The 57105-nt window shown below is 64.1% G+C and carries 52 protein-coding genes, 1 pseudogene and 1 riboswitch (2 of these 54 cut by a window edge); of the genes and pseudogenes, 14 read left to right on the plus strand and 39 right to left on the minus strand.

All coding sequences use genetic code 11. The features are described 5' to 3' along the window. On the minus strand, positions 1-2014 hold the 5' portion of the coding sequence (locus LB536_RS05495; RefSeq protein ID WP_224590403.1) for an FAD-dependent oxidoreductase. Its footprint begins 32 nt before the window's first position; the window shows 2014 of its 2046 coding nt (coding positions 1-2014); its start codon is at positions 2012-2014; its stop codon lies beyond the left edge, outside the window. Positions 2015-2071: 57 nt separating this feature from the next. Between LB536_RS05495 and queF the strand changes: the two genes are divergently transcribed. Then, positions 2072-2533, plus strand: a complete 462-nt coding sequence (queF, locus tag LB536_RS05500; RefSeq protein WP_063171865.1) for a preQ(1) synthase — start codon at positions 2072-2074, stop codon at positions 2531-2533. A gap of 8 nt (positions 2534-2541) precedes the next feature. Here queF and LB536_RS05505 read toward each other — a convergent pair whose 3' ends face one another. The 6 genes from LB536_RS05505 to LB536_RS05530 form a co-directional block, all read right to left on the minus strand. Next, the gene (locus tag LB536_RS05505; RefSeq protein WP_224590404.1) at positions 2542-3150 is read right to left on the minus strand and encodes a hypothetical protein; all 609 of its coding nucleotides are present in this window, start codon (positions 3148-3150) and stop codon (positions 2542-2544) included. 4 nt (positions 3151-3154) lie between these two features. After that, positions 3155-3634, minus strand: coding sequence for a DUF3828 domain-containing protein (locus tag LB536_RS05510; protein WP_140755615.1), 480 nt, complete (start codon positions 3632-3634; stop codon positions 3155-3157). A gap of 124 nt (positions 3635-3758) precedes the next feature. Further along, complete coding sequence (locus LB536_RS05515; protein WP_224590405.1) at positions 3759-4868, minus strand: mandelate racemase/muconate lactonizing enzyme family protein; 1110 nt, start codon at positions 4866-4868, stop codon at positions 3759-3761. 52 nt (positions 4869-4920) lie between these two features. Continuing rightward, positions 4921-6903: an FAD-dependent oxidoreductase gene (locus LB536_RS05520; protein WP_224590406.1), complete on the minus strand. Its 1983-nt coding sequence runs from the start codon at positions 6901-6903 to the stop codon at positions 4921-4923. 75 nt (positions 6904-6978) lie between these two features. After that, the gene (locus LB536_RS05525; protein ID WP_224590407.1) at positions 6979-8628 is read right to left on the minus strand and encodes an ABC transporter substrate-binding protein; all 1650 of its coding nucleotides are present in this window, start codon (positions 8626-8628) and stop codon (positions 6979-6981) included. Positions 8629-8673: 45 nt separating this feature from the next. After that, positions 8674-10224: a trimethylamine methyltransferase family protein gene (locus LB536_RS05530; protein ID WP_224590408.1), complete on the minus strand. Its 1551-nt coding sequence runs from the start codon at positions 10222-10224 to the stop codon at positions 8674-8676. Positions 10225-10316: 92 nt separating this feature from the next. Between LB536_RS05530 and LB536_RS05535 the strand changes: the two genes are divergently transcribed. Continuing rightward, positions 10317-11219, plus strand: a complete 903-nt coding sequence (locus LB536_RS05535) for a LysR substrate-binding domain-containing protein (protein ID WP_140755620.1) — start codon at positions 10317-10319, stop codon at positions 11217-11219. A 43-nt stretch (positions 11220-11262) separates the two neighbouring features. Further along, complete coding sequence (mutL, locus tag LB536_RS05540) at positions 11263-13152, plus strand: DNA mismatch repair endonuclease MutL (RefSeq protein ID WP_224590409.1); 1890 nt, start codon at positions 11263-11265, stop codon at positions 13150-13152. A gap of 37 nt (positions 13153-13189) precedes the next feature. Here mutL and LB536_RS05545 read toward each other — a convergent pair whose 3' ends face one another. After that, entirely contained in the window at positions 13190-14083 is an 894-nt protein-coding gene (locus LB536_RS05545; RefSeq protein ID WP_224590410.1) for a DMT family transporter, read from the minus strand. A 90-nt stretch (positions 14084-14173) separates the two neighbouring features. Here LB536_RS05545 and LB536_RS05550 point away from each other — a divergent pair, with 90 nt between their 5' ends. Beyond that, the gene (locus tag LB536_RS05550; protein WP_224590411.1) at positions 14174-15100 is read left to right on the plus strand and encodes a LysR substrate-binding domain-containing protein; all 927 of its coding nucleotides are present in this window, start codon (positions 14174-14176) and stop codon (positions 15098-15100) included. Positions 15101-15145: 45 nt separating this feature from the next. On the opposite strand, the gene LB536_RS05555 is transcribed toward LB536_RS05550, so the two are convergent. Then, complete coding sequence (locus LB536_RS05555; protein ID WP_224590412.1) at positions 15146-15748, minus strand: hypothetical protein; 603 nt, start codon at positions 15746-15748, stop codon at positions 15146-15148. Between the two features lie 114 nt (positions 15749-15862). Between LB536_RS05555 and LB536_RS05560 the strand changes: the two genes are divergently transcribed. Continuing rightward, complete coding sequence (locus LB536_RS05560; protein WP_137929779.1) at positions 15863-16096, plus strand: DUF2093 domain-containing protein; 234 nt, start codon at positions 15863-15865, stop codon at positions 16094-16096. Here LB536_RS05560 and lpxK read toward each other — a convergent pair. From lpxK to LB536_RS05590, 6 genes are all read right to left on the minus strand, one after another. Next, entirely contained in the window at positions 16093-17118 is a 1026-nt protein-coding gene (lpxK, locus tag LB536_RS05565) for a tetraacyldisaccharide 4'-kinase (protein ID WP_224590413.1), read from the minus strand. The two genes, LB536_RS05560 and lpxK, sit on opposite strands and share 4 nt — an antisense overlap. 1 nt (position 17119) lies before the next feature. After that, on the minus strand, positions 17120-18436 hold the full coding sequence (waaA, locus tag LB536_RS05570) for a lipid IV(A) 3-deoxy-D-manno-octulosonic acid transferase (protein ID WP_224590414.1): 1317 nt from the start codon (positions 18434-18436) through the stop codon (positions 17120-17122). Further along, positions 18433-19224, minus strand: a complete 792-nt coding sequence (locus LB536_RS05575; RefSeq protein WP_140755628.1) for a lysophospholipid acyltransferase family protein — start codon at positions 19222-19224, stop codon at positions 18433-18435. The genes waaA and LB536_RS05575 overlap by 4 nt, the downstream gene beginning before the upstream one ends. A gap of 5 nt (positions 19225-19229) precedes the next feature. Continuing rightward, positions 19230-19475 carry a DUF4170 domain-containing protein gene (locus LB536_RS05580; RefSeq protein WP_140755629.1) on the minus strand — a complete coding sequence of 82 codons (246 nt, stop codon included), beginning with the start codon at positions 19473-19475 and terminating at the stop codon, positions 19230-19232. Between the two features lie 76 nt (positions 19476-19551). Beyond that, positions 19552-20355: a 3'(2'),5'-bisphosphate nucleotidase CysQ gene (locus LB536_RS05585; protein ID WP_224590415.1), complete on the minus strand. Its 804-nt coding sequence runs from the start codon at positions 20353-20355 to the stop codon at positions 19552-19554. Further along, positions 20342-21685, minus strand: coding sequence for a TldD/PmbA family protein (locus tag LB536_RS05590; protein WP_224590416.1), 1344 nt, complete (start codon positions 21683-21685; stop codon positions 20342-20344). The genes LB536_RS05585 and LB536_RS05590 overlap by 14 nt, the downstream gene beginning before the upstream one ends. A gap of 163 nt (positions 21686-21848) precedes the next feature. Between LB536_RS05590 and LB536_RS05595 the strand changes: the two genes are divergently transcribed. Continuing rightward, positions 21849-22265: a VOC family protein gene (locus LB536_RS05595; RefSeq protein WP_224590417.1), complete on the plus strand. Its 417-nt coding sequence runs from the start codon at positions 21849-21851 to the stop codon at positions 22263-22265. Positions 22266-22291: 26 nt separating this feature from the next. On the opposite strand, the gene epmA is transcribed toward LB536_RS05595, so the two are convergent. Next, the gene (epmA, locus tag LB536_RS05600; protein ID WP_224590418.1) at positions 22292-23338 is read right to left on the minus strand and encodes an EF-P lysine aminoacylase EpmA; all 1047 of its coding nucleotides are present in this window, start codon (positions 23336-23338) and stop codon (positions 22292-22294) included. A 139-nt stretch (positions 23339-23477) separates the two neighbouring features. Here epmA and efp point away from each other — a divergent pair, with 139 nt between their 5' ends. Beyond that, complete coding sequence (gene efp / locus LB536_RS05605; RefSeq protein ID WP_140808992.1) at positions 23478-24047, plus strand: elongation factor P; 570 nt, start codon at positions 23478-23480, stop codon at positions 24045-24047. Between the two features lie 43 nt (positions 24048-24090). On the opposite strand, the gene LB536_RS05610 is transcribed toward efp, so the two are convergent. The 5 genes from LB536_RS05610 to LB536_RS05630 form a co-directional block, all read right to left on the minus strand. Then, positions 24091-24963, minus strand: coding sequence for a patatin-like phospholipase family protein (locus LB536_RS05610; protein WP_224590419.1), 873 nt, complete (start codon positions 24961-24963; stop codon positions 24091-24093). After that, positions 24960-26354: a M16 family metallopeptidase gene (locus LB536_RS05615; protein WP_224590420.1), complete on the minus strand. Its 1395-nt coding sequence runs from the start codon at positions 26352-26354 to the stop codon at positions 24960-24962. Before LB536_RS05615 ends, LB536_RS05610 begins: the two co-directional genes overlap by 4 nt. Further along, entirely contained in the window at positions 26354-27742 is a 1389-nt protein-coding gene (locus LB536_RS05620; RefSeq protein WP_224590421.1) for a M16 family metallopeptidase, read from the minus strand. The genes LB536_RS05615 and LB536_RS05620 overlap by 1 nt, the downstream gene beginning before the upstream one ends. 118 nt (positions 27743-27860) lie before the next feature. Next, entirely contained in the window at positions 27861-28415 is a 555-nt protein-coding gene (gene rsmD, locus LB536_RS05625; RefSeq protein WP_224590422.1) for a 16S rRNA (guanine(966)-N(2))-methyltransferase RsmD, read from the minus strand. Next, on the minus strand, positions 28412-30424 hold the full coding sequence (locus LB536_RS05630) for a pseudouridine synthase (RefSeq protein WP_224590423.1): 2013 nt from the start codon (positions 30422-30424) through the stop codon (positions 28412-28414). The genes rsmD and LB536_RS05630 overlap by 4 nt, the downstream gene beginning before the upstream one ends. Positions 30425-30604: 180 nt before the next feature. Between LB536_RS05630 and LB536_RS05635 the strand changes: the two genes are divergently transcribed. Next, positions 30605-31054, plus strand: a complete 450-nt coding sequence (locus tag LB536_RS05635) for a nucleoside deaminase (protein WP_140755645.1) — start codon at positions 30605-30607, stop codon at positions 31052-31054. A gap of 36 nt (positions 31055-31090) precedes the next feature. Here the strand turns inward: LB536_RS05635 and LB536_RS05640 are convergent, their stop codons facing one another. The 3 genes from LB536_RS05640 to LB536_RS05650 all read right to left on the minus strand — a co-directional run bounded on the left by LB536_RS05640 (position 31091) and on the right by LB536_RS05650 (position 36089). After that, positions 31091-31768, minus strand: a complete 678-nt coding sequence (locus LB536_RS05640; RefSeq protein ID WP_140755647.1) for a hypothetical protein — start codon at positions 31766-31768, stop codon at positions 31091-31093. 243 nt (positions 31769-32011) lie between these two features. Next, positions 32012-34993, minus strand: coding sequence for an isoleucine--tRNA ligase (gene ileS, locus LB536_RS05645; protein WP_224590424.1), 2982 nt, complete (start codon positions 34991-34993; stop codon positions 32012-32014). A 283-nt stretch (positions 34994-35276) separates the two neighbouring features. Further along, on the minus strand, positions 35277-36089 hold the full coding sequence (locus LB536_RS05650; RefSeq protein ID WP_224590425.1) for a MipA/OmpV family protein: 813 nt from the start codon (positions 36087-36089) through the stop codon (positions 35277-35279). A gap of 201 nt (positions 36090-36290) precedes the next feature. Here LB536_RS05650 and LB536_RS05655 point away from each other — a divergent pair, with 201 nt between their 5' ends. Further along, entirely contained in the window at positions 36291-36845 is a 555-nt protein-coding gene (locus tag LB536_RS05655; RefSeq protein WP_140808974.1) for an HdeD family acid-resistance protein, read from the plus strand. 30 nt (positions 36846-36875) lie between these two features. On the opposite strand, the gene LB536_RS05660 is transcribed toward LB536_RS05655, so the two are convergent. Together LB536_RS05660 and LB536_RS05665 are read right to left on the minus strand one after the other, a co-directional pair. Further along, a complete protein-coding gene (locus LB536_RS05660; RefSeq protein ID WP_140809346.1) occupies positions 36876-37856 on the minus strand; it encodes a bifunctional riboflavin kinase/FAD synthetase in 981 nt (326 codons plus the stop codon). 6 nt (positions 37857-37862) lie between these two features. Then, positions 37863-38723, minus strand: a complete 861-nt coding sequence (locus tag LB536_RS05665) for a TIGR01459 family HAD-type hydrolase (protein ID WP_224590426.1) — start codon at positions 38721-38723, stop codon at positions 37863-37865. Between the two features lie 259 nt (positions 38724-38982). Between LB536_RS05665 and LB536_RS05670 the strand changes: the two genes are divergently transcribed. Together LB536_RS05670 and LB536_RS05675 are read left to right on the plus strand one after the other, a co-directional pair. Beyond that, positions 38983-40968, plus strand: coding sequence for a TadE/TadG family type IV pilus assembly protein (locus tag LB536_RS05670; protein WP_224590427.1), 1986 nt, complete (start codon positions 38983-38985; stop codon positions 40966-40968). A gap of 125 nt (positions 40969-41093) precedes the next feature. Then, entirely contained in the window at positions 41094-41726 is a 633-nt protein-coding gene (locus LB536_RS05675; RefSeq protein WP_224590428.1) for a LysE family translocator, read from the plus strand. A 12-nt stretch (positions 41727-41738) separates the two neighbouring features. Here LB536_RS05675 and LB536_RS05680 read toward each other — a convergent pair whose 3' ends face one another. After that, positions 41739-42587, minus strand: coding sequence for a dienelactone hydrolase family protein (locus LB536_RS05680; RefSeq protein WP_224590429.1), 849 nt, complete (start codon positions 42585-42587; stop codon positions 41739-41741). A gap of 44 nt (positions 42588-42631) precedes the next feature. Next, complete coding sequence (locus LB536_RS05685) at positions 42632-43456, minus strand: DUF2189 domain-containing protein (RefSeq protein ID WP_224590430.1); 825 nt, start codon at positions 43454-43456, stop codon at positions 42632-42634. Positions 43457-43705: 249 nt separating this feature from the next. On the opposite strand from LB536_RS05685, the gene LB536_RS05690 reads away from it, so the two are divergent. Both LB536_RS05690 and LB536_RS05695 read left to right on the plus strand, forming a co-directional pair. Then, positions 43706-44929: a TadE/TadG family type IV pilus assembly protein gene (locus tag LB536_RS05690; RefSeq protein ID WP_224590431.1), complete on the plus strand. Its 1224-nt coding sequence runs from the start codon at positions 43706-43708 to the stop codon at positions 44927-44929. A gap of 79 nt (positions 44930-45008) precedes the next feature. After that, on the plus strand, positions 45009-45524 hold the full coding sequence (locus tag LB536_RS05695) for a CAP domain-containing protein (RefSeq protein WP_140808966.1): 516 nt from the start codon (positions 45009-45011) through the stop codon (positions 45522-45524). Between the two features lie 51 nt (positions 45525-45575). Here the strand turns inward: LB536_RS05695 and LB536_RS05700 are convergent, their stop codons facing one another. The 7 genes from LB536_RS05700 to LB536_RS05730 form a co-directional block, all read right to left on the minus strand. Then, a complete protein-coding gene (locus tag LB536_RS05700) occupies positions 45576-47111 on the minus strand; it encodes a DHA2 family efflux MFS transporter permease subunit (protein WP_224590432.1) in 1536 nt (511 codons plus the stop codon). Between the two features lie 304 nt (positions 47112-47415). Further along, the gene (locus LB536_RS05705; protein ID WP_224590433.1) at positions 47416-48594 is read right to left on the minus strand and encodes an HlyD family secretion protein; all 1179 of its coding nucleotides are present in this window, start codon (positions 48592-48594) and stop codon (positions 47416-47418) included. After that, complete coding sequence (locus tag LB536_RS05710) at positions 48591-49070, minus strand: MarR family winged helix-turn-helix transcriptional regulator (RefSeq protein WP_140755669.1); 480 nt, start codon at positions 49068-49070, stop codon at positions 48591-48593. Before LB536_RS05710 ends, LB536_RS05705 begins: the two co-directional genes overlap by 4 nt. A gap of 145 nt (positions 49071-49215) precedes the next feature. Next, positions 49216-50265, minus strand: a complete 1050-nt coding sequence (locus LB536_RS05715; RefSeq protein ID WP_181178286.1) for a FecCD family ABC transporter permease — start codon at positions 50263-50265, stop codon at positions 49216-49218. Next, positions 50265-51212 (minus strand): ABC transporter substrate-binding protein, encoded by a 948-nt coding sequence (locus LB536_RS05720; protein WP_140755671.1) that lies wholly within the window; start codon positions 51210-51212, stop codon positions 50265-50267. Before LB536_RS05720 ends, LB536_RS05715 begins: the two co-directional genes overlap by 1 nt. A gap of 45 nt (positions 51213-51257) precedes the next feature. Further along, positions 51258-52046, minus strand: coding sequence for an ABC transporter ATP-binding protein (locus LB536_RS05725; protein ID WP_224590434.1), 789 nt, complete (start codon positions 52044-52046; stop codon positions 51258-51260). Next, positions 52043-52456 carry a DUF1636 family protein gene (locus LB536_RS05730; RefSeq protein ID WP_224590435.1) on the minus strand — a complete coding sequence of 138 codons (414 nt, stop codon included), beginning with the start codon at positions 52454-52456 and terminating at the stop codon, positions 52043-52045. The genes LB536_RS05725 and LB536_RS05730 overlap by 4 nt, the downstream gene beginning before the upstream one ends. Before the next feature lie 89 nt (positions 52457-52545). Beyond that, positions 52546-52752, minus strand: a riboswitch (cobalamin riboswitch). A 120-nt stretch (positions 52753-52872) separates the two neighbouring features. Here LB536_RS05730 and LB536_RS05735 point away from each other — a divergent pair. Further along, a pseudogene (locus LB536_RS05735) lies at positions 52873-53022 on the plus strand (GyrI-like domain-containing protein); the annotation flags it as partial. Positions 53023-53029: 7 nt separating this feature from the next. Here LB536_RS05735 and LB536_RS05740 read toward each other — a convergent pair. The 4 genes from LB536_RS05740 to LB536_RS05755 all read right to left on the minus strand — a co-directional run. Continuing rightward, positions 53030-53965 carry a helix-turn-helix domain-containing GNAT family N-acetyltransferase gene (locus LB536_RS05740; RefSeq protein WP_224590436.1) on the minus strand — a complete coding sequence of 312 codons (936 nt, stop codon included), beginning with the start codon at positions 53963-53965 and terminating at the stop codon, positions 53030-53032. Positions 53966-54149: 184 nt separating this feature from the next. After that, a complete protein-coding gene (locus LB536_RS05745) occupies positions 54150-55295 on the minus strand; it encodes a DSD1 family PLP-dependent enzyme (RefSeq protein ID WP_224590437.1) in 1146 nt (381 codons plus the stop codon). Further along, complete coding sequence (locus LB536_RS05750) at positions 55292-56572, minus strand: D-arabinono-1,4-lactone oxidase (protein ID WP_224590625.1); 1281 nt, start codon at positions 56570-56572, stop codon at positions 55292-55294. Before LB536_RS05750 ends, LB536_RS05745 begins: the two co-directional genes overlap by 4 nt. A gap of 5 nt (positions 56573-56577) precedes the next feature. After that, on the minus strand, positions 56578-57105 hold the final stretch of the coding sequence (locus LB536_RS05755; protein ID WP_224590438.1) for an MFS transporter. It continues 660 nt past the right edge of the window; the window shows 528 of its 1188 coding nt (coding positions 661-1188); the start codon falls outside the window, past its right edge; its stop codon occupies positions 56578-56580.

Raw genomic sequence — 57105 nt, forward strand, 5'->3', positions numbered from 1 at the left:
AGATGGCAGCGTGGATGTTGCGGGAGGCGACCGCATCGCCGATGCGGAACAACACGAAGCCGCCTTCGGGGTTGCGTGGTGGAAAAATGTCGCCTCCATTGACCAGACGTTCGTAGTCGACCGCGCCACCGTTCTTCGACAACGGCTTCAGCGAAAGATACAGATCGTCGAGCGGCGCGGTGCCGTGCTCGACCACCACCTGATCGACGCGCCGCTCCCCGCGCCAGCCATCGGCGAAGTCCGAAGCGAGTTCCGCGATCAGTTGATTGCCCTCGCGCCGCACCGAGCGCAGGCGCGTGTTGATTGTGACGGTGACGCCTTTTTCGTGGAAGGCCCTGACATAGGGTACGTGGTTCATGCCGCCCATTTCGGGCGCGAAGAAACGTTCCGGCGAAACCAGTTCCAGCTTCGAGCCGCTGTTGGCGATCAGTTCAGCCGCGCCCATGCCCTGATGGCCGCCATTGTCGTCATAGAGCAGCACGTTTTCGGCCGGCTTGACGCTGCCGGCCATGATGTCCCAGCTCGAGGTGACGAGATTGTCGCCGGAGGCCAGCGGTGGGTTCTGCGGCAGGCCGCCGGTGGCGACGACCACCACATCAGGCGCCAGGGCCAGGACATCGTCCTGCTCGGCCCAGGTGTCGTAGCGGATCTCGACGCCGAGCCGGTCGAGTTCGGCCAGACGCCAGTCGATGATGCCGATCAATTCCTTGCGGCGCGGATTCTGGGTCGCCAGACGGACCTGGCCGCCCGCTTGTGATGAGGCTTCGAGGATCGTCACCTGATGGCCGCGCTCGGCCGCGACCCGCGCCGCCTCCAGTCCGCCGGCGCCGGCGCCGACGACCACGACTTTACGCTTAGGCCCTTCCGTCTTGACGATGATATGCGGAATATCGGCCTCGCGGCCGGTCGCCGCATTGTGGACGCACAGTGCCTCGCCGCCCTCGTAGATGCGGTCGAGACAATAGGTTGCGCCGACGCAGGGGCGGATTTCGTGCTCGCGGCCCTCCATCACTTTCTTGATGATGTGCGGATCGGCGATGTGGGCGCGCGTCATGCCGACCATGTCGAGCTTGCCGGTGGCGATCGCATGGCGTGCGGTGGCGACGTCGGAAATGCGCGCCGCGTGGAAGGTCGGGAATTTCGTCGCCGCCCTCACCTCGCCCACGAAATCGAGATGCGGCGAGGACCGCATGCCGGTCACCGGGATGACCTTGGTCAGTGCCGCGTCGGTCTCGATCGAGCCACGGATGATGTTGAGGAAGTCGACCTTGCCGGAGTTTGCGAGCCGCCTGGCGATCTCGATGCCCTCCTCCTTCGACAGGCCTTTTTCGAAATCCTCGTCGGCGACCATGCGGATGCCGACGACGAATTTCTCACCGACCGCGGCCCGCACCGCATCGAGCACCATATTGGTGAAGCGCAGGCGATTGTCGAGCGAACCGCCATACTCGTCCTCGCGATGATTGGTGGCAGGCGACCAGAAGCCGTCCATCAGATGGCCGTAGGATTCGAACTCGATGCCGTCTAGGCCGGCCGCCTGGCAGCGCTGCGCGGCCGACGCATAGTCGGCGACGATGCGCTCGATATCCCATTCCTCTATGGTCTTGGGGAAAGCACGATGCGCCGGCTCGCGCACCGGCGAAGCCGACAGCACCGGCAGCCAGTCGGCCTTGTTCCAGCCGGTGCGGCGGCCAAGATGGGTGATCTGGATCATCACCTTGCAGTCATGCTCGTGGCAGGCGTCAGTGAGTTCGGCCAGCCACGGCACGATGCGGTCGTCATAGATATGCAGATTGCCGAAGGCGGCCGGGCTGTCGCGCGAAACGATGGCCGAGCCCGCGGTCATGGTCAGCGCCATGCCGCCCTTGGCCTTTTCGGCATGATAGAGCCGATAGCGCTCCTTCGGCATGCCGTCCTCCGAATAGGCCGGCTCGTGGCTGGTCGACATCACCCGGTTCTTCAGCGTCAAATGCTTGAGCTGGTAGGGTTGGAGAAGCGGGTCGTTGCTGATCATCGTCTTCCTGCCGTTTTAATTTGTGTTAATGAGCGGCAAATCCAAGGAAAACCGCTTATGATCGATACCAAAACCCTCACCCAGCTCGGCACCCACGTCGAGACGCCACAGAGCCCCGAAGCTGCGGTCCTGGAAACCGTGCCGTTTTCGCGCGGCGACGGACCGCCGGCGATCGTGCGCTTTACCTGCCCGGAATTCACCTCGCTCTGTCCGGTGACCGGACAGCCGGATTTCGCCCATATCGTCATCGACTACGCCCCCGATGCCGCCCTGGTGGAATCGAAGTCGCTCAAGTTGTTCATGACCTCGTTTCGCAACCATGGCGCTTTCCATGAAGACTGCACCGTGATGATCGGACGGCGCATCGTGGCCGCGACCAAGCCGCTTTGGTTGCGCATAGGCGGCTATTGGTATCCGCGCGGCGGCATTCCGATCGACGTGTTCTGGCAGACCGGCGCTCCGCCCGAAGGCGCCTGGCTGCCGGACACTGGCGTTGCGCCCTATCGCGGGCGCGGCTAGTTCGGTCGTCATTCGCACTGATACTGGCTGAGCGCCCATTCGCCGGTCACCGACAAAAGATCCGATATCTTCCATTCACCGCCGACCTTCTTGAACTTCCATTCGAGGCGATGCGGGTTGCCGGCGACGACGAAGGCGACGATGACCTTGGCCTGATCGCCGTTGATCGCCTCGAGCGTCTTCAGGCTCTTGTCGATCTCGGCCTTGTCGTAGTCGGCATTGTCGAGCGCCATGTTGGGGTCCAGGCATTCGCCCTGCCCGGATTTGCGCAAGGCGTCGCTCTTGTCGAGCACGGTTTTGGCCGGGTCGATGAAATGGCCGCGCTGGGCCGGATCGACCTCCAGGCCGACCTGATCGTAAAACGGCCGCACGACCGCTGTCGGCGATCCCGGCTGGATGGGGGCGGCAGGCCCGCTGGGCGGCGATGCGACGGGTGGCGTCGCCGGCTCCGCGGCTCCGCCAGGCGCGGTCGCCGGCGGCGTCCCGCTGTCATCGGGCGCGGTCCCGGCCGGAGCATTTGCCGGCGGGGCGCCCAACAGGCCCTGAGCGGCTGCGCAGTTCAAGCCAGCCGCCAGCAGGCACATGGCCGACAATAGCAGGAACGCGCGGCCGGCCATTGCTTCACTCCGGATCTTGGCCCGCCATGCATTCGAGTTGGCTCAGCGTCCAGTCGCTGGTCTTCGATGCAATGTCCGATATCTTCCACTTGCCGTCGACCTTCTTCAGCGACCAGTGCATTTCGCGCTGCGAATCGTCTCCTCCTTCCGGAAAAAGGCTGAAGTTCGCCACCACTTGCGCCGTGTCGCCATCCACCGTCTCGGACAGCTTCAGAGTCTTGGAAAGGGTCTTCTGGTCGAAATCCTGCGCGTCGAGGCCGGGGTCGAAGTCGATACAGGCGACCTGGTCCGGATTCTTCTTGGTCGCCTGGTCGTTGAGGTCGAACAGTTTCGTCACCGGCGCGGTGAAGCGATCGCGATAATGCGCGTCGGCCTCGAACTTGACCTGCGGAACATAGAAGAACTTCACGGCGTCGGACGCCGGACCGGCCAGGGCGGCGGCTGGTGCGGCAATCGACAGGATGGCAGCGAGCAGCAGTTTCATGGATTTCCCCGAATGTTTGGCTGCGGAAAGCAATCAATACCACGCATCGTGCATATCGGCTTTTTTGCGGCTCATGAAGCCTTCGAGTGGCTCGTCTACTTGCATAGATCACATCCAACGATCCTTAGTCTCCGAAAGTGGCAATCGGCGCGTTGAGTTGGGAGCGTTCAGGCTTGACACCGAGCCCTGGGACCTGCGGGACGCGTATATGCCCGTTCTCGATCACGATCGGGTTTACGGGATCCGTATGCCCTTCGATGTATTCCTGCGCGATCCAGGCTCCCTCGAAACGTCTCGGCTCGACGGTGGCGGCGAGGTGGACGCATGCCGCGGCGATGACGTCTCCGCCCCAGGCGTCGTCGCAGCTGTGCGGGAGAGATCGTATCGCACACAGGTCGCGGACCGTGGCCATCTTGGTAAGGCCGCCAAGGCGGGTGACCTTCAATCCAAATCCGTCCGCAATACCTGACGAAACCGCCCGCAGCACCGCATTCAAATCCTCGGTATTCTCATCGAGATAGATCGGATGGGTAACGCGTCCCTTGAGACCAGCGACTTCCTCCATGGTGTTGCAAGGCTGTTCGAACACGAACGGGATTGCCTGGCAAAGCCGATCGATGTGCAGTGCCGCGGCAGCGGTCAGGCCGCGATTGGCGTCGACGGCTATCCGGGCCTTGAAGCCAACCGCCTCCCATACTTTGTGCACAGTGGCGACGTCTTGTTCGAGATCCCGCCCGCCGATCTTGATCTGAAGCCGTGGATATCCGGCATTGACCTTGTCGGCGGCAATACGCGCGGTCTCGTCCGGAGCACCGACGATGGTCGAGTAGTAGGACGGCACGCGATCGGTGAGCGCACCGCCGAGAAGTGTTGAAACAGGGACGCCCAGCCGTTGGCCGGCGAGGTCTAGGAGGGCTATATCCAAGGCTGCCTTGGCATAGTTGTGACCGTTCAGCCGTTCGTCCATTTTTTTGGCGAGGCGGCGCATGGACGCCGTGTCCTCGCCGACGAGTCCAGGCGCTATTTCAGCAATTGCCGCTCTTGCGCCAAGAGCATGCTGGGGCTGGTAAACAGGGCCGATCGGGCAAGTCTCGCCCCAGCCTGATAGTCCATCCTCGGTGGTCACTTCAACCAGCGTGCTGTCCAAGTTCTGCACGGTATCGCTGGCCATCCGGTAGGCACCGCCTTTGACAGGCAGAAGCACCTTATAGACTTTGATTGACTTGATACGCATTCAGACATTAGCCCCGTTCATGCCTTGCCCGGTCTGGCGCCTTTCGCAATCGTCAAAGATCAAGCGCCACCTTGCGCCCGTCATGGATGGCAAATGCCGCCTGTCTGGAGGCGGTACAGTCGCCGATGGAGGTATGCATAATTCCGCGCTTTTCGAGCTCGATGGACAGGCTGTCCTGGGCCATGCTGGTGGCGGCGAAGACCAGCGCATCGGCTTCGATCTCCTGCTCGGTTCCGTCGAGCAGCGAAGCGATCCTGGCCACCCTGCCATCCCAATGAACGACGGCGCTCTCGGTCACAAACCGCACGCGCAGTTTGGCGAGCGCCCGGCGCAGCGGCGCGTCGACGGCCATTCGCTGAAGCTCTTTGCCAACCAGGGCGTCCGGTGTCACGAGCGTCACATTGTGACCGTCCTCGGCGAGTTTCCAGGCGGTGCCGCACCCTTTCCAATTCCCGCCATCGTCCAGCAACAGAACATTTTTTCCCGGCCTCGCCTCACGGGCCATCACCGCCTCGGCCGAGAGCACCGGCCCGCCGCCCGGAATGCTGCCCCAGTGCGGCAAGGCCCGCTGGAAAGCGCCGTCCGGCGGCATCGAGCCGGTCGCGACGATGACATGATCCGCGCCTTCGCGCTCGACATCGTCGGCTTCGACATACTGCCCGTAGCGGATGTCGACCTGAAGCTGGCCGAGCTGGCGCTCGTACCAGTCGATCAGGTCCAGAATCTGGGCACGGCGCGGCTGCAGTCCGGCAAGACGGAACTGCCCGCCGAGGCGGTCGGATGCTTCGGCCAGTGTCACGCGATGACCGCGCTCGGCCGCGGCGCGCGCCGCTTCGAGACCGGCCGGCCCGCCGCCGACGACCAGCACGCGCTTCGGCTGTGCGGCCGAAGCGAAGCGATCACCGCCCCACTCCCATTCCCGCCCCGCGGAAGGATTGATGACGCAGCTGATCCAATAGTCGCGGCTGCGCCGGCCCCAGCACATCTGGTTGCAGGACAGGCAGCCGCGAATGTCTTGCGGCCGTCCGGCGGCAGCCTTTGCAGCCAGATGCGGATCGGCGATCTGCCCGCGCACGATGGAAACGAGGTCGGCGCGACCTTCGCTCAACACGCTCTCGGCGTTTTCGGGCGTGCGGATATGGCTCTCGGCGGTGATCAACGCATGACGCACGGTGGATTTGAGCACGGACGCCAGGTCGGCACCAAGCTTCTCCGGATAAACAAAGGTCGGCATGATCTTGTAGAAGTCGAAGTAGGAGCCCGTTCCGCAAGTCACATAGTCCATCAAGGCGTCGCGGTCGTGGAGGTCGATTATCTCGGCCAGCGCTTCGCGCTTCAGCGCCACTTCGACTTCGGGCTCATCGTTGATCGCAAGACCGATGATGAAATCATCGCCGCATTCCCGGCGAATCCTGGTCATCACCTCACGGCTCATCCGAGTGCGGTTTTCAAGGCTGCCGCCCCATCGGTCGTCCCGGCGGTTCGACCAGGGTGTCCAGAACTGGTCCAGCATCGAATGGTACGCCGCCCAGACCTCGACGCCGTCGAAACCGGCCTCGCGGCAACGGCGCGCCGCCTGGACAAAGCCGTCGATCGTCTCTTCAATCTCGGCTTCGAACATCCGATGCGAACCGTCAGAATCGTGGTAGCTCGGCAGGCCCGAAGGCGACCAACCGGCATGAAACGAGTTGTCCGCGTCAGCGTGCTGACCGACATGGTAGAGCTGCTGGATGGCGATGGCGCCGTTGCCGCGGATTGCGTCAGTTACTTTGCGAAAATGTGGAACCACGCGGTCATCGGAAGGGCTGAAATTGCCTCGGGTAAGCACGGCGGCCTGGTGCACGGGCATCGGCTCGACCACGATCATGCCGGCGCCGCCGATGGCGCGTTCCGCGTAGTAGCCGACATGCCGCGCGGTCGGCAGCCCCTCTACCGCCATATTGGCGGTATGGGCTCCGAACACGATCCTGTTGCGTAACGTCTTGCCGCGCAACATTGCCGGCTCGAACAGACGCTTGAAGACCCGTTCAGACATGCACCCTCTCTCCTTTAACGTGCGACCGGCACCTCAGAGAGGTGCCGGTCGCAGCTTTTTGGCGGTCTTGGGGAGTTAGGCATCCAGCCAGACGTTCTGGAGATCTATTTCATAGGTCTGGTGCATGCCGTAGTTCTTCACCTTCTTGTTCATGTGGCAGTAGAGCTTCTGCCAGAACGGCTGGATGATGACGCCGGAGTCCTGCAGGATCTGCTCGACATCCTTCATGACCTCCTTGCGCTTGGCGACATCACTCAGGGCCAGCGCCTGCTTGAGCTTGGCATCGAATTCCGGATTGGAATAGGCCGTCTCATTCCAGGCCTCGCCCGTACGATAGCCGAGCGCCAGCACCTGCACACCGAGCGGGCGCATGTACCAGATCGTCATGGAATAGGGATATTTCGTCCAGTCGTTCCAGAAGGTCGAGCCAGGCAGAACGGTACGCTTCACCTTTATACCGGCTTCACGCAACTGGCCGGCGATCGCGTCGCCGGTGTTCTTCTGCCATTCGTCCTCGACGGTGATCAGTTCATGCTCGAAGTTGGCCTGTCCAGCGTCGGCCATCAGCTTCTTGGCGCCCGCCACGTCCCGCGTCTTCTTGGGCAACGGATAGTATTCCGGATGGATCGGGCTGACATGGTGGTTTTCGCCCACCGTACCGCGGCCATTGTAGCCGAGTTGCAGGACGGCGTTGTTGTCGACAGCCATTTGCAGGGCGTTACGGACCCGCTGATCGTCGTAGGGCTTGTGCGTGATGTTGGTGCGGGCAACCAGCGTGGTCGCCGTCGCGACTTCCGATTTCACGAGGTTCATCTTGTCGAGGATGTCGATGAAATCGGCCGGCGTTTCGAAATCGACGTCGATCTCGCCTGAGTCGAAAGCGCTCACCGTGGCGTTGAAATCGGTGCCGTAGTCGATGAATTCGGCACCGTCGAGCGGCGCCTCGCCACCCCACCACTTGCCGTTCTCGCGGCGCTTGACGACCGCCTTTGTCCCGACAGCGTAGGACACCAGTTCAAAAGCTCCGGTACCGACCGGTTTCTTGATCGGGTCGGCCCCCTCCTTGTCGAAGTCGCGATGCACGACGAGCGCCGGATAGTCGGTGAAATTCGGGATGATCGAGATGTCGGGTTCGGAAAGCTTCAGCTTCACTGTGTGGTCGTCGACCTTGGTGATGGCGCCGTCCTTCGCCTTGCCGGTCTTGGCGTCGATCAGCGCGCCGACGCGTGCCGCCATGGAATTGCCGGAGGCGCCCTTCTCGCACCAGCGGTTCAGATTGACGATCACGTCGTCGGCGTTGAAAGCATCGCCATTGTTCCAGGTGACGCCCTTGCGCAGGTGCAGTGTATATTCGGTGGCGTCGTCGTTGATGTCCCAGCTTTCCAGCAGCACCGGCTCGAAAGTGAACTGGCGGGTATAGCGAACCAGCGGCTCCAGCCAAGCGCGGGTGACGTTTGCCATCTCTGTCCAGTCATAGGTGCGCGGATCCTTCTGCGCCTTGACCGACATCGCGACATGCAGCGTTCCGCCCTTCTTCGGCTCATCGGCAAGAGCCTTTGTCGGAACCGCGAGCCCGATCATGCCATAGGCAACAGCCGTTGAAGCGCCGAAGGCGCTCGCCAGCGCCAGGAACTCGCGTCGGTCCATGCGGCCAGCGCGGGCCTCTTCGGCCATCGCCTCGATGGCGGCCGGGACGCGATCGCCGTTGCTTCTAAAAATCGTCATTTTTCTTTCTCCCATTGGTTCCGTCGGGTCTTCGCCCGTTTTCTTTCAACTAACGCTGTCGGGCAATTTTTCCTCGCGCCGCGCGATCAAATCCTTGAGACCGTCGGCGATGCCCTCGTCGAGTTTCGGCTCTTCATAATCGGCGAGCATGTTGCGCGCCTTCTCGCGGCCGCGCGTGTCGTGGTCCTTCGCCCCCTCCGCCTTCCATTGTTCGTAGGAGTTGAAGTCCATGATGCTCGGCATGAAGAAAGCCTTCTCGAAATGCTCGAGCGTGTGCTGGGTGCCGAGGAAATGGCCCTGCGGCCCGACTTCGCGGATCGCCGCCATCGCGTCCTTGAAATCGTCGAAAGGCAGGCCGCCCGCGTATTTGTACCATCCGACGAGCTGTTCGCAGTCGGTGGCGAATTTCGAGTAACCGCAAGTGAGACCCGCTTCCAGCCAGCCGGCCGAATGCCAGATGTAGTTGGCGCCGGCAAGAATGGCTGCATGCATCAGCATGTTCGCCTCATAGCCGGCCTGGGCATCGTTGAGTTTCGAGCCGACATGGAAGCCCGAGGTGCGCCATGGCAGTTTGTATTTCCGCGCCAATGCGCCCATCAGATACATCATCTGCGCGGCCTCCGGCGTGCCGCCCATCGGCGCGCCGGTCTTCATGTCGACCGTCACCATGAACTGACCGTAGATTTGCGGCGAGCCGGGGCGAATGAGCTGGGTCAGCGCCACGCCCGCAAGCGCCTCGGCGTTGACCTGCGCCACCGCGCCGACGGCGGAAGCCGAGGTGGAGGCGCCGCACAGCGCGAAAGGCGCCAGGATCAGTGGCTGATTGTGGCTCGCATAGACCCGCATGGCGTCGATCATGGTGGCGTCCCACACCAGCGGCGAATTGCAGTTGGTGATCGCCACCAGCACAGGGTTGTCGCGCACGAATTCCTCGCCGAAGACGATGCCAGCCATCGCCATCGTGTCCTCGGCGCGCTCCTTCGACGTCACGATGCCCATGAACGGCTTGTCGGAATGTTTCAGCGCCGAGTGGATGATGTGCAGATGCCGCTTCGGCACCGGTATCTCCATCGGCTCGCAGATGATCGAGCTCGACGAGTGCAGCGCCGGCGCCATATAGGCGAGCTTGTGGAAATTGTTGAGGTCGGCGAGCGTGCCGTAGCGCCTGTTGTTCTCGAGGTCGCGGACATAAGGCGCGCCATACATCGGCACGAAGATCGAGTTCTTGCCGCCGACGCGAACCGTGCGCTCGGGATTGCGCGCATTGAGCGTGAATTCCGGCGGAACCTTCGAGACCAGTTCCATCAGCAGCGCGCGGTCGATGCGCACACGTGTCTCCCTGACATCGGCTCCGGCCGCTTTCCAGAGCTCGATCGCTCCGTCGTCGCGGAACTCGCAACCGACCTCCTCGAGGATCTTGAGCGATTCCTCGTGGATCAGCTCCACCGCCTCGTCCGGAACCATCTGGTACACCGGAATCTGACGGACCAGGGTTGGGAACGACGCGATCGGTGCCCCACGAAGCGCCTTGCGCCCGAGACGGCCACCGCCACGGCGATGGGTTTGCTCGGTCAATTCAGCGGCCGGTGCGTTCATGGAGCCTCCATCCCTTCGATCCAGGTCAACTTAGCGAGGTGAAATACAGCTGTGACGCTGGAAAATCCTGATCTCTTGTATAAGCTGTGCTTATGCGAAACCTGCGCCATCTCCTGCCCTCCGCCGGCAGCCTGATCGTCTTCGAGGCGGCGGGCCGGCTGTCGAGCTTCACCGCCGCCGGGCGCGAGCTCGGCATGACCCAGGCTGCCGTTTCCTATGCGGTGCGCGGCCTGGAGGAGCAGCTCGGCGCCCAGCTGTTCCAGCGCCGCCATCGCCAGGTCAGCCTGACCGAGGCCGGCGAGCGCTTCCATGCCGACGTCTCGCTCGGCCTTTCCCACATCCGCAAGTCGGCGGAGGATCTGCGCCTGCAGGCGACCGGCGGCCATGTGACGCTCGCCGCCTCGACGGCCTTCGGTTCGTTCTGGATGATGCCGCGCCTGCAGCGGTTCCGCGACGAGCTGCCGGGCATTGACCTTCGCATCCAGACCGGCGACCGCGATCTCGACATTATCGCCGAAGGCATTCCGCTCGCCGTGCGCGGAGGCGTGCCACGCGACTGGCCGGACTACCATTCGTTATCACTCTCCGACGAAGAGATTTTTCCGGTCGCGGGTCCCAGCTATCTGACGAAATTCGGCCGGCCTGAGACCGTGGAGCAACTGGCGACACACCGCCTCATTCATCTGGAGGAGCCCTATCGCGAGGCCCCGAACTGGGACGAATGGTTCCAGTCGGCCGGCGCCAGCCTCCGCAATGCGGAGCGTGGCTTGCGCATCAATGACTATGCGATCGTGATCCAGGCGGTCATGGAAGGGCAAGGAATCGCGCTCGGCTGGCGCCACCTTGTCGAGCGGCTGCTGTCGACCGGGCTGCTGGTGCCGGTAACGGACCACGTCATGAAGACGGGCACCGCGTTTTACGTCATCTGGCCGAAGAACCGCGAGCTCTCGGACAATGCCCGTAAGGTAAGAGACTGGCTGGTCGCGCAGGCGTAAAGTGGCCTCGCATGCACCGACCGAATCCATGTAAGATCAGATCATGCCCATTCGACAGCTTTCCGAAACGATGATCAACCAGATCGCCGCCGGCGAAGTCATCGAGCGTCCGGCGAGCGTGGTCAAGGAACTGGTCGAGAACGCGCTGGATGCCGGTGCAAGCAAGGTAGAGGTGGTCACGTCGGGCGGCGGGCTGAACCTGATCCGCGTCACCGATGACGGCTCCGGCATTCCGGAGCAGGAGCTGGCGCTGGCGATCGCGCGTCACTGCACGTCCAAGCTCGCCGAGGACATCCACGACATCCGCTCGCTTGGCTTTCGCGGCGAGGCGTTGCCGTCGATCGGCTCGGTGTCGCGGCTGTCGATCCGCTCGCGCACGGCTTCAGGCGACAGCGCTGCGGAGATCGGCATCGAGGGCGGCCGCGTCCAACCCGTCAAGCCGGCGGCCGCCAATCGCGGCACCACGGTCGAGGTGCGCGACCTGTTCTTCGCCACGCCGGCACGGCTGAAGTTCATGAAAGGCGAACGCGCCGAAAGCTCGGCCATCAGCGACATCGTCAAGCGCATCGCCGTCGCCTTCCCCACAGTGCGTTTCACCTTGGCCGGTTCCGACCGTACGACGCTGGAACTGCCGGCGACCGAGGACAGCGCGAACGGCAGCTTGCGCCGCGTCGCGCAGGTGATGGGCGCCGACTTTCCCGACAATTCCATTGCCATCGACGCGATGCGCGAAGGCGTGCATCTGACCGGCCATGTGTCGATCCCGTCCTTCACCCGCGCCAACGCGCTGCAGCAATACGCCTATGTCAATGGCAGGCCGGTGCGCGACAAGCTGATCGCCGGCGCAATCCGCGGCGCCTTCGCCGATGTCCTGCCGCGCGACCGCCACGCCGTGACGGTGCTGTTCCTGACGCTCGATCCAGCGATCGTCGACGTCAACGTCCATCCGGCCAAGGCGGATGTCCGCTTCCGTGATCCGGGCCTCGTGCGCGGTCTGATCGTCGGCGCCATCCGGCAAGCGCTGGCTGGTGCCGGCATCCGCTCCGCCACCACGGGTGCCGCAGGCATGATGGCTGCGTTCCGGCCGGGCGCCACACCCTATGATCACGGCGGCCCGACAAATGGCCATCGCAGCTACGAAGCAGCTTTCCGTGCCTCCGGCCCCACGGGTTTCGACCCTTCGCGCTCGCCGCAGCGGCCGCTCGACATGCAATTCGCAGGTGCCGGCTTTGAACGCGGCAATGCAAGAACCGCCGGCTTCGGCGAGGGCGACCAGGCGGCGTTCGATGCCGGCCCGCTCGCCAGCGCCGATGCGCGCGCCGGGCAGAATGAGGCAACCGAGACGCTGCTTGGCGCGGTGCTGGGGGCTGCGCGCGCCCAGGTGCACGAGAACTACATCGTCGCCCAGACCAGGGATTCGCTCGTCATCGTCGACCAGCACGCGGCGCATGAGCGGCTTGTCTACGAGGCGCTGAAGAACGCCCTGCACTCGCGGCCGGTGCCCTCGCAGATGCTGCTCCTGCCAGAGATCATCGACCTGCCGGAAGAGGACGCCGAGCGGCTCGCCATGCATTCCGAAACGCTCGCCCGCTTCGGCCTCGGCATCGAGCGTTTCGGCCCGGGCGCGGTCGCCGTGCGCGAAACACCGTCGATGCTGGGCGAGACCAACGTCCAGCAATTGGTGCGCGACCTCGCCGACGAGATCGCCGACAACGACACGGTCGAAACGCTGAAAGAACGGTTGGACAAGATCGCGGCGACCATGGCCTGCCACGGCTCGGTGCGCTCAGGCCGACTGCTCAAGGCCGAGGAGATGAACGCGCTGCTGCGCCAGATGGAGGCGACGCCGGGCTCTGGCACCTGCAATCATGGACGGCCGACCTATATCGAGCTCAAGCTGGCCGACATCGAGCGGCTGTTCGGGCGGCGGTGAACCGACTGCTAAACAGGCCGGCACAAGGCGCTTTGATTTACCTCTTCAAATTCACCACGATGACGCCACCCAGCGCCAAAGCGCCGCCGAGAATGCCGAGCAACGTCGGCACCTCAGCCAGCCAGAAGAAACCGATCAGGGCGGACATCGGCGAGACCAGGTACAAGAAGGTCGAGGCACGCGCCGCGGGCAGACGCGACAGCGCGGTCGCCCAGGCCGCATAGGCGATCAGGCTCGGCACGATGCCGAGATAGATGACGGCGCCGAGGCCGGCGGTGTTGGCGACAGCCGCTTGCTGGAGAGCGGCGGGCAGGAAGGGCGCCAGGCAGAGCGCGCCGAGCACCATGTTGGACGCCGCGATGGTCAGCGGATGGTGGCGGGCAAACAGCGGCTTCTGGACGATGGTGTTGACGGCCGAGCAGAGTGCCGAGCCAAGCACCAGCAGCGCGCCGGCATTGAAATGCAGGCCATGCCCGTCGGCGATCGCAATGATGCCGATGCCGGCGAAGGAAATGACGGTACCGATCCAGGCCAAGCCTGAGAAGCGCTCGCCAAGCAGCGCCATCGCCATGATAGCGGTGAAGATGGGACTGACATTGATGATGAAGCCGGCTGCTCCGGCCGAGACGGTCTGCTCGCCGAAATTGAGCATCGCCGTGTAGAGCGCGACGAAAATAGCGCCGCCGAAGGCGAGGCGCCACAAGTCGCCGACCCTGGGCAGCGCCGGACGCTTGACGGCAAGGTAGATGGCAGCCGGCACGGCAGCGATGGCAAAGCGCAGGGCGCCAAGCTCCAACGGCTGGAAGGCGGCGAGCCCGGCCCGGATCGCGGGAAAGGCGGAGGCCCAGCCGATCACCGTCAGCGCCACGGCGATGGCGGCCGTGGTGTCCATCCGCTGTGTCGAATTCAACGTGCCTGTCGTCGCGCTCATCTCATTGCCTCGGATTCTTCAGATTTCGAGGGCAGAAAACGCTTTTCCAGCTCAATTGACAAACGACCAAATCGAGGGTCACCTGTGAGCATGGATCACAGCTCGAACAGTATGCTGCCGCTGGAGACGTTGCGCGCCTTCGACGCGGCGGCGCGCACGGGGAGCTTTTCGGCCGCCGCTGAAAAACTCAATCTTACCCATGGCGCGGTCAGCCGGCAAATCGCCAAGCTCGAGGACTGGCTTGGCCTGAAGGTTTTCGAACGCGGCGCGCGCGGCGTGTCGCTGACCAATGAAGGCAATCGCCTGCATCTCAGGACCACCGAAGCCTTCGCGCTGATCTCGGTCAATTCGGACCGGTGGGTGGAGCCGCGCGGCACCGCGGTGGTTCGGCTGGCCTCCATTCCATCGGTAAGCGGCCTGTGGCTGATGCCGCGCATGGCAACGCTGGAGAACGAGCCTACCCGGCTGCGCATCGTGCTCGACGTCGACAACCGTCAGGCCGATCTCGCCGACGAAGGCATCGATCTGTCGGTCCGCTGCGGTCGCGGCCGCATCCCGGGCCGTGTCTCGGTGCAACTGTTCGAGGAATATCTCTTCCCGATCGCCTCGCAAGGCCTCGCACGAGAGATCGGCGGTGGCGACCCGGCGCGGTTGCTCAAATTCCCGCTGATCAACGATTCCGACGCTTCGGGCTGGCGCGCCTGGTTCGCCGCGCAGGACATGGACTACCGGCCGCGCCCGCAAGACCGCCGCTTCGAGGACTATAATGTGGTGCTCGATGCCGCAGCCCATGGGCTCGGCATCGCGCTGGCACGGCCGCCGCTCACCGAACACCAGATAGAATCGGGGCGCCTCGTCGCCGTCGACGATCGCACCGCGCTCAATCCGGTTTCCTACTGGCTGGATCGTCCGGTCGGCCGGCCGCGCGCAGCCGCAGCCGATCTCGCCAGGCGCATTGCCGAACAGGCCGGGCTTGCTTCGGCAAGGCTGGATGCTTTCCTGCAGGATGGCGATTAGGCTCGAAGGCGTAACGGTCGCGGTCGGAAATCGCGTGATACCTGCTCAATGAAACAGAAAAAGTACGATCATGGTGGTCGCTGCCGAGACGATGGCCGTCACGATCGATATCGTCCACAGCGACGACGGAATTGGCTCGGATCGTGGAGCATGGCCCGCCGGACGGCGGGAGGCGCCGCGCGGTTGCGGCGCGTTGGCGTTGGCCGCGACCAGCACCACGGCGGAAGCGACGGACGGCGAGAATGTGGACTGGGCCGAGGCCGGCGCCAGTTTGGGGGTGCTGTCAGTGGCCGTTATCTGCGTCGGGGCGAAGCCGCGCGAAGCCTGATCGGTGTCCGCCCCTGCCCCGCCCGTCGAGGCTCGTGGCGGTTCATGGTGGCTGGGGGCGTCGGGCTCCATGACGGCCCGGTAGGCATCCTCGATCGCGGTGGATGACAGGCGTTGCGAGGTTTGAGCGGCCGGTCGCGGCAGCGAGGCTTGCAGCGCCTGGCTGGCGAACTGCGCCGATTGCACCATCACGGGCGCCGGCGGCTGGACGAGCGCCTTGACCAGCGCCGCAGTCGCCGGGTCGGCCGTGGGCGAAGGCAGCGGCTGGGGCGTGAGTGCTTCTTTCAGCAAAGACGGCATGCTTGCATTGGCGATGTCCATGGCGCTTCCTGACAACCATTGTGCCATGGAGCAATATCAGATGAGCATTGCGCCAAGCTTGACCTTGCCCACGATTTATGGCGATTGAATCCCGATGAACTCAAGTGCCATTGCATGATGAACCGTTTCGAAGGCCCCGGCGGCAAGGAAGCCCGCATCCGCTATCTCGATGGCGATTTCCAGGTCACCAGCCCCGGCTCGTTCGTGCGCTGCGCGGTGACGGGCGAAAACATCCCGTTGGACGAGCTGAAATACTGGAGCGTCGCCAGGCAGGAGCCTTATGTGAACGCCACCGCTTCGCTGCGCCGCGAAATCGAGGTGCATCCGGAACTGCGCAAACGGGGTTAGCCTCTCAGCTTGCGCTGCCGCCAGGCATCGAGCGTCTCCTCGATGATGCGTTCAGGAACATGGTCGAGCTCGAACGCCGTGTCGATTTCCAGCACGTCGAGACGGTCGAGAAAATCCTGCGGGGCGCCGTGGCGCAACCGGGCGGCGTCCTTGGCGGTGGTGATCAGGCCAAGGCTTTCGGCATGCGCCGTCGCGGCCAGTTCTGCAAGTTCGTCCTCGGCATAGAAGTGGTGGTCCGGAAAGGGCCTGGACAGGACCACTTCGCCGCCGGCCCCGCGCACCGTGTCGAAGAACTTTTCGGGATGACCGATGCCGGCAAAGGCCAAAAACCGCTTTCCGGCAAGCCCTGCCTTGCTGCTCGGCTCCGTGTGCGCCTCGAAGATCGGGCGGCCGGCACGCGCTGCCTGACGGACCACGGCATCGGCAGCGTTGCCCTCGCCCATCTTCAGCAATCCGCTGGTGAAGACCAGTTGGTCGACGATTTTGGCCCTGAGCGGACCGCCAGGGATGACGCGGCCATTGCCGATCCCGTAGCGGGCATCGACGACCACCAGCGCATAATCGATGTGGATGCGCGCGCTCTGGAAGCCGTCGTCCATGATCAGGAAATCGCAACCGTGTTTTTCCAGCAGCAGCCGGGCGCCGGCGGCACGATTGGGCGTCACCGCCACCGGTGCGTGTTCGGCCAGCAGCAGCGGCTCGTCGCCGACGTGCTTGGCGCTGTCATGACTGATATCGACGACGTGCGGCTCGGCAAAGGAGCCGCCATGGCCACGCGACAGGAACCCGGGCTTCAGATGCATGCGCTTGGCCTGTTGGGCGAGCGCGATCGCCACCGGTGTCTTGCCGGTGCCGCCTACGGTGAAATTGCCGACGCACAGAACCGGCGCCTGGATCTTCTCGCGCCGGGCCCTGCGCATGCCGCGACCGGCGACCAGCGCGTAGACGGCCGACAGCGGCGACAGCGCCAGGACTTTCCAGTCCGGCTCTTCCCACCAGAATGGTGGTGCTTCGGTGGCCACGCTAACGCCCGTTCGCGCCCTTCAGGCGCGCCTTGACCACCAGCGGCTGGATATAGGGTTCGAGCGATTTGAGCGTGCGTGCCAACGCGCCGCGCATCTCATCGACAGTCGCGATGCCCGCCGCCATCATCTCGTGGCGCGCCACTTCGTTGGTCAGGAGGAAATTGACGGCGCCAGCCAGCATGTCGCGGTCGCGCACCAGCTTGGCGCCGCCGCTGTCGAGCAGGCGCTGATAGGCCTCGCGAAAATTCTGCACGTTGCGACCGGCGAGAACGGCGGTGTCGAGCATGGCCGGCTCGAGCGGATTCTGGCCGCCTTCGGAGGTCAGCGAGCGGCCGACGAAAGCGATTTCGGTCAAGCGGAGGTACAAGCCCATTTCGCCGATCGTATCGCCAAGCAGGACATCGATGTCGGGTCCGATACGGTCGCCCTTGCTGCGCCGCGCAACCTTCAGGCCCATCCCGGAAATCTCCGCGGCAAGGGCTTCGGCCCGATCGGGATGGCGCGGAACGACGATGGTCAAAAGGCCGTTGTGACGCTTGTGCAACATCGCGTGGACTTCCGCCGCGACCACTTCCTCACCATCATGGGTCGAGATCGCCGCCCAGGTCGGGCGATCGCCGATCTGTCGCTGCAAAGTGCCAAGCGCACGGTCGTCGACCGGCGGCGGGTTCGTGTCGACCTTGAGATTGCCCGACACCGTGACCGGCCGGGCGCCGAGCGCGCGAAAACGCTCGCCGTCGACGTCGGACTGGGCAACGACATGGGCCAGATTCTCGAACAGCGCCTCGGCGAGGTTGGCCCGCTTCTTCCACGATGTGTAGGAGCGATCGGAGAGCCTGCCATTGACCAGCACCTGCGGCACGTGGCGGGCACCGAGTTCGAGGATGGTCATCGGCCAGATCTCCGATTCGGCGATGATCGCCAGATCGGGTTTCCAGTGATCGAGAAAGCGGCTGACCGCCGGCTTCAGATCGAGCGGCACATATTGGTGGATGATGCGGTCGCCGAGCCGCTCGCCGACGACCTGGGCGGAGGTCACCGTGCCGGTCGTCAGAACGATGTTGACGCCGTAGTCGAGGATGCTTTCGACCAACGGCACGACGGCCAAGGTCTCGCCGACACTCGCCGCATGGATCCAGATCACCGGTCCCTCTGGGCGCGGCCGGCCGGCGACGCCATAGCGCTCGCGGCGGCGGTTGCGGTCTTCCTTGCCGCGCGAGGTGCGCCAGGCGACGTAGGGCCCGACCAACGGGTAAGCGGCGGCGCCGGCAAAACGATATGCCGACAACATGGTACGAGCCCAGCGGCCGCTCACCGCGAACCATCCACGAGACGGTAGGCCTCGGCGGTCGCGGCATTGAGGGCAACCGTCACTTCCTGGCGCTTGCGCTCCATTTCGGCATCGTCGGCATCCGCCGCCACAAAGATCGGCGTGCCGATGGTCACGGCGGAGCGGCCGAAGGGCAGGTTGATGGTGGTCTTGTCCCAGCTCTTTTCCAGCACCTTGCGGCGGCTGGTGGCGATGGCGACGGGGAGCAGCGGCCGGCCGGAGAGGCGCGCCAAAAGCACGATACCGAGCCCTGCATCGCGCGGGGTACCGTGGGGTATGTCTGCGATCATGGCGACGTTCTTGCCTGCGGTGAGCGACTTTTTGAGGGCGATGAGGGCCTTGGCCCCGCCCTTGTCGAGATGCCTGGCATTGTCGCGCCCGCCCGAACCGCGCACCGCCTCGATGCCGAACTTCTCCAGCATCAGAGCGTTGAGTTCGGCATCGGCGCTGCGCGACACCATGGCGACCAGCGGCTTGCGCTTGGGGTAATAGGCCGGCGTCAAAAGATGCTGGCCATGCCACAGAGCGATGATCCCCGGCTCGAACTCGGCATAGGCGCCGCCCGAAAAACGCGCCGATCCGGCGACCAGGGGGCTGGTCAGGCGAACCAGCCGCACGAACTGCGCGAGCAGGCTGGCAATGGCGTTCTTGACGAACCGGGACTGCGCGAGCGGCTGGCGAATCCTGCGCCAGAAGGCCTTGGTCGTGCGACTGCCGCCCCTGCCCGTGGGCGCGGCCTCGCTGGCTGGCTCTTTCGCCAGATCACGCTCCATCGAAGTCAACCGACGGCCTTGCTATCGGGATCCAGCAGACGGTGCAGATGAACGACGAAATAACGCATATGGGCATTGTCCACGCTGGCTTGCGCCTTGGCCTTCCACGCGGTGTGCGCGGATTGATAATCGGGAAAGACGCCGACGATGTCGAGCGCGTCGAGATCCCGGAACTCGGTGCCGCCAAGCTTCTTGAGTTCGCCGCCGAACACCAGATGCAAAAGCTGTTTCTTTCCGTCTTCCGCGGCCATGTCGGTCCTTCACATATCGTGAGTTTGTGACAGGTCTAGACCAAAGCCGCAGACTTTGGAACCGTCGAAAACGCTTTCAGGCATCCAGCCCGGCGATGACATCGACAAGCACCGCCAGCAGGTCCCCGCTGCCGGCGGCGAGCGCGCCGTGGCGGATCACCTCGCCGGCATAGAGCGGCGCCCGGCCATTCGGGTCGAGCAGATGTCCGCCCGCCTCGCGCAGGATGAGATCGGCTGCTGCAATGTCCCAGTCATGCGCGTTAGGCTTGACGAATGTAGCGTCGAGCGTGCCATTGGCGATCATCGCCAGGCGGTAGGCGAGCGAGGGGATGTAGGGTGCTCGCTGCAGCCGCTTCTGCCAGTCGGCAGGCACCATGTCGATCAACTGCTTCAATCCTGAAATTTCGGCCTTGTCCCCAGGCTTGCGCACCGCGATGCGCTTGTCGTTGCGGAAGGCGCCCTGGCCGGGCAGCGCCCAGTAGGCCTCCTCCATCGCCGGGCATTCGAGCACGCCGGCGAGCGAGCGGCCACTCTCGACGACGGCAACGCTGACGCACCAGGTCCGCTGGCCTTCGAGGAAGCCGCGCGTGCCGTCGATCGGGTCGACAACGAAGGTGCGGCGCGCCGAAAGCCGCGCCGAATCGTCGGCCGTCTCTTCCGACAGCCAGCCATAGTCCGGCCGCGCCGCAAGCAGCGTCTGGCGCAGATACGCGTCGGCGGCATGGTCGGCTTCGCTGACCGGCGACGTGCCGCCCTTCATCCAGACCTGCGGATTGTTGCCGAAGTAGCGCATGGCGATAAGACCGGCCTCGCGCGCGGCGTCGCGCAGCAGCGGCAGGTCCAGATCGGCGCTGGCAGTGGTCAGGTCATGCTCCGGCAAGGGTCATGCCTTCGATCAGGAGGGTCGGGGCGGCGGTGCCGAAATTACGGTCGAGGTCATTCGCCGGCACCATGTTGAGGAACATCGTCTTCAGGTTCGAGGCGATGGTGACTTCGGCGACCGGATAGGCAAGCGCGCCATTTTCGATCCAGAAGCCCGAGGCGCCGCGGCTGTATTCGCCGGTGAGCATGTCGACGCCCTGGCCAAACACTTCGGTGACGTAGAAGCCGGTCTTGAGCGAGCCGATCAAATCCTCCGGCGAGCGCTCGCCCGCCTCGATGGCAAGGTTCGTCGACGACGGCGAGACGGAGGAGCCGCCGCGCGCGCCACGACCGTTGGTGACAAGGCCGAGTTCCCGGGCCGCCGATGTCGACAGGAACCAGTGGTTGAGGACACCCTTTTCGATCATCAGGAGTTTCTCGCCCTCGACGCCTTCGCCATCGAACGGGCGCGAGGCCTGGCCACGGCGCCGCAGCGGGTCGTCGGTGACGGTGATGGCGGCAGCGGCCACCTGCTTGCCCATCATGTCGCGCAGGAACGAGGTCTTGCGCGCGACGGAAGCGCCGTTGATGGCGCCGGCGATATGGCCGGCAATGCCGCGCGCGACGCGCGGGTCGAACACCACGTCGACCGGTCCGGTCGCCGCCTTGCGCGCGCCAAGGCGGCGCACCGCCCGTTCACCGGCCTTGCGGCCGATATCCTCGGGCGCGTCGAGATCGGCAAAATGCTGGCGCGAGGAGAATTCATAGTCGCGCTCCATGCCGGTGCCCTCGCCGGCGATCACGCTGGCCGAGCGCGCAAAGCGCGAGGCGACATAGTGGCCGAGAAAACCGTGCGAGGTGGCCAGAACCAACCCGCCAAGCCCGGCGCTCGCATTGCTTCCGGACGAATTGGTCACGCCCTTGACGGCCAGAGCCGCCGCCTCGGCCGCAAGGGCGGCTTCCTTCAACTGATCGGCCGACACTTCCGTTGCGTCGAACAGGTCCAGATCGCGCGTCTGCCCAGCGAGCAGCGCGGGGTCGGCAAGACCCTGGTAGGGATCCTCGGGAGACACCTTGGCCATGGCGACTGCCCGCTCGGCAAGCGCCTTCGGATCGGAGGCGGCTGTGGCCGATACGCTGGCCACACGCTGGCCGACGAAGACCCGCAGCGAAACATCGTCGCCCTCGGACGCTTCGGTGTTTTCAACCTTGCCAAGCCGCACCGAAACGCCGGTCGAGCGGCCACGCACCGCGACGGCGTCCGCGGCATCGGCGCCGGCGCGTTTGGCGGCTTCGACCAGGGCCGCGACGCGGTCCGTCAATTTCGCGGCGTCGAGCTTGTCGGTCATGCACTTGATCCTGTTTCTTCAGCCTGTCCGGAAGGCAGGTGCTGCCGCACCATCTATTGTTCCAATGCCGCTTGTGCAATGGCAGAAGGGCAATCAGGATGTCGCGACCAAATCGTCCGCAACGAGCGGACGTCGCGGTTTTTGCCTATCTGGAGCCCTCGCCATGACGCCTTTCCATCTTGCCTTCCCGGTTCGTGATCTCGATGAAACCCGAACTTTCTATGGCGAGGTTCTGGGCTGCGCGATCGGCCGCTCGTCGGCGACCTGGGTCGATTTCGACCTTTATGGCCATCAGATGTCGGCGCATCTGCGGCCGCAGGTCGCGCAAGCCGCCAGCGACGGCAAGGTCGACGGCATTTTGGTGCCGATCCCGCATTTCGGCGCCGTGCTCTTGATGGACGACTGGCAGCGCCTGGCGGAGCGGCTGGAAGCGCGCGACGACATAGACTGGCTGGAGCGCCCAATGGTGCGTTTCAAGGGCGAGCCTGGCGAACAGGCGACGCTGTTCATCCGCGATCCCTCGGGCAACGCCCTGGAATTCAAGGGCTTTCGCTCACTGGAGCAGGTTTTCGCGCATTGAAGTGAGGGCCGGCGGCGGCCTGTCGTTCAAGATGCCGCGACCGGCGTCCAGATCACGTCCTCGATCTTCTGCGCTCCTGTCGCCAGCATGACCAGACGGTCGAAGCCGAGCGCGATGCCGCTGGCCTGCGGCATGATGGCAAGGGCGGCGAGAAAATCCTCGTCCAGCGGGTAGCGCTCGCCATAAATACGCTCTTTCTCGTCCATCTCGATGATGAAGCGCCGGCGCTGCTCGGCCGCGTCGGTCAACTCGCCAAAGCCGTTGGCGAGCTCGACGCCGCAGCAATAGAGCTCGAAACGTTCGGCGACGCGCGGATCCCGGGGGCTCGGTCGGGCGAGTGCCGCCTCGGCGACCGGATATTCGCACAGGATGGTCGCCCGCCCCTGCCCGAGGAACGGCTCGATCTTTTCCACCATCACGCGGCTGAACAAATCCGCCCAGCTGTCATCAGGCGCGGTGCGCAGGCCGGCCTGGACCAGTGCGGCATGAAGCGCGTCCCGATCCGTGCCGCCATCGACGGTGACCGTGGCCAGCAGATCGATGCCGGCATGGCGGCTGAAGGCGTCCGCCACGGCCAACCGCTCCGGTTCAGCAAAGGGATCGCAGTCGCGGCCCCGGAAGGAAAAGCGCGTGGCCCCTGCTCGTGTCGCGGCCAGCGCCAGCAGATCGGCGCAGTCGCGCATCAGGCTTTCATAGGTTTCGCCTACCCGATACCATTCGAGCATGGTGAATTCGGGATGATGCAAGGGGCCGCGCTCGCGGTTGCGATAGACGGCCCCCAGGCTGAAAATGCGCTGTTCCCCCGCGGCGAGCAGTTTCTTGCAGGCGAATTCCGGCGAGGTATGGAGATAAAGCGGCGAGCGGACGCCATCCGGCCCGACCGATTCCGTGGCGAAAGCCGCCAGATGCGCCTCGTTGCCGGGCGAGACCTGCAGCGCGGCCGTCTCCACCTCGATGAAGTCGTTGCCGGCGAACCAGTCGCGCAAGGCAGCCGTCAGCCCGTTGCGCAGCATCAGGCGCGGGCGGCGGTCGGCATGGACATGCGGCGTCCACCAGGGCGACGCGGCGGTCATGTGCGGATTGAAGGCATGTCAGTTCGCCCCATGCCAGTTCGCATTGGGGGGCTGGCGGTTCGCGCCAAGATGCGCTAGGCCCCCATCCAGCGCCGCGCAAGCCGGCAAACGCCAGTCAACTCTCGCAGGATTTAAAACCGTGGTGAAAGTCATCGCCAGTTCGCTCCGCAAAGGCAATGTCGTCGACAAAGACGGCAAGCTTTATGTGATCCTCTTTGCCGAAAACATCCACCCAGGCAAGGGCACGCCCGTGACGCAGCTCGACATGCGGCGCATCGGCGATGGGGTGAAGGTGTCGGAGCGCTACCGCACCACCGAACAGGTGGAGCGCGCCTATGTCGAGGAGCGCGAGCACACCTTCCTCTACGCCGACGGCGAAGGCTATCACTTCATGAATCCGGAAACCTATGACCAGGTGGCGGTGTCGGAAGCCGTGGTCGGCGACGCGGCGCCTTATCTGAAGGAAGGCATGCCGGTGCAGGTGTCGCAGTTCAATGGCATCGCGATCGCCCTGGTGCTGCCGCAGCGCGCCACTTTCGAAGTGGTCGACACCGAGCCGACGACCAAGGGCCAGACGGCGTCGTCCTCCTACAAGCCGGCCGTGCTTTCCAACGGCGTGCGCACCACCGTGCCGCCGCACATCGCGCCTGGCACCCGCGTGGTGGTGATGACGGCGGACGGGTCCTATGTGGAGCGGGCGAAGGACTGAGGGTAAGCCCTCGCAATCTTGCCGACGGAACCGCTGACTGCAATCACGTCCTGGCTGGTGTCCGTGCTCTTTTCGCTTTGTCATTGGCGGAGCGCTGTTCAACTGCGGCCTCCACCTCCCGCTTCAGCCGATCCTTGATTTCAACGGTCTCGTTCATCAAGGCGTCGATCTTCAGGAAATCGAGCACCCGGTATTTGGACACCGCCGGGCGGACCAGTATGTCGGGCTGGCACTGCTTCAGCTTGTTGGCGATGATCGACTGCATCATCAACTGCGTGGCGCCGAACATCAGGTCGACGGAGGTCGGCTGTTTGCGGTCGGCCTCTTCCGGGGCGCCGACCACGTCGACGCCGATGATGATGTCGGCATCCTTCTCGATCAGGTCGAACGGCACGGGATTGTAAATGCCGCCGTCGATCAGCAGCCTGCCGTCGCGCATCACCGGGCGGAACACGGCGGGAATGGCGGCCGAGGCGGCAAGGGCGGAGTGCAGGTCGCCGTCGTCGAACACGGCGAGCTTGTGGCCGAAATAGTCCGTCGCCGTCACTTTCAGCGGGATTTTCAATTCAGCGAAGGTCTCGGGAATGGCCTCGGGCAAAAACGCCTTCAGGATGCGCTCGACATTGAACTGGCTGACCCGGATGCCGCCTTGCATGGCTTCCGCGATCGTGCCTGGCCGCGCCCGCCACATGCGGCTCGCAACCTCGGCGCGCCGGCCAAGGATCGAGCGGGCATAATCGTGGATGTCCTTGCCGGTCATGCCGGAGGCCATGCCGGCGCCCATGATCGCGCCGATCGACGAGCCGGCTATCGCCACCGGCTTGATGCCGAGCTCGTCAAGCACCTCGATGACATGGATATGCGCCAGGCCGCGCGCGCCGCCGCCGCCGAAAGCTATGCCGAAAGTCAGGCTCATCCCTTGCCGGCCCCGGCCAGCGGCGGTCCGACCACCATGATGGTCGGCTCGGCCGTCAGCAGCTTCTTCGCCACCGCCTTGACCTGATCGAGTGTCACCGCGTTGATGTAACCGGTGCGGCGCTGCATGTAGTCGATGCCGAGATCGTCGAGCTGCAGCTCGACCAGCGTCGCGGCGATGGAACTCGACGAATCCAGATTGTTGATCGCATAGGCGCCGATCAGATATTTCTTGGTCGCCGCCAGTTCGGCCTCGGTCGGGCCGTCCTGCGCCAACCGCTTGACGACGTCACGCACGATGCCGAGCGTCTCGGCGGCGCGGTCGGAACGCGTTCCGGTGGTGACGATCAGCGCGTCGGCGTGGTCCTGGTTTACCAGCGAGGAATTGACGCTGTAGGCCAGCCCGCGCTTTTCGCGCACCTCCTGGAACAAGCGCGAGGTGAAGGTGCCGCCGCCAAGGATTTCGTTCATCAACGCGGCCGGGAAGAAATCCGGCGACTTGCGCTTCACGCCCGGCCAGGCGAGCTGCAGCGAGGTCTGCGGCAGGTCGTAATTGACCTCGACATGCTGCGCCAGCTTGGGCTCGATATCGGCGACAGGGGCGAGCGCCTGATTCTGCGGCAGGTCGCCGAACACCATGTCGAGCTTCTTCTTCAGCGTCTCGGCGTCGATGGCGCCGACCACGGCGACATGCAGGCCGCCGCGCGCGAACACCGCCTTGTGCAGGGCCTCAAGATCGGCCTGCGTGACCGCGGCGATGCTCTGTCTGGTGCCCTGATCGGAGCGCGAATAGGGGTGATCGCCATAGACGGCGCGCGCCCATCGGTTCTGCGCCACCGTGTCCGGGTCGTTCTCGTTGGCGACGATGCCGGACAGGACCTGGGCGCGGATGCGGTCGATCGGCGCCTGGTCGAAGCGCGGCTCGTTGACCGCCAGCCGCAACAGGTCGAAGGCTTGGTCGCGCTGTTCGGCCAGCATGCGCATGGAGCCGTAGATGCCGTCGCGGGTCTCGTCGAAGCTCATTTCGGCGCCGGCGTCGTCGAGCTTGATCTGGAAGGCTTCCGAATCGAGCGGGCCAGCGCCCTCGTCGAACAGGCCGGTCATCAGATTGGCCAGCCCTTCCTTGCCCGGCGGATCCTGTGTCGAACCACCACCGAAGACGAAACGGACGGCGACGACCGGCACGGAATAGTCCTCGACCAGCCAGGCCGTGACCCCCTTCGGCGAGGTGACGGACTGGATCTCCATGGCGCGGGCGGCAAGCGCCGGCAGGATCAGGAAGAGGACGGAGAGGAATAGGGTTGCGATGGCGTGCAGGGCCTTCCCTTCTCCCACAAGGGGGGGAGCTTGGCGGGGAGAAGTCAACGCGCCGCTGAACTGGTTCATCGTCATCAATTCCCCGCCTGTTGCTGCGGCAAAAGATAGCCGGTGGTCGAGCGGGCCAGCACCAGATAGCGCGCGGCAACGGCCTTGACCTCCTCTGCCGTGACCTTGCGGATGCGGTCCGGCCATTGCAGCACGTCCTGCACATTGCCGCCGGTAGCAAGCGTCGAGCCATAAATGTTGGCCATGGAATCCTGCTTGTCGCGGGCAAAGATCATCGACCTGACATAGCGGTCCTTGGCTTTTTCGAGCTCATCTGATGTGACGCCGTCGCTGGCGATGCGCGCCACCTCGGCATCGACCGCGGCTTCGACGTCGGCCAGCTTGGCATCGCCGCGCGGCGCGCCGTAGACGGTGAAATTGGTGTCGTCGAGCATGGTGCCCTGGAAGTACGCGCCGGCGCTGGAAGCGATGCCCTGCTTTACGACAAGCGCCTGGTAAAGCCGGCTGCGGTTGCCGCCGCCGAGAATCTCGGCGAGCAGGTCGAGCGCTTCGGCCTCGCCGGGCTTGGCGGTGTGATAGGAGGGCACGACCCATTGCGTCGAGAAACTCGGCACGCTGACGCGGGCATCGGAGAGCGTCACTGTGCGCCTGGTGTTCTGCTCCGGCTCGACCGGGCGTACGCGCGGTGGCAGATCAGGCCCGCGGGCCACCTTGCCATAGGTCTTCTCGGCCAGCGCCTTCACCGTTTCCGGTTCGACGTCGCCCGCCACGATCAGCACGACGTTGTTGGGCCGGTAGTATTTGTTGTAGAAGGCGACGGCGTCAGTGCGGTTCAGCTGCTCCATCTCCTGCATCCAGCCGATGACCGGAATGCGATAGGGTTGGTTCTGCCACAGCGTGGCATCGACCTCTTCGTCGAGCACGGCCTGCGGGTTGTTGTCGATGCGCGAGCGGCGCTCCTCCAGGATCACATCGCGCTCGGTCTTGATGACGTCGTCGGTGAGGATGAGGTTGCGCATGCGGTCAGCCTCGAAGCTCATCATAAGCTCGAGATCCGACGGCGCCACCGTCTCGTGGAAAGCGGTGTAGTCGTAGGAGGTGAAGGCGTTGTTGGAGCCGCCAATGTCGGAGACGGCGCGATCGAACTCGCCGGCTTCGTGATGGGCCGTGGCCTTGAACATAAGATGCTCGAAGAAATGGGCGATGCCGGATTTGCCCGGCGGTTCGTCGGCGCTGCCGATCTTGTACCAGACCATGTGGGTGACGATCGGCGCGCGATGGTCGGGAATGACGACCACTTCCATGCCGTTGTCGAGCAGGAAATCCGTCACCTTGAACTCGGCCGGCACCGTGTCCGGCAATACGGAGTTGTCCGCCAGGACAGGGTCGGTCATGAACAAGGCTAGCGACGTCGCCAGCAGCGTTGGCCTCAGCCACTCAGTCCTGGATGTCATCGACGGCTCCGGTTTCATGCAGCGACGATAGGCAAGGCGCTGGCGACAAGCAAAGTGAATTGTTGGTCATGTTGCCGGCAAAGGCGGCGGCAAAGAGGCCACTGCTGAAAGAGGCCTGTCAGGCAGCCTCGATGAAGCGGATGACGGTCTCGCCGTAGCTGCGCTCATCAAGCACGGAAAAGCCCGGCCCTGGCTCGAAGGGAACCGCCGCCGTCTCCTCGACCACGCAGAGCGCGCCGGGGCGCAGCCAGCCGCCAGCCTTGGCGGACCGCAGCGCGCGCTCGCCAAGGCCCTTGCCGTAGGGCGGATCGGCAAAGACGAGGCCGAACGGCGCCAGCGTACCAACCTCGCCCAGACCCGTTGCATCGCGGCGGAAGATCTTGGTGCGTCCGGTCAGGCCGAAGGCCTCGACATTGTCGCGGATCAGACCCCGGCCTTCGGCCGATTCCTCGATGAAGACGCCATAGGATGCGCCGCGCGACAGAGCTTCCAGACCAAGCGCGCCGGTGCCGGCGAACAGGTCGAGCACGCGCGCGCCGTCCAGTTGCCCGGCAAAACGATGTGCCAGAACGTTGAAGACGGCCTCGCGGGTGCGGTCGGTCGTCGGGCGGATGGCGCTGCTGCGGGGCGTCGCCAACGGACGCCCGCGAAACTCACCGCCGACGATTCTCATCTTGTCCGGGGGCCCTTGGGGCCGCCGCGCGGCCGCTCACCGCCACCGGCGCCTCCTGGACGCTCGCCACGAGGCTTGCCGAATGGCTCTGCGCCACCTGGTTTGCCGACGGGCTTGCCATAAGACGGCTTGAACGAGGCCTTGCGCGCCTTGGCCTCGGCCGCCTTGGCCGCATCGGCCTCCGCCCTGCCCTTGCCGATCGGCCGGGCTCCCGGCGCCATCCAGACATTGGCCTTGCGCTGGCCGGGCGGCTCGATCGGCCGCTGCTCGCGTTCGGATTTCTTGCCGCCGCCACGAGGCTTGTCACCGAATCCGCCGCGCGGCTTGTCGCCAAAACTACCACGCGGCTTATCGCCAAAGCCGCCACGCTCCGGTCGCTGGCCGCGTTCGCCGAAGCTCTTTTCTGGTCTCTCGCCTCTGTCGGGGCTTGTCGACAGTTTGCCGAGCGCCTCGTCACGGCTGCCTTCCCGGCGCTTGCGGTTCTTGATCAGTCCGCCCTCGCCGATCGGCCGGCGCTCGCCGTCTCGCGTAAACTTCGGCCGTTCGGGCTCGGCCTCACGGATCTCGGTACGCCGCACCGGCTGGTTGGAAAACGGTTTTGTTATCTCGGCGTCGAAATTGGCGCCGGATTCCTCGACCAGGCGCTCGCCAAGCTGGTCGCGCAGCACCCGGCCCTTGATCTCCAGCACATGACCTTCGGCGAGATCCTCGAGCTGGAACGGGCCGTAGGAGATGCGGATCAGCCGCGTGACGTCGAGGCCGAGCGCACCGAGGATGTTCTTGACCTCACGGTTCTTGCCCTCGCGCAGGCCGATCGTCAGCCAGGCGTTGGAGCCCTGTTCGCGATCGAGGCTGGCCTCGATGGCGCCGTAGAAGACGCCGTCGACGGCAATGCCCTCGCGCAGGCCGGCGAGCGCGCTTTCCTCGACCTTGCCGTGGACACGCACGCGGTAGCGGCGCAGCCAACCGGTGGCCGGCAGTTCGAGCACGCGCGACAGGCCACCATCATTGGTCAGCAGCAGCAGGCCTTCGGTGTTGATATCGAGCCGGCCGATGGTCATCAGCCGCGGCAGTTCGGCCGGCAGCACGTCGAAGACGGTCTTGCGGCCTTCGGGGTCGCGGTTGGTGGTGACGACGCCCGCCGGCTTGTGGAACAGGAACAGGCGCGTGCGTTCGATCGGCGGGATTTCCATGCCGTCGAGATGGATGATGTCATTGGGCATGACGTTGAACGCCGGCGAGGCCAGCACCCGGCCATTGACCTTGACGCGGCCGGCGGCGATCAACTCCTCGGCGTCACGGCGCGAGGCGAGCCCGGCACGTGCCAGGCGCTTGGCGATGCGCTCGCCGGCTTCTTCCGTTGCTTCGGTTGGTCGCGGACGCGGCTTGAAACCGCCGCCCGATGCACCTTGGGGCCGATCACTGAAATCGCGCTTGGGCCTGTCGCCTGCAAAGTCGCGCTTCGGACGGTCGGCGAAGTCCCGCTTCGGACGATCCCCGAAATCACGCTTGGGACGGTCGAAGCGCTTTTCGCCGCCCTCCGCCGAAGCAGAAACCGGACGGTCGCCGCGCGGCGCGTAGGGTTTGCGCGGCCCTTCGCGCTTCTCATAAGGCTTGCGTTCGCCTTCGGCCGCCATGGGACGGTCGCCACGCGGGGCATAGGGCTTGCGTGGGCCTTCGCGCTTTTCATACGGCTTGCGTTCGCCTTCGGCCGCCATCGGACGATCGCCGCGCGGGGCGTAGGGCTTGCGCGGGCCCTCGCGCTTTTCATACGGCTTGCCTTCGGGGCGCGGTCCCTTGCGGAACGGCTTGTCGCCGCTCTTGAAGTCGCGCTTCGGGCGCTCGCCTTCAGCGCCTGCCGGGCGGTCGCCGCGTGGGGCGTAAGGCTTTTTGGCACCGAAGGACGGCTTCCCGCCCTTGCTGGCGTCGCGGCCACGTGCGCCTGTCGATTTCGGGCCACTCCTGCCCGGACCGCCTTTGCGCGGAGATTTCTTGTCGTTGTCGTCCATGTGGCCTTTGTCCGTTTGCGCTGCTACAGCGTGGCGCATCCGTTCGGCGCGCAACGAACGCTGTAGCATTTTTGATTTGGCGCATGATCATTCCCGAAAATCGAGTCCGATTTTCAGGTTGATGCGCTCCATAACAGGATCACCGCCGGGTGGCGAGGATATAATGGGAAGACAAACCGCTTGAAGAGGCCGGATTTCATGGCCCTGGCACTGCAGGAGGCCGAGGCGGCAGCCTTGCGTGGCGAAGTGCCGGTCGGCGCGGTGATCGCCAAGGACGGCACGGTCATTGCCAGTGCCGGCAACCGCACGCGCGAGCTTGCCGACCCGACGGCCCATGCCGAGATGCTGGTGATCCGTGAAGCCTGCGGCAAAATCTCCAGCGAGCGGCTCACCGGCCACGATCTCTATGTGACACTGGAGCCCTGCGCCATGTGTGCCGGGGCAATCTCATTCGCCAGGCTGCGCCGTCTCTATTTCGGTGCCGCCGACGAAAAGGGCGGCGCCGTGGTCAACGGCGTGCGCTTCTTCGCTTCTCCGACCTGCCATCATACGCCCGACATCTATCCGGGGATGGCCGAGACCGAAGCGGGCCTGCTGCTGAAGGATTTTTTCAGGGGACGTCGAGACTGAGCCAAGGCCGCCGCAAGATCAGCGGCGCGACCGTTCTTACAGCGACGGCAACCAGTCGAACCAGCCGCCCTTCTTGCCCTCGGCCTTTGCCTTGAGGCGGCGTTCCTTCTTGTACTCGTCTTCGCCGAGTTCGTTCTGCGGCGCGGCATCGGAGGCGACACGGTAGGCCAATGGCGGCTCGCTGAGGTATTTACGCGTGTTGGGGTCGCCCTGCTTGCTTTCGGCAAGGCGGCGCTGGATCTCGGCAGCGCGGCCCTTGTCGGAATCGGCGGGCTTCCACGCCGGCGGATGGCTCGAGCCGGAGTCTTCCATCGCCTTCTTCACCGAAGCCGGATCCGTCTGCACGTCGTCGACGATCTCCGACTGGTAGGCCGGATCATTCTGGTGGGCGGTGGCGTCGGCGCGCAGGCGCGCGCGGCGCTGCTCGGGCGATTCGGGCCACCCTGCGTTTGCGGTCTGGATGCTTTCCTGCGGCGCAGGCAGCGCTTCTTTCTGGCCCGGGGCCGGCTTCACCAGGGTAGGACGCGGCTTGTAGTCGATCGGGTCCTTGTGCTTCGGCGCGAAGGAAACGGCGCCTGTAAGATCGCCGGCCAGCTGTTCGGCGGCGGTCTTGTCGGTGCCATAGGTCGGAGAGCCCATGCAGCCGGATAAAGCGAGGCCCGATGCGACAAGCGGCGCCAACAGCGCAAGGCGCGCCTTATAACTCTCGGTCATGCCAAAAAGTCCCACTCTAGACAGCCTCTCGATCGCACCGGCCTTGTGTCCGGTCCCCATCATGCAAGCACTTGCGACGGAAATCCGGCGACAATTTGTCTTCCGGAGTTTCGCGTGTTTACCTCAACCACTCGTTAAGGGCAACGCACGGGCGGATTTGCACCGCCCGGCGTGGCATTTGTGCACTTCTTTAACGTGGGCATGTCGTTGTCCCAAACCGCTGCGCACTTTGGGCGACAGGCCCTACAGCCGTCCCAGCGTCTTCAATTCGTGCAGCACCGCGGCATCACGTGCCGAAACATCCGGGAACTCCGGATCCTGCCCGACATCGGCCGTGTAGCGCCAGGAACGCGCGCATTTGACCAAGCCGCGATCCTCCGCTTTCTCGACCACCACGGCGACGCCCTTTACATCGTCGAGGACAAAGGCGGTTTGCGGCGCCTCGCCATGGGCAATGACGAGATCGCTGGTGATCGCCATTTCAGCCATGTCGACGTCCGATATCGCCGCCTCGAGCGCCGCGTCGTTGATCGTGACCACCGGTACGGCCTCCAGCGAGGAGCCGATCACCTTCTGGGCACGCGCGATCTCGAGCGCACCGGTGACGACACGGCGCACCTGCCTGACCTTGCGCCATTTCTCCGCCAGCGCGTCGTTCTTCCAATTCGCCGGGATTTGCGGGAACTGGTCGAGATGCAACGAGACCGCATCGGGATGACGATCGAGCCAGGCCTCTTCCATGGTGAAGGGCAGCATCGGCGCTAGCCATTTCACCAGGCAGTCGAAGAGATGGCGCACCACCTGGACCGAAGCCTTGCGCTTCACGCTCGACGGGCCCTCGCAGTAGAGCGCGTCCTTGCGGATATCGAAATAGAAGGCCGACAGCTCGACCACCATGAAATCCAGCAGTGCGCGCGTGATGCGCTTGAACTCGAAGGCGTCGTAGCCCTGGCGCACCACCTCGTCGAGTTCTGCCAAACGATGCAGCATCAGCCGCTCCAGCTCCGGCATCGTCTCCACGGGAACCTCCTCACCATCGTCATGGGCGAGCGTGCCCAGCATCCAGCGGATGGTGTTCCTGAGCTTGCGATAGGCGTCGATGTTGGTCTGCAGCACGTTCTTGCCGAGCCGCTGGTCTTCCCAATAGTCCGTCGTCACCACCCAGAGCCGCAGGATATCGGCGCCGGACTGCTTGATCACATCCTGCGGCACGACCGTGTTGCCGAGCGATTTCGACATCTTGCGGCCATCCTCGTCCATGGTGAAGCCGTGGGTGACGACGGTGTCGTAAGGCGCCCTGCCCCTGGTGCCGCAGCTTTCGAGCAGCGAGGAGTGGAACCAGCCGCGATGCTGGTCGGAGCCTTCGAGATAGACGTCGGCCGGCCACTTCAGGTCGGGCCGGTCTTCCAGGGTGAAGACATGTGTCGAGCCCGAATCGAACCAGACGTCGAGAATGTCCATCACCTGCCGCCACTTGGAGGCATCGTGATTGCCGAGGAAGCGCTCCTTGGCGCCGGGCGCGAACCAGGCGTCGGCGCCCTCCGCCTCGAAGGCGTCCATGATGCGCTGGTTGACCGCCTCGTCCTTCAACACGTTGCCATCCTCGTCGGCGAAGACGGCGATCGGCACGCCCCAGGCACGCTGGCGCGACAGCACCCAGTCGGGGCGCTCCTCGATCATGGCGCGGATGCGGTTCTGACCGGCGGCCGGGACAAAGCGCGTCTCGTCGATCGCCTTCAGCGCACGGCCGCGCAGCGTGGTGCCGTCGCCGAGGTCCTTGTCCATGTAGACGAACCATTGCGGCGTGTTGCGAAAGATGACCGGCTTCTTCGAACGCCATGAATGCGGATAGCTGTGCTTCAGCCGGCCGCGCGCGAACAGTGCGTTGCGCTTGATCAGTTCGTCGATGACCGCCTGGTTGGCGTTGCCCTTCTTGCCGTTGTCGTCGATGACGCGCGCCGGTCCGGCTTCGCGATCCGGGCCGACGCCGGGCGCGTCCTTGGTGAAGAAGCCGGCATCGTCAACGGTGAATGGGATTTCAGTGTCGATGCCGCGTTGGCGCAGCGCGGGCGCGGCATCCATCCAGGCATCGAAGTCCTCCCGGCCATGACCGGGAGCCGTGTGCACGAAGCCCGTGCCGGCATCGTCGGTGACATGGTCGCCGGCAATCATCGGAACCGGGAATTCGTAGCCGCCGCCGAGGCCCTTGAAGGGATGCGAAAGCACAAGATTTCCAAGCTGTTCGGCGCTGATGCCGTGAAGGCGCTTCAAGGTGACCTTGGCCTTGGCCTGGCTTTCCTCGGCCAGCGCATCGGCAAAGATCAGCTTCTCGCCTGGCTGCGGGCCAAATACATTCTCGGCCGCCGTCACCTCGTAGAGACCATAGGCGACGCGCGGCGAATAGCTGACGGCGCGGTTGCCAGGGATGGTCCATGGCGTCGTCGTCCAGATGACGACATGAGCATCCAGCAGGTCGAGCGACCGCCCGCTCAGGTCCGGATCGAGCTCCGCCGGCTGTCCGTCCACGACGCTGGCGACGACGAGGTTGGCCACCGGAAACTTCGCCCAGATCGTGTCGGACTCGTAGTCCTGATACTCGATCTCGGCCTCGGCGAGCGCCGTGCGCTCGACGACGCTCCACATTACCGGCTTCGAACCGCGGTAGAGCTGGCCGGACATGGCGAATTTCAGCAATTCGCCGGCGATGCGCGACTCGGCGTGGAAGGCCATGGTCGTGTAAGGGCTCTTGAAGTCGCCGATGACGCCAAGCCGCTGGAACTCGCCACCCTGCACCGAGATCCAGTGCGCGGCGAATTCACGGCATTCCTTGCGGAATTCGTTGACCGGCACCTCGTCCTTGTTCTTGCCCTTGGCGCGATACTGTTCCTCGATCTTCCATTCGATCGGCAGGCCGTGACAGTCCCAGCCGGGCACATAATTCGAGTCAAAGCCGCGCATCTGGAACGAGCGGGTGATGACATCCTTGAGGATCTTGTTCAGCGCGTGGCCGATGTGGATGTTGCCGTTGGCGTAGGGCGGACCGTCGTGCAGCACGTATTTCGTGCGGCCCGCCGCGCTCTCACGCAGCTTGCGGTAGAGGTCCATGTCCTGCCACCGCTTGACCAGCGCCGGCTCCTTCTCGGGCAAGCCGGCGCGCATCGGAAACTCCGTCTGCGGCAGGTAAAGGGTCTTCGAATAGTCGATCGTCGATTGGTCGTCGGTCATTGGTCTGCCATGTGCATGCCGGGCCACGTGGCTTGCGGCGTGGAATTCTACTTATACGCATGCCGTTTTCCCAAACCGGGTTACTTCTGGGCGACATGCCTTGATGATCTGGAAAAGCGCGAGAGGCCGCGCGCAACAGTCCCGGCAGTTCCGACAGCCTTCAGGCTGTTGGGAACACCGGGCTGGTAATTCGTATCGTCGGCGCGTGAAGGCGCGAAAAGCTCGTCATTGCTGGGCTTTTAGCGGAGATGAGCGCAGGAATAAAGCGTCTCGTTCGATTCGCTTACATCTTGAAGTCGAAGCGGTAGGTGGTCGACACGCCGACCATGAACTGGTTGCGGTCGCCGCGCTCCTTGACCAGGCTGGAATCGGCCGCCGGACCCTCGAGGCGCGAATATTCGCCAAACAGGCTGGCGGTCATCGGATCGGTCACCTTCCAGGTCACGGCGCCACCGAGGCCGACGGATTTCAGGCCCCCGCCGGGATTGTACTGGCTCAGCTCCGAGGCCACGGCTTCCTGCGCGTTGACGCCATAATAGGCATCGAAATAGTTCGCCGAGGCAAAAGACACGCGCGGGCCACCCGAAATCCGGACGGTTGGCGTCACGTCGTAGAAAGCATCGGCGGCGATGTCGGCGACAAAGCCGTTATGGGCACGGATGCCATGCCGCAATTCGGCACGCGCGCGCATCCAGTCCGTCGGATAGAATTCGAAGAAGCCGCCGACCTCGCCGCCCCAGCGGACAGGATCCAAGCCCTTGAGTTCGTCGGCATCGCCATCGTCGCGCGAGAACAGGAACTTGCCGGTCAGGCCGGCACGGACGCCGCCATCGTCGACAAGCGCCAGCGAAATATTGTCGTTGCGCGAGGTGAAGCGAGCAGCAGGGCCGGCCTTGCCCAGCGAAATGATGGGCTGGGCGCTCAGCATGTATTTCTTGCCGCCCTCGAAATTCGGCGCCACCAGTCCGGTCGCGCCGACCGTCAGATACCAGTCGCCGGACAGCCAGCCGAAAGCGCCATCGCCTGCCTCGGCCGCGCTCGACGTCGCCAGCACGACGGTAGCCAAGGCTATAGAAATCTTCCCGACCGGACTCATGGCCACTCCACTAACACGATACAATTGTCCTGCGGCGACAGCTTTGACGAGGCTTTGGTAAAATTTGATTTAAGGGCGAGATGTCCGGCTCGCATTGCCACCCCACGAGCCCTGCGCCATCCGCCCCGCCGTCGGCTGGACGCGGGTCGGCACCAAGGGTAACCTCCTTGCATTCTGGCGGTCTTCAATGGAGGTGGCGACATGACCTTGCACGGCGATACATTGAAGAACGCGATCGGCCAGACGCGAGACAAATGGGGATGGTTTGTCGGCCTGGGCGTGGTGCTGCTGGTCCTCGGCGGCATCGCCTTCGGCAATCTGTTCATCGCCACGGTGGCTTCCGTCTATGTCGTGGGGTGGCTGATGCTGGTGGCCGGCATCATCGAGATCATGCATGCTTTCGGAGTCAAGACCTGGGGACGCTTCTTCTATTGGCTGCTCAGCGGACTGCTTTATGCGGTCGCAGGGTTCTTCGCTTTCGACAATCCGCTGCTGGCCTCGGCTGTGTTGACCTTCCTGCTGGCCGTCGCGCTCGTCGCTTCAGGTGCGCTGCGGGCTTGGGTCGGCTACAGCCACCGCCCGGAGCGCGGCTGGGGCTGGATTGTCGCGGCGGGCGTCATCAGCGTGCTCGCGGGCCTGATCATCGCCATGGGCTGGCCGGTCAACAGCCTGTGGGTGCTCGGATTGTTCCTGGCGATCGACCTGATCTTCCAGGGCTGGACCTTCATCGCCGTCGGTCTTGCGCTGAAGAAATAGGAACTCGCTTCCCCTTTTCGGGGTCACGCTTCAGAACGCCACCGCCGCGTCCAGACTGGACAGCGGTTTGACGCCGCCAAGCAGCGCGCGTGCCTCGGCTTCATCGCGCTTCATCTGCACCACCAGTGCATCGAGCCCCTCGAACTTGATCTCGCTGCGCAGGAAGCCGAAGAACGAGACCGCGCAAGTCTCGCCATAGAGATCGCCGGAAAAATCGAAGACGAAGGTTTCCAGGAGCGGCGCGCCGTTGTCGTCGACGGTCGGGCGGCGGCCAAAACTGGCGACTCCGTCGTGCAGCGTGCCGTCGGCGCGCCGGAAGCGAACGGCGTAGATACCTTCCTTGAGCGTGGCTTCCGCTGGAAGCCTCATGTTGGCTGTGGGAAAGCCGAGCGTTCGCCCGAGCTGTTGGCCGCCGACGACCTCGCTTTCCACAGTGAAGCGATAGCCGAGCAGACCGGCTGCCTCTGCCACCTCGCCCTCGCAAAGCAAGGCACGGATGCGGCTCGACGAAATCACCTCGGCGCCTTCGTCGCGAAAGGCGTCGACGAGGGTGACACCGAAGCCATGGCGCTCGCCGGCAGCCATCAGATAGGCCGGCCCGCCCTGGCGGTCCTTGCCGAAATGGAAATCGAAGCCGGTCACGGCGTGGGTGACGCCCAGCGTCCTCTCCAGCACGTCGGTGACGAAGGCTTCCGCCGACAGCGAGGCAAAGCCGCGCGTGAAAGGTTGCTCGACGAGTGCGGCAAAGCCCAGCAGCGACAGGAGCCGCGCCTTCATCGGTGGTGGCGTCAGCACGAAAAGCGGCAGATCAGGCCTGAAAACCGTTCGCGGGTGCGGTTCGAAGGTCAGCACCAGGGCCGGCACGCCACGCTGCGTGGCCTCCGCCAATGCCCGTTCGAGCACGGCCTGGTGGCCACGGTGGACGCCGTCGAAATTGCCGATCGCCACGACGCCGCCTCGCAGATCGGCGGGCAACGGCGCGGTTGTCGTAAGATGCTGGAACGCGACCATTGCCACCTACTGCAGTCTTGCGATGACGGCCACCGGGCGATAGCCGTGCCGCTCCAGGAAGAGCCCGAGCCTTGCCGGATCCGGCCGGGAGGGATCGCCATAGTCGCGGGCATGAATACCGCCGGAGACATAGAGAACGTCGAAACCATTGTCGGCCGCGCCCTTGACGTCGGTAAACATGCCGTCGCCGATCGCCAGTATTTGCGGACGCCCAACCGGCCGGCCGAGAATCTCGGCCACCTCCTTCATCGCGACCTCGTAAATCGGCGCATAGGGTTTTCCGGCGATCAGCGTGCGACCGCCGAGCTGCGCGTAGTCACGCGCGAGCGCACCGGCGCACCAGATGATCCGTTCGCCGCGTTCAACCATGATATCGGGATTGGCGCAGATGAACGGCAGGTTCCTGGCACGCAACCGGCGCAGCAGTTCCGTATAGTCCTCGGGTTTTTCGACCTCGTCGTCGAAGAACCCGGTGCACACGACGCCGGCGGCCTCGAATTCCTCGACGAGTTCGACGTCGAGGCCATCATAAAGGGTCAAATCGCGGTCGGCGCCGATGTGGAAGATCTTGCGAGGGCCCTCCGCGATCAGATCGCGTGTCACGTCGCCCGAGGTCACCACGCGGTCGTAGGCTGATGGCGGGACGCCGATCACGCTCATCTGTGCCACGACGTCGGCGCTGCGGCGCGGCGAATTGGTGATCAGAACGACAGGAGTGCCGGCCGCCCTTGCCGCCGCCAGCGCGGCCGCGGCCGCGGGAAAATGCCATTCGCCATTGTGCACCACGCCCCAGACGTCGCAGAGAATTGCCGAATAGGCTTTCGAGACGTCTTCGAGCGAGCCGACGATTTCAGGCGAATCCGCCATGCCGTTTCCTTCAGTATGATCGTTGCGGGTGCGGCGGCCGACGGTCCGCCGCAGCCGGTTCGAATTATCCGAACCGGTCCAAGCTGTCACCAGCTTTCGCCTTGATCGGCACGAATTGCGGCGCAAGCCGCGGCTTTGATTGGTTAGCGGTTGGTGAAGCGCCGACCAAGCAATAGAGCGGTTTCCCAAACCCGTCCTTCAGCGTTTTGTGGAAAGCTGGCGCCGACCGAGAATCCGTCGGCGGGGGCCGCTTCAAGACATGCATGAAATCTGGCGTCAGTTCCGCCGCGACAGGCGCGGCAACTATGCTCTCATGACGGTTGTGGCCATGGTGCCGCTGATGGTCGGCCTAGCGATCGCCGTCGACTTCACGGAAATGAACCGTGAAAAGCAGATGGTGATGAATGCGCTCGACGCCGCCAACTTCGCCACGGCCCGCCGGCTGACGGAAGGTGCGACCGACGACCAGTTGAGAGCCTATGCGCTCGATTTCTTCAACGCCAATTTGAACGATATCGATCCCGCGAGCGCGACGCTCAACGTCACCTTGCCGAGCAACACCAGCGGCGGCGGCCTGCTGACGATGACCGCCCGGCTCAACTACAAACCCTATTTCTACCCCGCCTTCGCCCAACTCGTCGGCAAATCGGCGACCGATGCGAATCAGAGGCTCAGCTTCGACGTCACCTCGCAAGTGCGGCTGAAGAACACGCTGGAAGTTGCCCTGGTGCTCGACAATTCCGGATCGATGACCACGCTCGGCACGGGCTCGGGACAAAAGCGCATCGATCTTCTCAAGACCGCTTCCAAGCAGTTGGTCGACACGCTGGCCCAGCAGGCGATCATGATCAAGCAGGTCGACAAGCCCGTGCAATTCGGCCTCGTGCCTTTTGCCGCCTCGGTCAATGTCGGCCCCGGGAATGGCAATGCGTCGTGGATGGACACAGAGGGGCTGTCGCCGGTGTCGAACGAGAATTTCGACTGGTCGACGCTGAATGCCGCCAACAAATACGCTCAGCAAACCAACGGTATCTGGTACAAGCGCGGCACTGGCTGGGGAACCGGGGAAGGCCAGATGCTGACCCGGTTCTCGCTCTACCGCGACATGCAGGTCGTCACCAATCACGAGCGCGTCGTCAACAGCAAGCGCGTGGTCTGCGACCAATACAATTCGAACAACACCTGCAAAAGCAGCCACAACGAATATGACTATATCGATTCCTACGGTCCGTTCGCCAGTTGGCAAGGCTGCGTCGAGGCCCGGCCCTATCCCTACAATGTCAACGACGCCGCGCCGTCCGGTGGCTCGGCCAACACCGGCATCGGCGTCGGCGATCCGGCAACGATGTTCGTACCCATGTTCGCTCCGGACGAACCCGGCAATCACTGGAAGCTCACCCAGGACCCCGACGAAGCCGCGCCGGCAACTTATGGCGCCGTCAACAGCTGGTGGAACGACGATCCTACGAGCGGCAGCGGCCAATCGCGGCTGCGCAACATGGCCAAGTATTTCCAGCCGCGGCCGATCGATGCGCCTGCGCTGCCGGCCGGCAACGGGCCGAATTACAGCTGCACCACCAACCCGATCACGCCGTTGACCGATGTCAGCGTCGCCGACGGGCTCACCTCGATCAAAGCGGCGATCGACCTGATGCAGCCGAATGGCGGCACCAATGTTCCCGAGGGCATGGCCTGGGGCTGGCGGGTGGTCTCGAGCGGAGAACCGTTCACGCAAGGGCGGCCGGAAACCGAACGAGGTAACGACAAGGTGGTGATCGTGCTGACCGACGGCGCCAACACCTATTACACACCTTCCTCGCTGGGCTACTCGGATCCCGCCAATTCGAAATCGACCTACGCATCCTACGGCTATCTCAACCCAGGATATAACGGCACCTCGGTCGGCCGCCTGTTCATGGGCACATCGAGCGCCATCGGCCAGTTCGACTATTCGAATGGCAACTATACCAATGCGCTCAACGAGCAGATGGCCACGCTTTGCAACAACGCCAAGGCAGCCAACATCATGGTGATGACGGTGGCGCTCGACCTGTCGACGACCAAGGCCAGCGACAAGCTGGCGATCGATGCGCTGAAATCCTGCTCGTCGGATTCGCGCTTCCGCAAGGATGCGACGGATCCGAGCAAACCGGCGAAGCTGTTCTGGAATGCGACCGGCGCCAGCCTGGCAAACGACTTCAAGGAAATCGGCAACGAACTGTCGAACCTGCGTGTGGTCGGCTAATCTAGAACCGCTCCTCTGGCGTAACGCCTAGGCGGCGCCAACCTCTTGCAGCCACCTGTCGGGACAGGCACAGATTGGCCGCTCGCGAGATCGCGAATCCATCGCGAGATGCTGGGGAACGAACAATGCCCGACACCGCCAACCATCTCGCCTTCGCGCTGGTCTGCCTCGGTATGGTGCTGACGCCGGGCCCCAACATGATCTACCTGATCTCGCGCTCGCTGTCGCAAGGGCCGAAGGCCGGACTGATCTCGCTTGGCGGCGTTGCGGTCGGCTTCCTGTTCTACGTGCTGTCGGCGGCGTTCGGCATAACGGCGCTGCTGCTCGCCGTGCCATTCGCCTACGACGTGTTGCGCTTTGCCGGCGTGCTCTATCTTCTGTGGTTGGCCTGGCAGGCGGTGAAACCCGGCGGACGCTCGCCGTTCCAGGTGCGCGACCTGCCACAGGACCGGCCGCGCAAGCTGTTCGCCATGGGATTGATGACCAATCTGCTCAATCCCAAGGTGGCCGTTCTCTATCTGTCGCTGCTGCCGCAGTTCATCAGCCCCGGCAAGGGCCATGTCCTATCACAGCTTCTGGTGCTGGGCGCGACGCAGATCTCGATCAGCCTCAGCGTCAATGCCGTCATCGCACTGACGGCCGGCTCGATCGCAACCTTCCTCGCTGGGCGACCGCTATGGCTGGTGATTCAGCGCTGGATGATGGGTACCGTGCTGACGGCGCTGGCGCTGAAGATGGCGACCGACGCGCAGCGCTGAAGCCGCCTGGGGTCAATCGCCGAAGGCCTGCTTCAGGAAGGCGTGCACGTCGCTTTCCGATCGATCGGCCGCAGCCGCATTGTACTCCACTCGGTGACCGTAGGCCTCGACGCCGGTCTTGAACTCCTCGGCGTCGAACGCGTGCCGGGCACCCTCGTAGACGTTGAGCTGAACCGGACTTCCCTTGCCGCTGCGTTGCGCCATCATCTCTCGGCATTTCTGTACGGGGCTGAAATCGTCAAGCTCGCCGATCAGGATCAATGTCGGCACAGCCATGTCGCCGCTCGCTACCGAACAGTTCGGATAGTAGGCGATCGCCACGCTGAATTTGTGCTCCATCAGTCGCTCCGCGCCACCAAGCTGCACGGCTTCGAGCGTTGCGATGCCACCGGCGGAGAAGCGCATCAATGCAATGCGCCGTGGGTCGACAGAACTGTCTTTCGACAGGAACTCCAAGGCGCCATAGGCGTCATAAACGCGATCGGAGAGGAGGCTGTGACAGGTATCCTTTATGCCGCGCGTGCCGAAGCTGTCGACAACGAGAACGACGTAACCCCAGGAAGACAGCCGCTCGGGCCAGACTTCCCTGTCATTCGAGAGCACACCAGCGCATCCGTGCAGAGCGACTATGGCCGGGAACGGCCCCTCACCCGGAGGACGTGTCAGGTATCCTCGCAGCGGAATGCCGGGAATAGACTTCGCGGTCTCGCCTCTTTTCTGCGCATTGCGCTCCTGAAACGGCGTCGGCTTCACGGCCGCGCTTTCAAATTGCACCACCTCGTCGGCCCAGGCGGGCGCCGCATGGAGGCAGCCGGCAAGCCAAATGCACGCCAGGCCAACTCCTTTGAGCAAATCCACCACTTTGCGGTTTGTCCTTTGACCGCGTTGACCAAGCCGGACACTGCTCACATCGGACGGCGCGGAGGCCGGATCTGGGCCGGCTCGACCACCTTGCGGTAGAGATGCCAGGTCGCGTGCCCGAGGATCGGCATGACGACGGCGAGACCGGCAAACAACGGGATAGAGCCGATCACCAGCAGCACCGCGACGATCAGACCCCAGAGCGCCATCTGCAGCGGATTTGTCATGACCGCGCGCGCCGAGGTCTCTATTGCGGAAACGGCGCCGACATCACGATCAAGCAAAAGCGGGAAGGTAACGACCGTGGTCGCCAGCACGACCACCGCGAAGACCAAGCCTGCCGCGTTGCCGAGAAGGATCAGTGTCCAGCCCTTGCTGGTCGTCAGCACATCGCGCAGGAAGGCCCCGATCGAAGCCGGCGGCTCGCCGCCAAAAAGGCTGGTGTAGATCGACTGCGCCGTGAACAGCCACAACAGGAACAGCGCGAACAGCATGATGCCGATGGCTGCTATCGAGGGCAGCGCCGATGAGCGGCGCACATCGAGGGCGTGTCGCCAGTTGGTGTTCATGCCGAGCTCGCGCCGGCGGCTGATCTCATAGAGCCCGATCGCCGCGAAGGGGCCGACAAGGGCAAAGCCCGACATCAAGGGATAGACGAGCTGGATGGCGTTGGAGCCGGACGTCCATTGCGTCAGGATCAGGCCGACGATCGGATAAATCAGGCACAGGAACACGTAATGCGAGGGCTTGGCCCAGAAGTCCTCTGCGCCAAGCCTGAGCGCGTCCCAGAGGTCTGGCGTGGAAATGCGGCGGACCGCAGGTTGCACATGCATTCCGTGCGCGTCCGCCATGACATGAAAGCCGGCCATAACCTACCTCCGTTTTTCTCCGGGGGCGGTCACCGCCTAGGGTGGCCGCCCGTAGCTGCCACTTCAAGAACGCTGGCATCATAGCCGATCTTCCCGGGATTGTCGCCGCGTCCCGTTATAATTGCTGGGCGGCCTTTGTTCGGCGAACCACTGAGTTCACTTAGAATGTGTGCATTTTAGTTATTGCTTAAATTACTCGTAGAGACCCAGGCCTTATCACCTGAGCTTTATAAATCTTGGCGAGGGGCGATGTTCGGATTGAAGGGCTTCTGGTCTTCGGAGCGCGGCAATTTTGCCATGGCGACTGCCGTAGCGATGCTGCCGATAATGGCTGTCGTCGCCGGCACCCTCGATCTGACGGGCACGAGCGACGACGCCGCGCAATTGCAGAACTCGCTGGACGCGGCTGGGCTTGCCGTCGGCACCAAGTACCTGCCCAGCATGAGCGCGACCGATGTCCAGGGACTTGGTCTGACATTCTTTGCAGCCAATATGAGCGTCGCCGACCAACAGGAATATTCAGACAGCGTCTCCGCTTTTTCGGCCACCGCCAGCGGCGACTCGAGTGCCTACTACATCTCGCTTTCGTCAGGCATCAACCGTCCGAGCTTCATCAATGGCGCGGCCCCCTGGCCAGCTCGCCGGTCGGCGACGGTCAAGATGCACCCGGGTTCACAGGCCTGCGTGCTGGCGCTCGATCCGCATGCGTCGGCCGCGGTAAGCCTGCAAGGCTCGACCGATGTCGCCATGAGCAACTGCGTGATTGCGGCAAACTCGGACGCGTCCGATGCCGTCAGCAGAGGCGGTTCCGCGCTGGTTTCGGCGGGCTGCGTCTCGACCGTCGGCGGCACTTCCGGGCTTTCACCGCCCAATGCCAATCTCACCTGCGGCGCGCCGCTCGTACATCAATATGCGTCCTTCGACCCCCTGGCGGACATCGTCCCTCCCCCTTACACGTTCTGCATGCAGGTGCCGAACGGAAAAACCTACACGCTATCGCCCGGCACCTATTGCGACAAGACATTGTCGGGAAACATCACTCTCAACCCGGGCGTCTACATCTTGCGCGGCGTCACCTTGAAGCCGGGAGGGAACGGCAGCCTGACCGGCCACGGCGTGACCATATTCCTCGTAGAGGGAGCACAGATCTACATAAACGCCAATGAAACGGTGAACCTTTCCCCGCCAACCAGCGGGCCTTACGCCGGCATCACCATCTTCCAGAGCCGCGGGAACACATCGGCCTTGACACTGAATGGCGGCGCAAATTCCGTGATCAGCGGATTCGTCTATGCGCCTGACGCGGCCGTATCGTTCGCAGGCAACTCGGATATGAGCGGTCAGGGCGACTGCCTGAGGCTTGTTGGCTTGACCGTGCAGATGACAGGCAACTCATCCATCAAGACCGATTGCACGGCCGTATTCGGAAATCGCGATATGTACGCCAGCCGCCTCGTCACGCTTGTGAAATAAGCGATCAGCCGCCATTCGATTTTCAGATTTTCATCACCCTGCCCGGCAAAAGCCATGATCGCGACTATCTCAGGCCGGCATGACCACTTCGAGAATCGATTGCGACCGGATCACGAACTTGAACAGGCGCACATGGCTCAAGGCGGCTGGCCTCGCGGCCTTGCTCGGGCTTGCCGCCTGCGGCACCGTCTCGCTGCCGACGGGTCAAGGCGCCGGGGTTTCCTCCTCGGCAACCGGCACGCTGGCGGGCCTGCGCGCCTCGGCTGGGCTCGGTCCGTTGGTCGCCGATACACAGTTGGAGCAAGCGGCACTCCAGCAGGCCGGCTATATGGCGCAGCGTGAAAACATGAGCCACACGACCGGTTGGGGCAAGGATTTCGCCTCGCGGATGAAGGACAATGGCGTACACGGTGCCGCGGCCGAGAACATCGCGGCCGGCCGCTTCGACCAACAGAAGCTGTTCGACATCTGGATGCATTCGCAGGGACACCGGCGCAACATACTCGATCCGGACTTCAGCCGCTTCGGGCTTGCCTATGTCCGTGACGGCCGCGATCCCAACCTGCGCTACTGGTCGCTGGTTCTCGGCAGGTAGCGGAGATATCGCCGGCAGGCAGCGGACATCCCCTGACGAGCAGCCGCTACATCAGTCCATATGGGCGGCGGGCGCGCCGCCGCCGGCCGGACTGGCTTTCGGCTTGCGCAGCAGGAACACAAACGGGATAGCGACCAGCGTCATCACCATCAGTATTTTGAAGTCGTCGACGTAGGAGATCATCATCGCCTGGAGATTGACTATGCGATCGACCTGCGACAGCGCCGTCGGATCGCCGCCGGCGGCGGCCGGCGAGACCGCCCAGAGATTGGGATTGAACGGATTGATGAAGGCTGAGAGCTCGGCGTGATTGACCTGCGTGTTACGCACCAGCAGCACCGTCACGACCGATACGCCGATCGATGAGCCAAGATTGCGCACCAGGCTGAACAACGCGGTTGCATCGGTGCGGTAACGGGCGTCGAGCGTGGCGAAGGCAACCGTAGACAGCGGCACGAACACCATTCCCATGCCCAGGCCCTGGATCACACCGGAGCTGAGGATCAGCCAGTTGTCCATCTGCGGGGTGAAGCTGGCCATGGTGTAGAGCGACTGCGCGGTCAGAAGGAAACCGATGACGACGAGAATCCTGGCATCGATCTTGCCCATGATGCGCCCGACGACGAGCATCGAAATCATGGTGCCGACGCCACGCGGCCCGATGACGATGCCGATGGTGACGGTCGGATAGCCGAAGATGGTCGACAGCATCGGCGGCAGTAGCGACATCGAGGCCAGGATCAGCACGCCCATGACGAAGATGAACGCCAGCCCGGTCACGAAATTGCGGTCGAGGAAAATCTTCGGATCGATGAAGGGATGTTCCGATGTCACCGTGTGAATGATGAACACCCAGAAGCCGGTGATCGAAAGGCCAAGCTCGATCCAGATCTCGATCGAGGAAAACCAGTCGACCTCGCCACCGCGATCGAGCATCAGCTGGAGAGCGCCGACGCCGAGCGATATCATGGCAAAGCCGAAGAAATCGAAGCTGCGCACCCGCCGGGCAACGGCCGGCAGATAGGCGGCCATGCCAAGGAAGGCGAGGATGCCGACCGGCAGATTGATGAAGAACACCCAGCGCCAGTTGAAATTCTCGGTCAGCCAGCCGCCAAGCGTGGGGCCGAGGATCGGTCCCAACATGATGCCGGCGCCCCATATGGCCATTGCCTGGCCATGGCGCTCCTTGGGGTTGATGTCGAGCAGGAAGGTCTGCGACAGCGGCACGATCGCGGCGCCGAACACACCTTGCATCAGCCGGAAAAGCACGATCGTTTCCAGGCTCCACGCCAAGCCGCACAACATCGAGAAGATGGTGAAGCCGACCACCGCCGTCAGGAACAGTTCCTTGCGGCCGAAACGGTCGGCGAGCCAGCCGGTGACGGGCGTCATGATGGCGGCGGCGACGATGTAAGAGGTCAGCACCCAGTTGATGTTGTCGGGCGAGGCGCCGAGATCGCCGGTCATGGTCGGCAGCGCGACGTTGGCGATCGTGGTGTCGAGCGCCTGCATGATGGTCGCCAGCATGAGCGCGACCGTGATCAGGCCACGATGCGGCACTTCTTTGAACGGTTCGGACGTGCTCATGGCGTAGAACTTCCAGAAGGTAACAGAAACGTGTACACTGGGTTTCCGGGCGGCAAAGCCTTCCGTCGAGAGAGCTTCGTCGCGGTGGGACGCGAATATCGATGTGGGGGTTACATCGACTGAAAGTCTCTGATGAGCGGATGCATGCCGCCCGCAAACCTGAGGACCGACGGGTCCGTGTCGAAGATTTCAGATCTTGGACAGCCACGCGGCCCGACCCAAATACTGATCCTTCCCACCGCTCCCATCAGACCAATCCTGTAACTCGCTTCCACCCGCCTAGTACCCGCGGGCTTCCGCTGACTTACTGGGCGGGCTCGCCGGCCGTGGCGTGGCCGAAGATCGACGGCCAGCCACGCGCCACGCCCGTATCGACAGTAACCGAAGCGCTCATGCCGGTACGCAGCGCCATCTTGGCGTCGGAATCGGTCAGTTCCAGGCGTACCGGAATGCGCTGGGTCACCTTGACCCAGTTGCCCGTGGCGTTCTGGGCGGGCAGCAGCGAGAAGTCCGCGCCGGTGCCGGCACCGATAGCCTTGACCGTCGCCTCGAAGGTCCTGCCCGGATAGGTGTCGACCACGATCTCCGCCTTCTGACCCGGCTTCATGTTGGTGAGTTGGGTTTCCTTGAAATTGGCGTCGATCCAGGTGTCGCCGGTTTCGACCAGCGCAAACAACGGTGTGCCGGAGCCGACATACTGGCCGACCTTGAACGACGCGGCTTGATAGACAAGACCATCGGCAGGCGCCTTCACCGTGGTCTGCGCCAGGTCATAGGCAGCCTTGTCACGCGCGGCGAGCGCCGACATCACGGTCGGATGCTTGTCTGTCTCGATATCGGGATTGCCGCCGAGCGCCGCCTTGGCGCTGACGATGCCCTGTTCGGCAACGGCGAGCTGCTGTTTTGCCTTGTCGAGATCATTCCTGGCCTGATCCAGCGAGGACTTGGCGTTGATGCCCTTCTGCGCGAGATCGGCGGCACGGTCATATTGCGACTGCGCATAGGCAACTTCGCTGCTGGCGGATTTCTCCTGCGCCATCGCCTGGCTGTAAGCGGCGCGCAGCTGCTCGACATTGAGGCGCGCGGCAGCCACCGCGGCGTCAGCCTGTGCAAGCGCGATCCGGTAGGGCTCGGGGTCGATGGCGAACAGGAGATCGCCCTGCTTCACCGTCTGATTGTCCGATATGGCGACCTGAACGATACGACCGGCCGTGTCGGAGGCGATCGACACCTTGGCCTGCTGCAGATTGGCGTTTTCCGTTTCCTGATAGCGCCCGCCCGTCACCCAGACATAGCCGCCGCCGATGATCAATGCCGCCGGTAAGGCAAACATCAGGAAGAAGCGGCCGATGCGGCGCTTCTTCTTCGGCGCCGCGACCGGCTGCACGGGAGGAGTGACCGCGACAGGGGCGGCAGCCGGCTGGGCCGGCGCTTCCATCTCCACCTTGGGAGCGTTTTCTTCAACCTTGGCTACCGCGTTCATGCTGCCGCACCTTCCGAACTCTTGATCTTTTCAAGCGACGAAGCTTCGCTGTCCGTCAGATTCTGTACCATTACATCCAGCGCCCGGATCAGGACGCGCCGGTCTTCCGGCGAAACGCCGCTGAGCGATTCCTCATAGACCTCGCCAGCAAGGCTCTTGACGTCCGCATAGGCCGCATTCGCCTTCTCGGTTGGGAAGATCATCCGCACGCGCCGGTCGGCCGCGTCGGAGCGGCGTTCGATCCAGCCGCCCTCCTCCATCCGGTCGACCAGGCGTGAGACGCTGATCGGCTCGATTTCGAGCAGTTCGGCGAGCCGCGCCTGTGCAACGCCCGCCTCCTTGGCAACGCGGACCAGAAGCCGCCACTGCGCCGAGGACAGGCCGAGCCCACTGGCGCGCGCCTCGAAGCGCTTGCGCATCAGGCGCTGCACGTCGTGGATCAAAAATCCCAGTCTGTCGATGCCATCTGAAACCATGAGCGATACATATAATAAGCGTGCTTACTAATCAAGATACCACATCGCCACGAAAGCCGGAAAAATGCGCATGGCAGGTCTGCAACGCGATCCTGGTTAGCGACAGGTGAACGCCCCTCTCATGCGAAACGCGCGGACGCCGTCTTCAAAGGCGGTTTCGAACAACCATGGTGACGACGAAGAACGCGCCGAGCGAGCTGGTGATGATGCCGATCGGCAGTTCCTGCGGCGGCAGCAAGGTCCGGGCCAGAAGATCGCTTGCCAGCAGGAGCATCGCCCCGAAAACCGCGCAACTTGCGATCAGGCGCAGATGCAAGGGACCGGCCAGTGGCCGCGACAGATGCGGGATCATCAATCCGACAAAGCCGATGACGCCGGCGACCGAGACGAGGATTGCCGTCGAGAAAGCCGCCACGAGAAATGTCGTCCTGCGCATGCGGGCCACCGGCACGCCGAGACTTTCGGCGGCGCTTTCGCCGGCCAGGAAAGCGTCCAGCTTGCGGTGGTTCCACAGTCCGTAAGCCGCGATCGTGCCAGCGCCGACCGCGCCCAGCCACACATTGTCCCAGCGCGCCAGCCCGAGCCCGCCCATGGTCCAGAACAGCACCGAATGGGCCGCGCGCTGGTCGCCGGCAAAAACCAGATAGTTGGTCAAGGCCGTGAACATGAAAGAGACGGCAAGGCCGGCGAGGATCAGCCGTTCGGGACCTTGCCCCCTCACCCGCGCCACCAGCAAAAGCACGATGGAGGCGGCGAGTATGCCGCCGGTGAACGCAGCCACAGGCAAGGTCCAGATGCCGAAGCTGTCACCAAAGACGGTGATGACGGAAACCGCGCCGGCAGCGGCCCCCGACGACAGGCCGAACAGGAAAGGGTCGGCAAGGTCGTTGCGGGTCACCGTCTGCAAAAGCGCGCCGACGATACCCAGCCCGCCGCCGACACAGATCGCCAGGATCGTGCGCGGCAGCCGCAAGTCGACGACGATCTTGCCGACCGGGCCCGATATCCCGGGCTCATCCAGCCCGATGGCACGGCCAAGTGCGGCGACGACATCGGTTAGAGGTATCAGCGTCGAGCCGTAAGCGATCGACAGCAGCGCGAGAGCGACGAGCGCCACCGCGCCCGCCGTCATGGCCAGCGTGAAGGCCTTGTGCCCTGAAAGCGCGCCGGATTTGTGCTCTCGGGCAAGACCCATCAGAACGCTTCCGGATGCATCGCCCTGGCGATCTTGCCGATGGCTTCGATGTTCGCCGGTCCTGGCGTCAGTTCGGCATAGCGAAGCGCCACGAAGCGCTCGTTCCTGACCGCGTCCGTCTCCTTCATCGCCGGGTGCGCCTTCAGGAAATCGAGCAGTTTCCTGTAACCGCCGCCGTCCTGATAATCGAGCAGGATGAGGAATTGCGGATTGCGCGCCGCCACCGTTTCCCAATCCGTGTTGCCCCAGCTAGTATCCATGTCGGCCATGATGTTGTCGCCGCCGGCTGCCGATATCATGGCGCTGGGGATGGCGAACTTTCCCGCGGTAAACGGCTTGTCCTCGCCGGAATCGTACAGGAACACGCGTGTTCCCTTGGCGCTGCCGACCTTGGCGATGATATCGGCGAGTTGCGCCTTCCAGCCGGCGACAAGCTTTTCCGCTTCCGCCTCCTTGCCGAAGACCTTGCCCAGCTTTTCGACGTCGCCATAGAGCAGGTCCATGGAGGCGGCCGGGCGGCTCTTGTCGAGATGGACGCAGCTTTCGGTCAGCACCAGCGTCTTGATGCCGTGCGGTGCGAGCGTGTCGGGGGTCACCTCGCCGCCGGGCTTCATGCCGTAGTACCAGCCGGCGAAGAAGAAGTCGGGCTCGACGGCGATGAGATTCTCCAGCGTCGGATATTTCGGCGCCAGTTCGGGAATGGAGCCCTGCTCAGCCTTGAATTCGGGGGCGACCTTGTACCATCCGGTGATACCGGTCAGGCCGACGATAGATGGCTGCAGCTTCAGCGCGAAGGCCATCTCGGCCATGTTGAGATCATGGATGACGGCGCGCTTCGGCGGCGCGTCGAAGGTCAGCGGCTTGCCGCAGCTGTCGACGGTGACGGGGAAGGCAAAGGCCGTCGAGGCCAGCAGCGAGACGACGAGGGACAAGGCGAGGCGTTTCACGGACTTTGCTCCTTGGTTGAACGTGTCGGACAAGGATGGATTTGATCAGGACGGCGGTGCGGCGCGGTTCGGAAGGTCGAACACCGTCAGTTCGCGGTCCTCGGTGGGATGGCGCAGGCGCAACACGTCGACGCCGAAAATCTCGCGGATCAGCTGCTGCGTCAGCGCCTCGTGCGGCGGCGCCAGCGCCTGCAGCCGGGCCTCGTTCATCACCGCGACCCTGGTGGCGAAGGGTGCCACCAGCGTCAGATCGTGCAGCACCGCGATCACCGTCATGCCGAAGCCGGCCACCAGTTCGAGCAGTTGCGCGCGGGCGCGCGGGTCGAGGTGGTTGGTCGGCTCGTCGAGGAATAGGATTTTGGGCTCCTGCGCGATGGCACGTGCAAGCTGGGCGCGCTGGCGTTCGCCACCAGACAGCGAGCCGATGGTCCGGCCGAGCAGCGGCAACAGGCCGGTCCGGCGCAGCGCGTCCACGACGATGTCGCGTTCCTCGCCGCGGCGCCTCAGGCCGGCATGCGGGACGCGGCCAAGCTCGACATAATCGATCACCGCCAGCCGTGGGTCCGGCTGGTCGGCCTGGCCCACGACGGCGATATGCAGGGCCCGTTCGGCGGGCGAAATCCCATCCAGGCGCCGCCCGCCGAGCTTCACCTCGCCGAGGCTCGGCCGGAGCATGCCCGACAACATGCGCAGCAGCGTGGTCTTGCCGGCGCCGTTGGGACCAATGATGGCGAGGCGGTCGCCTGACGTCACCGACAGGCTGACGGCATGGACCAGATGCCGGCCATTCGCCATCGCGCCCAGGTCGCGCGCATCGAGAAGCGGCGTTGTCATTGGTTGCCATCCGCCGGTTTGCCCGGTGCCGGGATGCGGGCCAGCGTCTTGCCGGCCAGGCGCGGCGGACGTTGTCCGGAATTGCACCAGCCGTCGGGAAGCGAAGCGTAGAGCCTGGCAAACCGCACGAGATCGGCGGCGTCGACCTGCGCGTCGATCGACCCGAAGAGATAGGCGGCCTTGCCTGGCGCCTGGAAAGCCACTGCAAGGGGACGCGCGCAACCCGCCATGCAAGCCACGCCCTCGACCGTGAAACCATGCGCCACGTCAGGCTGGGCCGAGAGGCGGGAGCGCAACTCGGCGCACAAACCTTCGCCCGACCTGGCGCCGGTCGGCACGTCGCGGCAAAGGGTGCACACGATGATCTGGTGCATGGAGCCGGGGTGAATACGATCGATTGCGCCGTCCAACTTCCCGTCACTTTCAAAACTGGCGACGGAAGGATGTTGGTCGACCGGCCGACAAGACCGATGTCCACGTTTCCTCCCGGCACACCCCGTCCGGTCAACTCAGTGATGGCAGGTCTCCTGGCTCACGGGTCTCTGCGCAATCCTGCCTTCCCAGCCTTGCCGGCCAGTGGCGTTCCGGATCTTGCTCACCGCTTACAGTTGCGGGGGCAGCCGCGGCCTCGACCCCATGGGGTCTCACCGCGTTCCCTTTTCACCCCTCGCCTTTCGGCTCGGGGACCATCACGAGTCGCAGCCTAGGCCGCGCGCGACGGCGAGGCAAGGCGATTGCTTCGTTTTGTTATAACAGAACGGACCTGAGAGCAAGCCTGTCGTCGACTTTGCGTCCGACCGCCTGACAGCCGTTGCCGTTTTTTCATCGGCGTACGATCAACACGATCTGGAACGGCTGGCTGCCCGCCTCCGGCCATGAAATCGCCGACGCGCCGGAATTCGAGCGCTATGGGCCCGAATTCGATGGCCGCACCGGTAATGGCGGGCTGGAGATCTGGGTGCCGGTCAAGGCATGACGCGCCGCTACAGCTCCAGATCCCAGTTCTGTCCGACCAGATCCTTGCCGAAGGAATGGTGAGGCTCTTCCTCGATCAGCTTGAAACCGGCCGCCTGGTAGATGTGCCGGGCCGCGGTCAGAATGTCGTTGGTCCATAGGGTCAGCGTCTTGTAGCCCCTGGCGCGGGCGAAGCCGATGCATTCCTCGACCAGGCGCTTGCCGATGCCGAGGCCGCGCGCCGAAGGTTCGACATAGAGCAGCCGCAGCTTGGCCACCTGATCCGACTTGCGCACGACGAAGACCGAGCCGACGACCTCACCTTCCCGCTCGGCGATCCAGCCGCGCTCCCATTTCGGATCGAAATTCTTGACGAACTCGCCGAGGATCTCAGCCACCAGTGCCTCGTAGGTTTCGTCCCAACCATAGTCCTGGGCGTAGAGCATGCCCTGGCGGCGCGTGACCCAGCCGATGTCGCCAACCTGCAGCGGCCGCAGGATGTAAGGCACCTTGGGTTCGGGTCTGTCGCCGAGCAGGTCCTGGACGATGCGCATGGCCTTGACCAGCCGATCCTGATCGACGGGCGCCAGGCGATCGAGTAGCGCGCGCACCTGGTCGTGCGAATCCTGGTTGAGCGGCGCGAAGGCTTCCCTACCCGCTGGCGTCAGCGCGATCGAGGCGCGGCGCGCGTCCGCCTCGGTGGCTTCGCGCTCGACCAGACCGCGCTCCTCGAATTTTTTGAGCAAACGGCTGACATAGCCGGGGTCAAGGCCGAGATCGCGCACCAGGTCGCTGGCGACGAGCCCGTCGCGATGGGCAAGCTCATAGAGCACCCGCGCCTCGGTAAGCGAAAAGGTGCTTTTCAGCCAGCCTTCGTCGAGCACACCGATCTGGCGGGTGTAGAACCGGTTGAAGGAGCGCACCGCGTCGATGCGTTCCTTGCCGGGGTGGTCGTGGATCGTCATGGGGGTTCCTCCTGTCCTGGACAGGATCAGTCATTTAGTTGACTGAGTCAATAAAATCGTTGCAACGAGGCGCCTCACAACTTCGTCATTCTTGTGCGGAGCAGGGAGCGCAGCGACGCGCGCAGACCCTGGAATGACGACATTGCAGATGCAGGCGCCAATGGCGACGCCGAGACGACAGCCATCACCCCATCGGCAGCACCGGCCAGCGGTCGACGATCCTGCCACCGGAAAGCACCGCGATCGGCCCGAGCTGCTGCAGCACGGCTTCGCTCTGCGTCGGCCGCAGGAATGCGTAGTCGCCCGGCCTGACGACGGCTTCGGCGGGCAGGGACATGAATTGCTGGTTGGAGGACAGGCCAAGCAGACCGTTCGTATCCATGCCTTCGGGAAACACCGGTTCGGCCATCCATTTGCCGCTATAGAGATAGCAGCCCTTGCGCGGAAACCGGCCGAGCGCCTGCAGCAGACGCGAGACCGCCGGCGGGCCGGGCAGCATCGGCTCGACCACCTTCAGAATGGGCGTTGCGATGAAGGCCGCCGGCTGAAAGCCGCGGAGACCTGGCGTGTCGAAATCGCCGGGCAGCACGAAGGCCGAGCCCATCGACACTTCGTTGGCGGTGCCGCCATGATGAAGCAGCGCGGTCTTGCTGCCGCCAATGTTCAAGATATGGCGCTGGTTCATGCCGAGGCGCGCGACGAAAGCGGCGGCCCGTTTCGAGGCTTGCGCCAACGCCTTGGCCGGTCCGCCGAACAGGGCGGGTATGTGCGGCGCATGCGCCTCATAGGCCATGACGCCCTCACAGCGCAGCCCTTTATGGGCCGGCAGCGCCGTCAGAGCCTGCGACAGGGCATCCGGATCGGCGAAGCCGCCACGATGCAGTCCGACATCGATTTCGAAAGCGATGCGCAGCTCGACGCCGAGTTCGTCGGCGAGCGCGCCATAGTTAGCCAGCCTCTCCTGCGTATCGATCAGCCAGCATACCCGCGACCAGGCCACCTCGCCTCTGGAAAGCACCGCCCTTGCCGCGCCGACCGGCATCGGTTTGCCGTACAGCAGATCCGCATCCGGAAACGCCCTCAGCACCGCCTCGCTGATCGGCGGATGGAAGGTCATGAAGCGGTGGGTTCCAAGCGCCTTGCCAATATGGGCAAGCAGCGGCAGGCAAGCGAGCGACTTGTCGACCAGCCGTACGGCAAGGCTGGCATCAAGCCTCTCTTTCACCAGGGCGATGTTGCCATCCAGCCGATCGCGGTCGAGCAGCAGGCTGGGTTGGAAGATGCCCGCCTGCTTCAGCGCATCCGAAAGCGTGGCGAAATAGGCTCTCATTGTTCGATGCCGAAGAGATCGGCGATATAGGGCGAGACGAAGCGGTTTTGCGGATCGATGTCGCGGCGCACCGCCATCGCATCGTCCCAGCGCGGATAGAGCTTTTTCAGATCGGCCGCTTTCAGGCTGTGCATCTTGCCCCAGTGCGGCCTGCCGCCATATCTGCGGAAGATCGGCTCGGCCGCACGCATGAACGGCAGCGGATCGTTCGCTGCATCGTGGTGGATGGCGATCGAGCAGGTGAACCTTTTGTGAAAGGGCGAGAGCCAGAATTCGTCCGATGCCACCGACCGCACTTCCATCGGGAAATAGACCTCCGGAAAATGCTTCTCGGTCAGATCGATGATTTCGGCCAGCACCTTCGGCCCCTCCTCGAAGGGAAGGTGATATTCCATTTCGTTGAACCTGGTCTGCCGGTCGCTGGCGTAGACGTTGAGCCAGTCCTGCACATAATCCTCGGCCGGCACCTTGGCGACGGCGCCACGGATCAACCTGCGGCGCAGCGACGGCAGCCAGGCAAGCCCGGTGCGCAAGCGGCGCAACGTGCGCAAGGAGCCCTCGTCGTCGTCGGTCGGGCGCATCGTCGTGGCTTCGGTGCTGAAGTCGCTGGCGATGAACTGCGCGTAGCCGGAGAAGGGAATGTAATAGAATTCGGCCGACCGGTGCGCGGCCATCATCGTTTCGAAATCGCGCAGCATGTCGCCTATCGGCAGCACCCATTTGCGGCGCCGCAGCCGGTAGGTCGCGATGTTGTTCAGCGTCACTTCGCTGAGCACACCGAAGGCACCGAGGGCGACGCCGATGGCATGGATCGTCTCCCGATCCCCTTCCCGCTTGAATTCGCGGACCTTGCCGAGCCCGTCGACGATCTGCACCGTTTCCAACTGCGTGTGATAGGCGCCGAGCGTCGGCCCCGAACCATGGGTAGCCGTGCCCAGCGCGCCGGCTATCGCCTGGCGGTCGATGTCGCCCATGTTGGGCAGGCCCTGGCCGATGCCTTGCAGGATGTGCATGAGCGAACCAAGCCGCGTCCCTGCCCGTACGCGCGCCTGATTTCTTTTCGCGTCATGCGAGACCAGCCCTTCCAGCTTCTCCAGCGACAGGATGGTGCCTTGCGACTTCACCAATGGCGTGAAGGAGTGACCGGCGCCGACGACGCGGACCGGGCCGGGTGCGGTGCGAATGAGATCGCCGAGTTCGCCGGCATCGGCGGGGCTGGCAAGCAACCGCGGCTCGGCCGTGACAAAGCCCGACCAGTTGCTCCAGCTGTTCGCCATGGTGCTCACGCAACAACCCGGCGACGCCGTGCGACGAGTACAAACAGGCCGAGCAGCGCCACGCTGGCGACGGCACTTGCGGCGGCGAATTCCGGAACCGGGCGAAAATCCTTGCCGTCGATGAGCAGCGACGCCGCGACCGGACCGATCGCCAGGCCGAAAAGCTGGGCGGCCGGCACCAGCAGCACGGCGGCGCGCGTCTCGTCGGCGGTGATCGCCAGCCGGATCTGGTAGGGCACGATGAACAGCAGGATAAAACCCATGACCAGGGCGGCGACCCAGAATGTCGTGAGGCCAGGTCCGCTGGCAAGCACGAGCGAGGCGGCAAGCGCGACGATGCCGATCGCCGCGATGGCGAGGCGATAGTCTATGCGCGCCTCGAACACGGTCGCCGTCATCGCGCCCAGCACCTGCGCCGCGAGGCTGGCCGAGACGATCAGCCCGACCGTGCGGCCGTCGATGCCGAATTGTGCGCCGAGCGGCTCCAGAAAGGCCCAGACCGCGCCGAAGAACATGAAGTAGCAGAAGACCGA

Source organism: Mesorhizobium sp. ES1-3, assembly GCF_020164795.1.
Taxonomy (GTDB): domain Bacteria; phylum Pseudomonadota; class Alphaproteobacteria; order Rhizobiales; family Rhizobiaceae; genus Mesorhizobium.

Coding starts and splice junctions, on each gene's coding strand:
- queF (WP_063171865.1), top strand. CDS start 2,072: ATGATCGATACCAAAACCCTCACCCAGCTCGGCACCCACGTCGAGACG.
- LB536_RS05505 (WP_224590404.1), bottom strand. CDS start 3,150: ATGGCCGGCCGCGCGTTCCTGCTATTGTCGGCCATGTGCCTGCTGGCG.
- LB536_RS05510 (WP_140755615.1), bottom strand. CDS start 3,634: ATGAAACTGCTGCTCGCTGCCATCCTGTCGATTGCCGCACCAGCCGCC.
- LB536_RS05515 (WP_224590405.1), bottom strand. CDS start 4,868: ATGCGTATCAAGTCAATCAAAGTCTATAAGGTGCTTCTGCCTGTCAAA.
- LB536_RS05520 (WP_224590406.1), bottom strand. CDS start 6,903: ATGTCTGAACGGGTCTTCAAGCGTCTGTTCGAGCCGGCAATGTTGCGC.
- LB536_RS05525 (WP_224590407.1), bottom strand. CDS start 8,628: ATGACGATTTTTAGAAGCAACGGCGATCGCGTCCCGGCCGCCATCGAG.
- LB536_RS05530 (WP_224590408.1), bottom strand. CDS start 10,224: ATGAACGCACCGGCCGCTGAATTGACCGAGCAAACCCATCGCCGTGGC.
- LB536_RS05535 (WP_140755620.1), top strand. CDS start 10,317: ATGCGAAACCTGCGCCATCTCCTGCCCTCCGCCGGCAGCCTGATCGTC.
- mutL (WP_224590409.1), top strand. CDS start 11,263: ATGCCCATTCGACAGCTTTCCGAAACGATGATCAACCAGATCGCCGCC.
- LB536_RS05545 (WP_224590410.1), bottom strand. CDS start 14,083: ATGAGCGCGACGACAGGCACGTTGAATTCGACACAGCGGATGGACACC.
- LB536_RS05550 (WP_224590411.1), top strand. CDS start 14,174: ATGGATCACAGCTCGAACAGTATGCTGCCGCTGGAGACGTTGCGCGCC.
- LB536_RS05555 (WP_224590412.1), bottom strand. CDS start 15,748: ATGGACATCGCCAATGCAAGCATGCCGTCTTTGCTGAAAGAAGCACTC.
- LB536_RS05560 (WP_137929779.1), top strand. CDS start 15,863: ATGATGAACCGTTTCGAAGGCCCCGGCGGCAAGGAAGCCCGCATCCGC.
- LB536_RS05575 (WP_140755628.1), bottom strand. CDS start 19,224: ATGGAGCGTGATCTGGCGAAAGAGCCAGCCAGCGAGGCCGCGCCCACG.
- LB536_RS05580 (WP_140755629.1), bottom strand. CDS start 19,475: ATGGCCGCGGAAGACGGAAAGAAACAGCTTTTGCATCTGGTGTTCGGC.
- LB536_RS05590 (WP_224590416.1), bottom strand. CDS start 21,685: ATGACCGACAAGCTCGACGCCGCGAAATTGACGGACCGCGTCGCGGCC.
- LB536_RS05595 (WP_224590417.1), top strand. CDS start 21,849: ATGACGCCTTTCCATCTTGCCTTCCCGGTTCGTGATCTCGATGAAACC.
- epmA (WP_224590418.1), bottom strand. CDS start 23,338: ATGACCGCCGCGTCGCCCTGGTGGACGCCGCATGTCCATGCCGACCGC.
- LB536_RS05610 (WP_224590419.1), bottom strand. CDS start 24,963: ATGAGCCTGACTTTCGGCATAGCTTTCGGCGGCGGCGGCGCGCGCGGC.
- LB536_RS05615 (WP_224590420.1), bottom strand. CDS start 26,354: ATGACGATGAACCAGTTCAGCGGCGCGTTGACTTCTCCCCGCCAAGCT.
- LB536_RS05620 (WP_224590421.1), bottom strand. CDS start 27,742: ATGACATCCAGGACTGAGTGGCTGAGGCCAACGCTGCTGGCGACGTCG.
- rsmD (WP_224590422.1), bottom strand. CDS start 28,415: ATGAGAATCGTCGGCGGTGAGTTTCGCGGGCGTCCGTTGGCGACGCCC.
- LB536_RS05630 (WP_224590423.1), bottom strand. CDS start 30,424: ATGGACGACAACGACAAGAAATCTCCGCGCAAAGGCGGTCCGGGCAGG.
- LB536_RS05640 (WP_140755647.1), bottom strand. CDS start 31,768: ATGACCGAGAGTTATAAGGCGCGCCTTGCGCTGTTGGCGCCGCTTGTC.
- ileS (WP_224590424.1), bottom strand. CDS start 34,993: ATGACCGACGACCAATCGACGATCGACTATTCGAAGACCCTTTACCTG.
- LB536_RS05650 (WP_224590425.1), bottom strand. CDS start 36,089: ATGAGTCCGGTCGGGAAGATTTCTATAGCCTTGGCTACCGTCGTGCTG.
- LB536_RS05655 (WP_140808974.1), top strand. CDS start 36,291: ATGACCTTGCACGGCGATACATTGAAGAACGCGATCGGCCAGACGCGA.
- LB536_RS05660 (WP_140809346.1), bottom strand. CDS start 37,856: ATGGTCGCGTTCCAGCATCTTACGACAACCGCGCCGTTGCCCGCCGAT.
- LB536_RS05665 (WP_224590426.1), bottom strand. CDS start 38,723: ATGGCGGATTCGCCTGAAATCGTCGGCTCGCTCGAAGACGTCTCGAAA.
- LB536_RS05670 (WP_224590427.1), top strand. CDS start 38,983: ATGCATGAAATCTGGCGTCAGTTCCGCCGCGACAGGCGCGGCAACTAT.
- LB536_RS05675 (WP_224590428.1), top strand. CDS start 41,094: ATGCCCGACACCGCCAACCATCTCGCCTTCGCGCTGGTCTGCCTCGGT.
- LB536_RS05685 (WP_224590430.1), bottom strand. CDS start 43,456: ATGGCCGGCTTTCATGTCATGGCGGACGCGCACGGAATGCATGTGCAA.
- LB536_RS05690 (WP_224590431.1), top strand. CDS start 43,706: ATGTTCGGATTGAAGGGCTTCTGGTCTTCGGAGCGCGGCAATTTTGCC.
- LB536_RS05695 (WP_140808966.1), top strand. CDS start 45,009: ATGACCACTTCGAGAATCGATTGCGACCGGATCACGAACTTGAACAGG.
- LB536_RS05700 (WP_224590432.1), bottom strand. CDS start 47,111: ATGAGCACGTCCGAACCGTTCAAAGAAGTGCCGCATCGTGGCCTGATC.
- LB536_RS05705 (WP_224590433.1), bottom strand. CDS start 48,594: ATGAACGCGGTAGCCAAGGTTGAAGAAAACGCTCCCAAGGTGGAGATG.
- LB536_RS05710 (WP_140755669.1), bottom strand. CDS start 49,070: ATGGTTTCAGATGGCATCGACAGACTGGGATTTTTGATCCACGACGTG.
- LB536_RS05715 (WP_181178286.1), bottom strand. CDS start 50,265: ATGGGTCTTGCCCGAGAGCACAAATCCGGCGCGCTTTCAGGGCACAAG.
- LB536_RS05725 (WP_224590434.1), bottom strand. CDS start 52,046: ATGACAACGCCGCTTCTCGATGCGCGCGACCTGGGCGCGATGGCGAAT.
- LB536_RS05740 (WP_224590436.1), bottom strand. CDS start 53,965: ATGACGATCCACGACCACCCCGGCAAGGAACGCATCGACGCGGTGCGC.
- LB536_RS05745 (WP_224590437.1), bottom strand. CDS start 55,295: ATGAGAGCCTATTTCGCCACGCTTTCGGATGCGCTGAAGCAGGCGGGC.
- LB536_RS05750 (WP_224590625.1), bottom strand. CDS start 56,572: ATGGCGAACAGCTGGAGCAACTGGTCGGGCTTTGTCACGGCCGAGCCG.